This window comes from Marinitoga piezophila KA3, from assembly GCF_000255135.1.
GTDB lineage: Bacteria > Thermotogota > Thermotogae > Petrotogales > Petrotogaceae > Marinitoga > Marinitoga piezophila.
In genome coordinates this window covers 1,787,814-1,845,484 of record NC_016751.1, presented here as the reverse complement: position 1 = coordinate 1,845,484, position 57,671 = coordinate 1,787,814, and the positions used below count along the sequence as shown (strand labels likewise).

General features: G+C 30.2%; 50 protein-coding genes, 3 tRNA genes, 1 other RNA gene and 1 riboswitch (2 of these 55 cut by a window edge). Of the genes, 20 read left to right on the top strand and 34 right to left on the bottom strand.

From position 1 onward, the window contains the following. Positions 1–998 carry the 5' portion of a bifunctional folylpolyglutamate synthase/dihydrofolate synthase gene (locus MARPI_RS08705; RefSeq protein WP_014297224.1) on the bottom strand. 319 nt of this gene lie to the left of the window's left edge, so the window shows 998 of its 1,317 coding nt (coding positions 1–998); it begins with the start codon at positions 996–998; its stop codon lies off the left edge, out of view. Further along, positions 999–3,617: a valine--tRNA ligase gene (locus tag MARPI_RS08700; protein WP_014297223.1), complete on the bottom strand. Its 2,619-nt coding sequence runs from the start codon at positions 3,615–3,617 to the stop codon at positions 999–1,001. It lies immediately after the preceding gene. Positions 3,618–3,819: 202 nt separating this feature from the next. Here MARPI_RS08700 and MARPI_RS08695 point away from each other — a divergent pair, with 202 nt between their 5' ends. Further along, complete coding sequence (locus MARPI_RS08695) at positions 3,820–4,173, top strand: hypothetical protein (RefSeq protein ID WP_171814214.1); 354 nt, start codon at positions 3,820–3,822, stop codon at positions 4,171–4,173. 40 nt (positions 4,174–4,213) lie between these two features. Here MARPI_RS08695 and rplT read toward each other — a convergent pair whose 3' ends face one another. The 13 genes from rplT to MARPI_RS08635 all read right to left on the bottom strand — a co-directional run bounded on the left by rplT (position 4,214) and on the right by MARPI_RS08635 (position 12,701). Next, entirely contained in the window at positions 4,214–4,570 is a 357-nt protein-coding gene (gene rplT, locus MARPI_RS08690) for a 50S ribosomal protein L20 (RefSeq protein WP_014297222.1), read from the bottom strand. 25 nt (positions 4,571–4,595) lie between these two features. After that, a complete protein-coding gene (locus tag MARPI_RS08685) occupies positions 4,596–4,790 on the bottom strand; it encodes a large ribosomal subunit protein bL35 (protein ID WP_014297221.1) in 195 nt (64 codons plus the stop codon). Between the two features lie 22 nt (positions 4,791–4,812). Continuing rightward, on the bottom strand, positions 4,813–5,337 hold the full coding sequence (gene infC, locus MARPI_RS08680; protein ID WP_014297220.1) for a translation initiation factor IF-3: 525 nt from the start codon (positions 5,335–5,337) through the stop codon (positions 4,813–4,815). Between the two features lie 181 nt (positions 5,338–5,518). Further along, positions 5,519–5,594, bottom strand: a tRNA-Lys gene (locus tag MARPI_RS08675). An 8-nt stretch (positions 5,595–5,602) separates the two neighbouring features. Next, positions 5,603–5,678: transfer RNA gene (locus MARPI_RS08670), tRNA-Trp, on the bottom strand. A gap of 19 nt (positions 5,679–5,697) precedes the next feature. After that, positions 5,698–5,771 (bottom strand) — tRNA-Gln (locus tag MARPI_RS08665). A 52-nt stretch (positions 5,772–5,823) separates the two neighbouring features. Continuing rightward, positions 5,824–6,624 (bottom strand): ATP-binding cassette domain-containing protein, encoded by an 801-nt coding sequence (locus tag MARPI_RS08660; RefSeq protein ID WP_014297219.1) that lies wholly within the window; start codon positions 6,622–6,624, stop codon positions 5,824–5,826. Next, on the bottom strand, positions 6,615–7,394 hold the full coding sequence (locus tag MARPI_RS08655) for an energy-coupling factor ABC transporter ATP-binding protein (RefSeq protein ID WP_014297218.1): 780 nt from the start codon (positions 7,392–7,394) through the stop codon (positions 6,615–6,617). Before MARPI_RS08655 ends, MARPI_RS08660 begins: the two co-directional genes overlap by 10 nt. Further along, entirely contained in the window at positions 7,391–8,113 is a 723-nt protein-coding gene (locus MARPI_RS08650) for a class I SAM-dependent methyltransferase (RefSeq protein ID WP_014297217.1), read from the bottom strand. The genes MARPI_RS08655 and MARPI_RS08650 overlap by 4 nt, the downstream gene beginning before the upstream one ends. Positions 8,114–8,117: 4 nt before the next feature. Then, positions 8,118–8,798: a hypothetical protein gene (locus MARPI_RS08645; protein WP_014297216.1), complete on the bottom strand. Its 681-nt coding sequence runs from the start codon at positions 8,796–8,798 to the stop codon at positions 8,118–8,120. Between the two features lie 22 nt (positions 8,799–8,820). Beyond that, positions 8,821–8,920, bottom strand: an RNA gene (gene ffs / locus MARPI_RS10885) — signal recognition particle sRNA small type. Positions 8,921–8,964: 44 nt separating this feature from the next. After that, positions 8,965–10,290, bottom strand: a complete 1,326-nt coding sequence (gene glnA / locus MARPI_RS08640; protein ID WP_014297215.1) for a type I glutamate--ammonia ligase — start codon at positions 10,288–10,290, stop codon at positions 8,965–8,967. A 92-nt stretch (positions 10,291–10,382) separates the two neighbouring features. Next, a complete protein-coding gene (locus MARPI_RS08635) occupies positions 10,383–12,701 on the bottom strand; it encodes a methyl-accepting chemotaxis protein (protein WP_014297214.1) in 2,319 nt (772 codons plus the stop codon). 245 nt (positions 12,702–12,946) lie between these two features. Here MARPI_RS08635 and MARPI_RS08630 point away from each other — a divergent pair, with 245 nt between their 5' ends. Beyond that, the gene (locus MARPI_RS08630) at positions 12,947–14,635 is read left to right on the top strand and encodes a hypothetical protein (protein ID WP_014297213.1); all 1,689 of its coding nucleotides are present in this window, start codon (positions 12,947–12,949) and stop codon (positions 14,633–14,635) included. Between the two features lie 44 nt (positions 14,636–14,679). Here MARPI_RS08630 and rd read toward each other — a convergent pair whose 3' ends face one another. The 3 genes from rd to MARPI_RS08615 form a co-directional block, all read right to left on the bottom strand. Beyond that, on the bottom strand, positions 14,680–14,841 hold the full coding sequence (gene rd, locus MARPI_RS08625; RefSeq protein WP_014297212.1) for a rubredoxin: 162 nt from the start codon (positions 14,839–14,841) through the stop codon (positions 14,680–14,682). 112 nt (positions 14,842–14,953) lie between these two features. Then, positions 14,954–15,985: an L-Ala-D/L-Glu epimerase gene (locus tag MARPI_RS08620; RefSeq protein ID WP_014297211.1), complete on the bottom strand. Its 1,032-nt coding sequence runs from the start codon at positions 15,983–15,985 to the stop codon at positions 14,954–14,956. After that, positions 15,978–17,333, bottom strand: coding sequence for a transglutaminase-like domain-containing protein (locus MARPI_RS08615; RefSeq protein ID WP_014297210.1), 1,356 nt, complete (start codon positions 17,331–17,333; stop codon positions 15,978–15,980). The genes MARPI_RS08620 and MARPI_RS08615 overlap by 8 nt, the downstream gene beginning before the upstream one ends. Positions 17,334–17,537: 204 nt before the next feature. Between MARPI_RS08615 and MARPI_RS08610 the strand changes: the two genes are divergently transcribed. Next, the gene (locus MARPI_RS08610) at positions 17,538–18,440 is read left to right on the top strand and encodes a histone deacetylase family protein (RefSeq protein ID WP_014297209.1); all 903 of its coding nucleotides are present in this window, start codon (positions 17,538–17,540) and stop codon (positions 18,438–18,440) included. 21 nt (positions 18,441–18,461) lie between these two features. On the opposite strand, the gene MARPI_RS08605 is transcribed toward MARPI_RS08610, so the two are convergent. From MARPI_RS08605 to MARPI_RS08580, 6 genes are all read right to left on the bottom strand, one after another. After that, on the bottom strand, positions 18,462–18,830 hold the full coding sequence (locus MARPI_RS08605; protein WP_014297208.1) for a response regulator: 369 nt from the start codon (positions 18,828–18,830) through the stop codon (positions 18,462–18,464). 14 nt (positions 18,831–18,844) lie between these two features. Then, on the bottom strand, positions 18,845–23,080 hold the full coding sequence (locus MARPI_RS08600; protein WP_014297207.1) for a PolC-type DNA polymerase III: 4,236 nt from the start codon (positions 23,078–23,080) through the stop codon (positions 18,845–18,847). Positions 23,081–23,110: 30 nt separating this feature from the next. Continuing rightward, positions 23,111–24,460, bottom strand: coding sequence for an FAD-dependent oxidoreductase (locus MARPI_RS08595; protein WP_014297206.1), 1,350 nt, complete (start codon positions 24,458–24,460; stop codon positions 23,111–23,113). A gap of 41 nt (positions 24,461–24,501) precedes the next feature. Further along, a complete protein-coding gene (locus tag MARPI_RS08590) occupies positions 24,502–25,098 on the bottom strand; it encodes a hypothetical protein (protein WP_014297205.1) in 597 nt (198 codons plus the stop codon). Positions 25,099–25,122: 24 nt separating this feature from the next. Next, on the bottom strand, positions 25,123–25,668 hold the full coding sequence (locus tag MARPI_RS08585; protein ID WP_014297204.1) for a macro domain-containing protein: 546 nt from the start codon (positions 25,666–25,668) through the stop codon (positions 25,123–25,125). A 199-nt stretch (positions 25,669–25,867) separates the two neighbouring features. Beyond that, positions 25,868–27,139, bottom strand: a complete 1,272-nt coding sequence (locus tag MARPI_RS08580) for an ArsB/NhaD family transporter (RefSeq protein ID WP_014297203.1) — start codon at positions 27,137–27,139, stop codon at positions 25,868–25,870. A 237-nt stretch (positions 27,140–27,376) separates the two neighbouring features. On the opposite strand from MARPI_RS08580, the gene MARPI_RS08575 reads away from it, so the two are divergent. From MARPI_RS08575 to MARPI_RS08550, 6 genes are read left to right on the top strand one after another with little or no spacing between them, the layout of a single operon-like run. Further along, positions 27,377–29,875, top strand: a complete 2,499-nt coding sequence (locus tag MARPI_RS08575; RefSeq protein ID WP_014297202.1) for an ATP-dependent Clp protease ATP-binding subunit — start codon at positions 27,377–27,379, stop codon at positions 29,873–29,875. Then, complete coding sequence (gene radA / locus MARPI_RS08570) at positions 29,875–31,230, top strand: DNA repair protein RadA (protein ID WP_014297201.1); 1,356 nt, start codon at positions 29,875–29,877, stop codon at positions 31,228–31,230. Before MARPI_RS08575 ends, radA begins: the two co-directional genes overlap by 1 nt. 13 nt (positions 31,231–31,243) lie before the next feature. Next, a complete protein-coding gene (gene disA / locus MARPI_RS08565; RefSeq protein WP_014297200.1) occupies positions 31,244–32,341 on the top strand; it encodes a DNA integrity scanning diadenylate cyclase DisA in 1,098 nt (365 codons plus the stop codon). Then, positions 32,338–32,787, top strand: coding sequence for an SsrA-binding protein SmpB (gene smpB, locus MARPI_RS08560; RefSeq protein WP_014297199.1), 450 nt, complete (start codon positions 32,338–32,340; stop codon positions 32,785–32,787). Before disA ends, smpB begins: the two co-directional genes overlap by 4 nt. Positions 32,788–32,798: 11 nt before the next feature. After that, complete coding sequence (locus MARPI_RS08555) at positions 32,799–33,728, top strand: ABC transporter ATP-binding protein (protein WP_014297198.1); 930 nt, start codon at positions 32,799–32,801, stop codon at positions 33,726–33,728. Beyond that, positions 33,728–34,405 carry a pseudouridine synthase gene (locus MARPI_RS08550; protein WP_014297197.1) on the top strand — a complete coding sequence of 226 codons (678 nt, stop codon included), beginning with the start codon at positions 33,728–33,730 and terminating at the stop codon, positions 34,403–34,405. Before MARPI_RS08555 ends, MARPI_RS08550 begins: the two co-directional genes overlap by 1 nt. On the opposite strand, the gene MARPI_RS08545 is transcribed toward MARPI_RS08550, so the two are convergent. Both MARPI_RS08545 and MARPI_RS08540 read right to left on the bottom strand, forming a co-directional pair. Continuing rightward, complete coding sequence (locus MARPI_RS08545) at positions 34,361–34,861, bottom strand: prepilin peptidase (protein WP_148265166.1); 501 nt, start codon at positions 34,859–34,861, stop codon at positions 34,361–34,363. The two genes, MARPI_RS08550 and MARPI_RS08545, sit on opposite strands and share 45 nt — an antisense overlap. Further along, positions 34,836–35,909: a tetratricopeptide repeat protein gene (locus tag MARPI_RS08540; protein ID WP_014297195.1), complete on the bottom strand. Its 1,074-nt coding sequence runs from the start codon at positions 35,907–35,909 to the stop codon at positions 34,836–34,838. The genes MARPI_RS08545 and MARPI_RS08540 overlap by 26 nt, the downstream gene beginning before the upstream one ends. A 166-nt stretch (positions 35,910–36,075) precedes the next feature. Here MARPI_RS08540 and MARPI_RS10820 point away from each other — a divergent pair, with 166 nt between their 5' ends. From MARPI_RS10820 to MARPI_RS08525, 3 genes are all read left to right on the top strand, one after another. Continuing rightward, a complete protein-coding gene (locus MARPI_RS10820) occupies positions 36,076–36,840 on the top strand; it encodes a metallophosphoesterase (protein ID WP_014297194.1) in 765 nt (254 codons plus the stop codon). 106 nt (positions 36,841–36,946) lie between these two features. Continuing rightward, positions 36,947–37,162, top strand: a complete 216-nt coding sequence (rpmE, locus tag MARPI_RS08530; protein WP_014297193.1) for a 50S ribosomal protein L31 — start codon at positions 36,947–36,949, stop codon at positions 37,160–37,162. A 46-nt stretch (positions 37,163–37,208) separates the two neighbouring features. Continuing rightward, positions 37,209–37,589: a S1 RNA-binding domain-containing protein gene (locus MARPI_RS08525; RefSeq protein WP_050899165.1), complete on the top strand. Its 381-nt coding sequence runs from the start codon at positions 37,209–37,211 to the stop codon at positions 37,587–37,589. Positions 37,590–37,649: 60 nt separating this feature from the next. Here the strand turns inward: MARPI_RS08525 and MARPI_RS08520 are convergent, their stop codons facing one another. Next, on the bottom strand, positions 37,650–37,877 hold the full coding sequence (locus tag MARPI_RS08520; protein ID WP_014297191.1) for an FmdB family zinc ribbon protein: 228 nt from the start codon (positions 37,875–37,877) through the stop codon (positions 37,650–37,652). A gap of 219 nt (positions 37,878–38,096) precedes the next feature. On the opposite strand from MARPI_RS08520, the gene secG reads away from it, so the two are divergent. From secG to MARPI_RS08500, 4 genes are all read left to right on the top strand, one after another. After that, a complete protein-coding gene (gene secG, locus MARPI_RS08515; protein WP_014297190.1) occupies positions 38,097–38,336 on the top strand; it encodes a preprotein translocase subunit SecG in 240 nt (79 codons plus the stop codon). 7 nt (positions 38,337–38,343) lie between these two features. Next, entirely contained in the window at positions 38,344–39,534 is a 1,191-nt protein-coding gene (tyrS, locus tag MARPI_RS08510) for a tyrosine--tRNA ligase (RefSeq protein WP_014297189.1), read from the top strand. A gap of 87 nt (positions 39,535–39,621) precedes the next feature. Beyond that, positions 39,622–40,485, top strand: coding sequence for an S-layer homology domain-containing protein (locus tag MARPI_RS08505; protein ID WP_014297188.1), 864 nt, complete (start codon positions 39,622–39,624; stop codon positions 40,483–40,485). Positions 40,486–40,604: 119 nt separating this feature from the next. After that, positions 40,605–42,194 carry a hypothetical protein gene (locus MARPI_RS08500; protein WP_014297187.1) on the top strand — a complete coding sequence of 530 codons (1,590 nt, stop codon included), beginning with the start codon at positions 40,605–40,607 and terminating at the stop codon, positions 42,192–42,194. Positions 42,195–42,293: 99 nt separating this feature from the next. On the opposite strand, the gene MARPI_RS08495 is transcribed toward MARPI_RS08500, so the two are convergent. Genes MARPI_RS08495 through MARPI_RS08485 form a run of 3 tightly spaced genes read right to left on the bottom strand, consistent with a single transcriptional unit; the run spans position 42,294 to position 45,144 of the window. Continuing rightward, entirely contained in the window at positions 42,294–42,959 is a 666-nt protein-coding gene (locus MARPI_RS08495) for a HesA/MoeB/ThiF family protein (protein WP_014297186.1), read from the bottom strand. A 14-nt stretch (positions 42,960–42,973) separates the two neighbouring features. Beyond that, positions 42,974–44,287: a hypothetical protein gene (locus MARPI_RS08490; RefSeq protein ID WP_014297185.1), complete on the bottom strand. Its 1,314-nt coding sequence runs from the start codon at positions 44,285–44,287 to the stop codon at positions 42,974–42,976. Next, the gene (locus MARPI_RS08485; protein ID WP_014297184.1) at positions 44,284–45,144 is read right to left on the bottom strand and encodes a DMT family transporter; all 861 of its coding nucleotides are present in this window, start codon (positions 45,142–45,144) and stop codon (positions 44,284–44,286) included. Before MARPI_RS08485 ends, MARPI_RS08490 begins: the two co-directional genes overlap by 4 nt. A 162-nt stretch (positions 45,145–45,306) precedes the next feature. Between MARPI_RS08485 and MARPI_RS08480 the strand changes: the two genes are divergently transcribed. The 3 genes from MARPI_RS08480 to MARPI_RS08470 all read left to right on the top strand — a co-directional run bounded on the left by MARPI_RS08480 (position 45,307) and on the right by MARPI_RS08470 (position 48,026). Beyond that, complete coding sequence (locus tag MARPI_RS08480) at positions 45,307–46,113, top strand: type I phosphomannose isomerase catalytic subunit (protein WP_014297183.1); 807 nt, start codon at positions 45,307–45,309, stop codon at positions 46,111–46,113. Further along, on the top strand, positions 46,110–46,733 hold the full coding sequence (locus MARPI_RS08475) for an NUDIX hydrolase (RefSeq protein WP_014297182.1): 624 nt from the start codon (positions 46,110–46,112) through the stop codon (positions 46,731–46,733). The genes MARPI_RS08480 and MARPI_RS08475 overlap by 4 nt, the downstream gene beginning before the upstream one ends. Before the next feature lie 63 nt (positions 46,734–46,796). Beyond that, on the top strand, positions 46,797–48,026 hold the full coding sequence (locus MARPI_RS08470) for a GAF domain-containing sensor histidine kinase (protein WP_014297181.1): 1,230 nt from the start codon (positions 46,797–46,799) through the stop codon (positions 48,024–48,026). Positions 48,027–48,049: 23 nt separating this feature from the next. Here the strand turns inward: MARPI_RS08470 and MARPI_RS08465 are convergent, their stop codons facing one another. Continuing rightward, positions 48,050–49,495: a radical SAM/SPASM domain-containing protein gene (locus tag MARPI_RS08465; RefSeq protein ID WP_014297180.1), complete on the bottom strand. Its 1,446-nt coding sequence runs from the start codon at positions 49,493–49,495 to the stop codon at positions 48,050–48,052. Between the two features lie 12 nt (positions 49,496–49,507). Further along, positions 49,508–50,083 carry a TetR/AcrR family transcriptional regulator gene (locus MARPI_RS08460; protein ID WP_014297179.1) on the bottom strand — a complete coding sequence of 192 codons (576 nt, stop codon included), beginning with the start codon at positions 50,081–50,083 and terminating at the stop codon, positions 49,508–49,510. Positions 50,084–50,354: 271 nt separating this feature from the next. Further along, positions 50,355–50,465, top strand: a riboswitch (TPP riboswitch). 73 nt (positions 50,466–50,538) lie between these two features. Here MARPI_RS08460 and MARPI_RS08455 point away from each other — a divergent pair. Next, positions 50,539–51,510, top strand: coding sequence for a thiamine ABC transporter substrate-binding protein (locus MARPI_RS08455; RefSeq protein WP_014297178.1), 972 nt, complete (start codon positions 50,539–50,541; stop codon positions 51,508–51,510). Between the two features lie 44 nt (positions 51,511–51,554). Here the strand turns inward: MARPI_RS08455 and MARPI_RS08450 are convergent, their stop codons facing one another. Both MARPI_RS08450 and rpoB read right to left on the bottom strand, forming a co-directional pair. Further along, on the bottom strand, positions 51,555–56,291 hold the full coding sequence (locus MARPI_RS08450) for a DNA-directed RNA polymerase subunit beta' (RefSeq protein ID WP_014297177.1): 4,737 nt from the start codon (positions 56,289–56,291) through the stop codon (positions 51,555–51,557). Positions 56,292–56,314: 23 nt separating this feature from the next. Continuing rightward, positions 56,315–57,671, bottom strand: the 3' portion of a protein-coding gene (gene rpoB / locus MARPI_RS08445; protein ID WP_014297176.1) for a DNA-directed RNA polymerase subunit beta. 2,252 nt of this gene lie beyond the right edge of the window; the window shows 1,357 of its 3,609 coding nt (coding positions 2,253–3,609); its start codon lies off the right edge, out of view; the stop codon is at positions 56,315–56,317.

Below are 57,671 nucleotides of genomic sequence, written 5' to 3'. Positions count from 1 at the left end.
ATTGAATTTTTTAATGCCAAAGCTCCAGAAATATTGTGCGCTCCTTCTAATATAACCTTTTTATCATTATATTCTATTAATTCAAAACGCCCTTCCCATAAAAAGTTTTTTAATCCTTTTTTTGTTTTTTCAATATCAAATTTTAACTCTTTTTTTTCCATATATGCCTCTACTGCCATAACAGCTGTGGATACATTATATGGTTGATATGTTCCATTTGCTTTGAATACAAGCCCGGGAATTTCTGTATATATGCTCTTATAATCAATTGAATTCCAATTCAATGAATATATGGGATTTTTAAAATTATAGTCCTTTTCAAATTCAAATACTTTTCTTATTCCAACTTCATTGGCTCTTTCAAATATTACCTCTTTTGAAGATTCATTTATATTTCCTAATACTAAATAATTATCAGGTTTTATTATTCCGGCTTTTTCATAGGCTATTTGTTCTAATGTATCTCCAAGTAAACTTGTATGATCATATTGTACTGTTGTAATAACAGAAACTTCAGAATTCACAACATTAGTAGCGTCAAGTCTTCCTCCAAGTCCTACTTCAAGTACAGCTACATCAACATTTTGTTCTGAAAAATATTTTAATGCCAATGCGGTAATAATTTCAAAAAATGATGGCGACATATCTTCTGACATGGCATCCATTTTTTCAATTGGAATAATCATATCATTAAGAATTGAAACAAATTCCTTTTCTGTTATGGATTTTCCGTTTATTTTTATTCTCTCTTTTATATTGGTTAAATGCGGAGAGGTAAATATTCCTGTTTTTAACCCATGAGCTTTTAATATCTCATGTATAGCTTTTGATGTACTTCCCTTACCATTTGTTCCTGTTACATGAATAACAGGGAAATCCCTTTGAGGATTCCCCAATAATTCACATAATTTGTTTATTCTATCTAAACCATACTTTATTCTTGTGCCACCACGCCTATCGTATATATACTCTACAGCCTTTCGAAGTGACTCTATCATTTAATCTAACTCCCTTAATAATTTTTCTAATTTTTCAATCTGGCTTTTTACCATTTCAAATTTTTCTTTTGTTTCTTCTATTACTTCTTCAGGAGCTCTTTCAATAAAGTTTTTGTTATTTAATTTTTTATCGTATTTCTGGAATTCTTTATTGAGTTTTTCAAGCTTTTTGTTTAATCTTTCTTTTTCAGCTTCTATATCAATAAGTTCCCCAAGCTTTACGTATGCTTCAACATCTTCATCAACATATGATGTTGCAGATTTTTCAGGTTTTTCTGAAACTATTTCTATATTTGTTACAAATGCCAATTCTTTAACTGTCTTTTCATTTCTCTTTATCCAGTCATTATCGCTTAAAGTTTTATATGCTATTTCAACCTTTGTTATCTGTGGAATATTTATATCAGCTTTTACATTTCTTATACCTCTAATAAATGCTTTTATCTTTTCAAATTCTGCTTCTTCATTTTCAAATACGAAGTTTTCATTATACTCTGGCCATTTTGCAGTTACAAGATACTTTTCATCTGTAATCTTTGGTAAATTCTGCCATAATTCTTCTGTTAAAAATGGCATAAATGGATGCAATAATCTTAACGAAGAGTCTAAAACACGAACCAATACATTTTGTGCAAGTTTTTTATCTTCTGATTTTAATCTATTTTTCACAGCTTCTATATACCAATCACAGTATTCATTCCAGAAGAAATCGTATAATGCTCTTGCTGCAATGTTAAACTCGTATTTTTCTATTGCTTCTGTAACTTCTTTTATTGTTTTATTCAATCTTGTAAGCATCCATTTGTCTTCAAGGGTTAAGTCTTCCGGTTTTAATTCCATCTTTTCAAAATCATCCATATTCAACAATACAAACCTTGTAGCATTCCATATTTTATTTGCAAATTTTGAATATGAATCAATTATTTGAAGATCTAATTTTATGTCCCTTCCCTGTGCCGCGAGAATTGCCAGTGCAAATCTCATTGGATCAGCACCATATTTTTCAATAACTTCAAGTGGGTCAATACCGTTTCCAAGGGATTTTGACATTTTTCGTCCATGTTTATCCCTTACAAGTTGATGAATATATACATCTGAGAATGGTTTATCTCCCATGAATTTTTCTCCCATTACAATCATTCTTGCTACCCAGAAAAAGATTATGTCAAAACCTGTCATTAACAGATCAGTTGGATAGTATTTTTTGAGATCTTCTGTTTCTTCTGGCCAACCCAATGTTGAAAATGGCCATAATGCAGAGCTAAACCATGTATCAAGTACATCTTCATCCTGCCTTAGATTTGTGGATCCACATTTTTCACATTTATGTACATCTTCTTCAGAAACATTTATATGTCCACAATCTTCACAATACCATACAGGTATTCTATGTCCCCACCATAATTGTCTTGAAATACACCAATCCCTTATTTCATTCATCCAGTTAAGGTATACCTTTTTCCATCTTTCAGGATAGAATTTTATGTCTCCGTCTTCTACAGCTTCTATTGCTTTTTCTGCAAGTGGTTTCATTTTTACAAACCATTGATCTAAGAGGAATGGTTCAACTACTGTATCACATCTGTAACAATGACCAACTGAATGTTCTAATTCTTCTATTTTTAATAAATATCCTTCTTTTTCAAGATCTTCAACTACAGCCTTTCTTGCTTCTTCTCTTGTCATTCCGGCATATTTTCCACCATTTTCATTTATCTTTGCATATTCATCCATTATTTGAACTGATTCAAGATTATGTCTCTGACCAAGTAAATAGTCATTTGGATCATGTGCAGGCGTAACCTTTAAAGCACCTGTTCCAAATGATGGATCAACATATTTATCTGCGATTATTGGTATTTCCCTTCCTACTAATGGTAATATAGCTACTTTTCCAACATAATCCTTATATCTTTCGTCTGATGGATGTACAGCTATTGCTGTATCTCCTAACATTGTTTCTGGCCTTGTTGTTGCAATTATTATATAATTATCCTCACCTTTTATTGGATATTTTATATGATATAATGCACCTTTTTCATCTTTATGTTCAACCTCTTCATCTGATAAAACTGTGCCACAGCTTGGACACCAGTTTACTATATATTTTCCTTTATATATATATCCTTCATTGTATAATTCAACAAATACCTTTCTTACAGCTTTATTTAAACCTTCATCAAGTGTAAACCTTTCCCTTGACCAGTCAACAGATGCACCTATTGCCATTATTTGCTTTTTTATATGTTCTCTATATTCATTTGCCCAATTCCATACTCTTTTTATAAATTCTTCCCTGCCATAATCTTCTTTTCTTTTTCCTTCGCTTTGCATAAGGAACTTTTCTACAACATGCTGAGTCGCAATACCTGCATGGTCTTCACCAGGTAACCATAATGTATCCTTACCTTGCATCCTTTTAAATCTTGTCACTATATCCTGAAGGGAAATATTCAAAGCATGTCCCATATGAATTTTTCCAGTAATGTTAGGAGGAGGTATCACAACAGAAAATTTACCATTACCTTCACCTTTTGCTTTAAACAATTCTTCGTCAAGCCAAACTTTGTACCACTTTGTTTCTATTTCATTTGGAGTATATCTTTTTCCAATATCCATATTTCTCCCTCCCAGTTCTCGAAAATTGATTATTACCTATATTATACTTTAATGTTGTTAAGAATTCAAGGGAATTTTTTATACAATATAGAATTAATTATCAGGGGGTGATATTATCAAATCAAATTTTTTGAAGAATATAATTATTATTATTTCTGCTTCATTTATAACCGTCACAATTACGCTATTTATAATGTATAACGTGTTTCTAAAAGATCTTTTAAATAATACAAATTTAACTGACAATGAATGTATTAAAATAATTAAAAATAGTAATTTCTATGGATTTCCCGATAAAAAAATCGGACCATATTTTAATGCTTTTTTCTCTAATCCAGAATGGAAATGCGTTAGAAAACCCGGAAAATTATATGTAATCTTTCAGGGTGATGCTTATTATTTTGGAAAATATGTGAGGTTTAAAATTACTTTTGATGTAAATAAAACAATAAAAACAAAAACCATTCAACCAATTTCTTATTATGCAGGTGATGAGAAAATATTATATACCGATTTTCTCAATCTCATTAATACTATATTTATAAGAACACAATAAATATAAAATATAAGCCACCTTTTATAGGTGGCTTTTTATATTACCTGGATATAGCTTCTTTAGCAATTGTTACATATTCTTTGAATGCTTCGTAATCATTTACAGCAAGTTCTGATAACATCTTTCTGTTGATATTAACACCTGCTAATTTTAAACCATGAATTAATTCGTTATATTTTAATCCTTCATTTCTTGCAGCTGCATTAATTCTTGTAATCCATAATCTTCTGAAATCTCTCTTTTTCTGTTTTCTACCTGCATATGCATATTTTCCTGATCTGAAGAATTGCTGTTTTGCTAATACATATCTTCTGCTTAAAGCTCCTCTGTAACCCTTAGCAGCTTTAAGATATTTTTTTCTCTTTTTTCTTGCATGAACTGCTCTTTTAACTCTCATTTATGTTCTCTCCTTTCTATTTTTATTATTTTAAACCGAGTAATCTTTCTACTTTTTCATTTAATCCTGCTGGAACATCTTTATAGTTGTGTAACCTTCTCATTCTCTTTTTTCCTCTAATTCTTGTGTTATGTCCAACATTTGATCTTCTCATTCTGATTTTTCCTGATCCTGTAACCTTAAATCTTTTGCTTGATGCTGAATGTCTTTTAACTTTCATAATTATTCCTCCTTTTTAAACATTATTTTTTTGTTTTCGGAGATAAAATCATATCCATATCTCGCCCTGCCATTTTTGGCGCTCGAGTTACTTCTGCAATATCTTCAACCTTTTCGATAACCCTATCTAATATTTCTTTACCTTTGTCGGTAAACATTATATCCCTACCAAGGAACATTACAACAGCTCTAACTTTATTACCAGCTTCGAGAAAATCTCTAATTCTTTTTACTTTTGTATTAAAATCATGTTCATCGATTCTCAATCTGAACTTCATTTCTTTTAATTGCTGTTTTTTCTGCTTCTTTTTAGCTTCCTTTTCTCTCTTTTCCTTTTCGTATTTGTATTTTCCATAATCCATAATTTTGGCAACAGGTGGATTGGAATTAGGTGCAACCAATACTAAATCGAGTCCTTCCTGATAAGCTAACTGTAATGCTTTTTTTGTTTCCATTATTCCCAGTTGACTTCCATCACTTCCAATAACCCTTAATTCCTTCGCCTTAATGTCTTCGTTTCTAATCGTTGTATCTTTCGATTTTTTAATACTTATCCCTCCTGTTCGTTTGTATTAAAAAAAATAAACAAAAATGGGTGGATAGAATCCACCCATATATTTCCCAGATATATTATTATACGCTAAATAATAAACCCCTGACGGCTTATTTGCCCGAGGTGGGAAGCATATGGGTGGCTTCCGCTTTACACTTTGACTTTAATAAATAAAATGGTGGGCCATGCGGGATTCGAACCCACGGCCTACTGATTAAGAGTCAGCCGCTCTACCAGCTGAGCTAATGGCCCACTTTTTTTGGCACGCCCGGAGGGACTTGAACCCCCAGCCTGCGATTTTGGAGACCGCCGCTCTACCAATTGAGCTACAGGCGTGTACCTAAAATTAGGTGAATGGCTGGGAGGGGAGGACTCGAACCTCCACCGGCGGATCCAGAGTCCGCTGTCCTGCCATTAGACGACCTCCCAAGACTGATAGTATTATAACATGATTTTTCTAATTAGTCAACGTCTATTCTTTTCAATATTGAAATAATTTTTCTAACGTTATATTATTTTTTAATGAACAATAGTATAATTTCAATTTTTCTGATAGTGAGATACTTCTTTTTTTCAATTCTTCTTCACCAAGCATTATAAAATCATTAAATTCACCTTTAAAGCTTATTTCTCTATTTTGAATGTGTAAAACTTTCGGCTTAAATGAAATTAAATCATCTATCCAATGTGTAACAATTATTATTGTTTTACCTGCTTTTCTTAAATTTTCAATAATCTGCCATATTTTTTTTCTACCATTATAATCAAGCCCAACAGTAGGTTCATCAAATACAATATATTTAGGATTATACGCAAGGACAGAAGCTATTGCCACTCTTCTCATTTCGCCACCTGAAAGACTAAAAGGATTTCTGGTTAAAAATTCTGGAGTTAATCCTACTATTTTTAAAATTTCCAGCAATTCATTTTTTGAAATTTCTATTCCAAAATTTTTCGGCGCATATAAAATTTCCTCTAATACTGTTGGTAAGAAAAATTGATTTTCTGGATATTGAAATACTATTCCTACATTTTTTCTTATATCCTTTATATTAACGTTTTTATCTGATGTTTTTAATCCGTCTACTATAACTTCACCATTTTTGGGTATTAATAAACCATTAATATTTTGAATAAGTGTGGTTTTACCCGAACCTGTTTTTCCAAGTAATAACCACATTTCTCCTTCATTTATTTTCCAGTTTATATTTTTTAATGCAATACTTTCAAATGGTGTCCCTTCTGCATATGTATAGTTTAAATCCCTGATTTCTATTGACATATTTTTCTCTCCATGTTTTCATATGTTCGTCCTGTATATTTTTTGACTATATTTTCAAAAGGTATTTCAACATTAAACCTTTTGCTTTCAGACCAGTTATAAAATCGTTCTCTATCACCATTAAATGCTATCTTTCCTTTTTCAAGAGCTATAATTTTTTTGACAACCTTTAAATCACTTGCATGATGAGAAGCTATTATTACAGTTTTCCCTATTGAAATCAGATTTTTTATTACTTTATATATTTCTTTTCTTCCTTCTGGATCAAGCATGGTTGTTGGTTCGTCCATTAATATATATTCAGGTTGCATGGCAACTATCGAAGCTATTGCTAATCGCTGTTTTTGACCTCCGGAAAGCGTATTTGGATCCTTTTTTTCAAGGCCTATTAATTCTGTTACTTCAAGTACCCATTTTATTCTTTTTTTCATTTCTTCTCTTTCAAGACCAAGATTTTCCAATCCAAAAGCTATATCTTCTTCTACTGTAACTCCAACTATTTGATTTTCTGGATTTTGAAATATATATCCAACATTTCTTTTTAAAAACAAAAGAGAATTTATATCATTATGATTTATTTTTGTGTTGTTATAATATATTTCACCTTTTTGTGGAATTAAAATACCACACATCATTCTTAGTAATGTAGACTTACCGCTTCCATTTGCACCAACTAACCCCACGGGAACCCGTGGTTCAAAAGAGAGAGTAAAATTATTAAATATTGTTTTATTTTCATATCCAAAAAAAAGATTTTTTACTTCTATCATTTTTCTTTCACCGATTTGTATACTCTAATTCCGCCTTTTTTGGTTAATTCAATTACATTTCCAAATACCTTTTTCATATATTCTTTTATTCTACTTCCACCTTTATTGTGAAAAGCAACAAGTTGCAATGAACCTTCATTATTTAAATGTTCATATGCTCCATCAATTAATGCCATCCATACTTTTTTCCCGGCTACAATTGGCGGATTGGAAATTATTTGATCAAATTTCTCATTCTCCCACGGCTCATATAAATATCCCTGCCTTATATCGGCAAAAACATTATTATTTTTTGCATTTATCTTTGAAAATTCAACTGCTCTTTTGTTTATATCGCTCATGTATATTTCAATATCAGGATATTCTTTTTTTAATGTAATGCCAATTACTCCATAGCCACATCCTATATCCAGTATTTTTTTTCCTTCTATTTCTGCATATTCAAGTAATACCTTTGTAGCTTTGTCTATGTCTTTTTTTCCATAAACACCTGTAGGTGCTTTAAATATATATGTGTGTCCATTTTTTAAATTGAGTTCCAATTCTTTTACCCTTAACTCAGATTCTGGATTTTCCACATAATAATGTTGAAAGGTTGTTGGTTTTTTCTTTTCAACTTTCTTTTTTTTATTTGTTTCACCATATAATTTTATTACCTGTTCCGGCGTTAAATCCCTTAAATCTTCAGGTCCAAAAATCCTCTCATTTTTTTCACGCATTAAATTATTCCTCCCGATTCTCAGTGTTAATGATTTCATTTAAATCAACTAACACTCCAAAATTGTATTTCTTTTGAAATTGATATAATGTCAACCCATTTGGAAAACTTATATAACTGCTTCCAAAATTGAAAAATATAATTATATTATTTGCATTTATCTGTACTTTATATTTTATTCCAAAAGTTATTAACAACGTATCTTCAAATGTTCCTCTAATTGCAGGTAATGTGGTAATTATATCTCCTGTTTTTATCCAGTTTAATGTTTTTAAGTTTAACTGTAAATATGCAGATACCGGATAACTATCAAGAAGAATTCCTGAATAAGCCATTATATTACCTATATTTGCCGTGGTGGTGGAATCTCGCGAAGATATTTCATTAAATGTATTGCTTATTCCTGAATAAATGTTTAAATTGTTTGTTTTTATTCCAAATGTTGCAGAGACATAATTATTTAACTGCGGATTATCGAGATTAAAATCTGCTGTAATATCAAATGTTGTTAACGATGTATTTGTAAAATACGATACACCAAAAGTGGGATATCCTCCCTTTACTTTAACGTTATTGTATGTTTCTTCAAGAAATATTCCATCTGAATATATCCCAAGATTTAACGAAAACAGATAAACAGGTATAAAGATTATAAAAAAAAGAAAAAACTTTTTATTTATATTCATAAAAATCCCCCTTATAAATAAAGATGGCTGGGCACCCCCGCGGCACACAGGAAGTACCGCTTATGGCTGCTCCCTTCCGGGCCTGACCAGGTTCGCGGGTTCCCGTTGCGCGGGACCCAGCCGATTGTAGGTCCCTAAAACCATATTATATTATAATAGAAAAATGTTACATAATCCATAAGTATTTATTAATTTCCCAATCAGTCACATTAATTGAAAATTCTTTCCACTCATGTTCCTTCATTTCAATATATTTTTCAAATATATGCTCTCCTAATACTTCTTTCATTAATTCATCTTTTTTCAATTCTTCAATTGCTTCTTTTAAATTGCCAGGAAGATGGTCTATTCCTATTTTATCCCTCTCTTCAGGTGTCATATGGTAAATATTCGATATTACAGGTTTTGGTGGTTCCAATTTTTCCTGAATACCTTCAAAACCAGCTGCAAATAAAGCTGCTAATAATAAGTATGAGTTTGCTGTTGGATCAGGGCTCCTTACTTCAATTCTGGTTCCTTTTCCTCTTGCTGCTGGAACTCTAATTAACGCACTTCTATTGCTTGGTGACCAGGCTATATTTACAGGAGCTTCATATCCCGGAACAAGACGTTTATAACTGTTAATTGTAGGATTGGCTATAGCGGTTATCGCTTTTATATGTTTTAATACACCGGCTACAAAGTATTTTAATTCATCGCTTAATTCATAATCATTTTCAGGATCAAAGAATATATTTTTTCCATCTTTAAATAAACTGAGATGTGTATGCATTCCTGAACCATTGACGCCGAAGAATGGCTTTGGCATAAATGTTGCATGTAATCCCCTTAATAATGCTATTGTTTTTACAACTAATTTAAATGTCTGTATATTATCTGCTGTTTTTAGCGCTTCATCATATGTAAAATCAATTTCATGTTGAGAAGGGGCAACCTCATGATGGGAAGCTTCAACATTTATTCCCATATCTTCCAGGGCAAGAACTATATCTTTTCTTGTTTCTTCACCCTGATCAATAGGAAGAAGATCAAAGTAACCTCCATTATCGAGGAATTGAAGGATAGGTTTATGTGTCTGAGGATCTTTGGGAAGAAGGAAGAACTCTGGTTCTGGTCCAACAAAGCCTTCATATCCATGTTCTTTTAATCTGGATAATACTTTTTTTAATCGATATCTAGGATCCCCTTCAAACGGTTTTCCATCAGCTGTATAAACGTCACATATAATTCTGGCAGATTTATACCCCTTGTCTGTCCATGGATAGATTGCAAATGTTTCCGGGTCCGGTTTTAAATACATGTCTGATTCTTCGATTCTTACAAAACCTTCAATAGATGAGCCATCAAACATCGTTCCTTTTTCAAAGGAATTTTTTAGTTCATCCCAAGGTATTTCTACATTTTTCAGCAGACCATTAATATCTGTAATCTGCAATCTGATAAACTTCACCTTTTCAGCTTCGACAATCCTTAACACATCTTCATGATTCATAAAAAAACACCCCCTATACATATTGTATAGAGGGATTATATCATAAATTTAGATTTTTTTCAATAATCAACTTTAAATTCTTTTAACCAAGTTTAATCGACTTTGAAAAATGAAATTATAGATGTAAGCTTTTCTGAACTTTTTTGTAATCTTTCTGATTGGGCTATCAGAGTATTTATTATTTGAGTTTCATTGTTTATTACTTCAGAAAATCCTAATATTTCTTTTTTCGAGCTTTCAACAAAATTGTTTAAATCATTTTTTCTTGAATCAAATGAGTTTAATATTTGATTCTGGTCTTCTATTATACTCTTTAATACATCAAATACTTTATCAAGTTCATTGGTTAATTCATTTATTTCTTTCATTCCATTTTCAAATTTCAACATTGTATTTTCAAGTGAAACAACATTTTCTTTCGATGACTGAACTTCTTCCAGTAATTTTTTCATATCTTCTGTTATTACTTTTACCTGATTCGCAATATCTATTGCTGTATCATTGGTTTCTTCAGATAAACTTCTTATTTCATCTGCAACTACAGCAAATCCTTTACCAGCTTCACCGGCTCTTGCTGCTTCTATTGCCGCATTTAATGCAAGAAGATTTGTTTGTTTTGCTATATCAGTAATTTTTACAACAAAATCTGAAATTTGATTTACCTTCACTGTAAATTCATTGAAATTCTCTGCAAGATTTAAAATTAAATTATTTATCACATTTGTTGTTTCTTTTGTATCAAAGGTCAATTTTTCTGTTACTGTATTAAATTCACTTAATTTATCAATTGTAGCTTCAATTGTATTTGCTTCGTTTGAAAGGTTTCCGCTATTTTCAAATAATACTTCTATGCTATTTTCAAGAGAATCTATAAAATCTTCGAGATTACTCATAAGGGATTGAACGCTATTTACTATGTTTTCTATTGATTCTTTTGTATGTTCAAGTTTTTCAGAGGATTCATCTATTTCATCTGAAGCTTTATTTAAGCTCTGTACATTTTCATTTAAATCCTTAAACATTTTAATTAGAAAATCCAGAGTTTCATGTATTTTATTCATCATTAACCCTATTTCATCGTTTTTCTTTTTGTGTAATTGTTTTATATTATTAAGATTCCCTTTTGAGATATTATCAAGATTATCTGCCACAAGAGATAAATCCCGAGAAAGTCTATTTCCTATTGCTATAGATGTAATTATTGAAATTACTATTATTATTAATATAATTACTGCAATAAGCTGTAAAACGTTGCTCATGTCTATTTTCAAATTGAGATCTATACTTTCTGTTTTAAATGGTGGTAATTCAAAGTCGCTTTTTAAATTAATATTGATATCTGTCTTTGTATCTATTAAATTCTTTGATATTTGAATATACATATCAGGAAGAATTTTTGATTGTGTATAATAACTTCTTGCCTTCTTTTTCAATAATGTTTCTGTAATAAACTTATTGGAATTTGAAGGTTTAAATTTTAATCCTGATGTTGGAATATTTCCAAATAGCGGATTCCCACTTTTATCATATACAACTATATATGCATTTATTAGATTTCCAAGAGAAACTATATCATTATAATCAAAAGCTCTTAATCCAACCAATATCCCAACTATTTTTTGAGTTGAAACAGGATCATAAACAGGTACTATTGATACATAATACGGTTTATTTTCAATGGTAATAATTTCATTTTTCCCAAACGAGATATTGTTTTCTATAATATTTTTACTTTCTTCTTTTACAATATTTGTTATATTTAATTTTTTTAATGTATCTTTACCCGGAGAATAGCTTTCTGCTTTTCTTTGAATTTTATATGTTGTATCTTTTATATTTATTGTAAATGCATTCTTTCTGGTAAAGACTTTTGGATTAACAAGCCACAGTTGCAATCCATCAAATTTATTTAATTCAACATATGGTTGTAAAATTTTATATCTTTCTATTATCGATATACTTCTCGAAGCTGCTTTTTCTTTTATTTTTTCACTTCTGGAAATTGCATTTAGAAAATCGCCAAGGTTTTGCGTATTTTCTTTTATTTTATTTTCAAAAACAGAAAACAATGTAGCTAATGTATTATCATAATTTTCAAGAAAATATTTTTCTATTTTTCCATTTATATCCTTTTGCAATAATTCAACCTGAGAGGTTATATCTTTATTATATTTTTCAATTTGTGTTTTTAATAAATTATTATACGATTCAAACTGTTTTTTATAACTCTCCTGTATAATATTAATCTGATTCTCAAAATTATGCGAAATAATCTTTTCCTGCTTTTTTATTGAATAGTTTAATACAAAAGAAGTTATTAATAAAGGTGTAATTGATAAAAAAACTATCAATATACCTATTTTAAAACTAAATGAATTAAACAAAGAAACCTTTTTTTCATCTTTTTGCATTTTTCCACCTCCAAAAATTTGTCAAATTATATTATACCAAATTTAATCTTATAAATATTTTAAGATTTTCATAAAAAAATATTTTCAATCGTATTTATTCTTTTATATTTTCATTCAATAACATATAATCAATGCTAATAACAAAAATTAATTAAACGGAAAACTATTATTTTAAAGAAAGAATAAAAATCAAAATAAGTATGATATAATACTAGTAGTAAAACCGGGAAGGAGGACTTAATAGAATGACTGAATTTAAAAGAAATGAAAATCTTGAAGTAAAAAATATGTCCAATACACCATCACCAAACAAAAAGAATAAATCCAATATTGAGGAAAACAAAAATTTCACAAAACTCCTCAGGTTTATGTTGTTTCTAAATATATTATTTATAGGAATTATTATTTATGTAATTTCCATACGTTATAAAAATGAAGCCATAATTTTAGAGCGTTTAAATAATATAGAATATAATCTTTCTTCTCTTGGAACACTAAACACAAATTTAGAAAAATTAAATAATAACTTCCAAATACTTGATATAATAAATTCTAATGTAAGGAAAATTCCTGATATAGAACTCGATCTCGCCGAAACAAAGGATACTTTAAAATCATTAGACACAAAAGCTTTAAATAATACTATCGATAGATTGGAAAATGCTTTAAAAAATCTTGAAAAAATTGAAATTAAACCAGTTAATATTGATTATAATTCTTTAAAAGAGGATATTGTTACTTCAATAAAAGATGAATTGCAAAAAAAATTCTCAACACTTGAAAGCACTCAAATAATTAATAATATGAATAAAAATACCTCTGAACCTGTAATTTCCAAAGAATTTAATTCAAAGATTGAAAGTATTGAGGAAAAATTAAACCAGATTAATTATCTTATTTCTGATCTTAATAAAAAACAAAAAGAACAGGACATTTTAATTTCTAAAATTGCATCTTCCATTATCAATATTACAAAGAATTCTAAAAATGATGACTTTTATGCTCAATATATTAATAAATTAAATATTTTCGATTCTAAAATAGAACAGCTTTCAAAGAATTTTGAAAGTTTATCAAGTGATAATAATGAAATTTTATCCAACATAAAAAATCTCAATAATAAAATCAATTCCAGTTTTATTAATAAAAATGATTTTATAACTCTAAAAAAATCATTTGAGAATATTGATAAAAAAATAAATTCTCTTGAAACCTCTTTAAAGATTAACAATTCAAATATTAATAAACTCGTAAAAGACATAAAGAATATAAACGCTGAAATTTCCGGAATTCAGTCATATTTCTCAAAAATACAAATGGATATAACAAAGGAAATTAAAAATTCCGAAAAGAAAATGCTTATTATAGACGAAATTAAAAACCTTAATAAATTTATTGATAGTGATGATTTTAAATTAATAAATATGGTTGAAGGATATAATGAAATATGGAATTATATACAAAAAGGACAACTTTCGAATGATCAAACTCTCAATACAGAATTTTCAAAGTTAACAGAAAAGGTATTTGATAAGTTTATAGAAATAGTAAAGATTGAGTATGAAGATTTAAATTCAAGAAGATACAATATAAACTTCCAGAAAGATATCAAATACATTAATTATTCGTTTAATAAACTTATTAAAAACCCCTTTAATGAAAAGAAATACAATATATTAAAAGACGAAATTAAAAAATTAAATATTCTTGAAAGCAAAAGAATTGAAGAGTATAATAATAACGCAAAATTGAAAATAAAAGAATATCTTGACTTATTTAAAAATAAGGTTATTATTAAAGATGAAATTATAAAAAGTTTTAAAGAAAAAATTCTTACCATTGACCCTGAATTGTTATATCCTGAAATTAAAAAGGAATATCAACAGGTTATAACAGCTACAAAGGATATTTTAAAAGAAAAATATATCTGGTGATAAAAAAGAGGTGCTTCTTAAAAAAGCACCTCTTTAATTAATTATTATTCCTGTACTTCAAATAAGTCTTTACCTACACCACACATTGGACATACCCAATCTTCTGGTAAATCTTCAAATGATGTTCCTGCTGGAATACCTGCTGTTGGATCTCCTTCTTCTGGATCGTAAATATATCCACAAACTGTACATACATATTTTTTCATAATCCCGCCTCCTAATTAGTTATAAAATTGTAATTAATACAAATTTATTATATCCTATTTTCTCCAAAAAGTCAAGAGGTATCATGTTAAAATTGGATAAATTTTATCTGTTTTATATTCCTTTGAATACTGGTGGTTCTGAAATGTATTTCCCTCTAAAGGTATCTTCTTTTAAAAGTAATGCTGAATCAAGATCATGATACACAAAAGCTCCTGTTCCAAGCGCAAAATTAACGCTTTGATTAATTCCAACACTTGATTCACCCATACAACCTATCATTAATTGTAAATGAGCAGATTTTACCATTTCAACTATAGCTAAAGCATCGGAAATACCTGATTTCATTAATTTAATGTTTATAAAGTCTACAGCTTCCATTTTTATTAATCTCATAATATCATATTTAGTTTTTGCACTCTCATCTGCACCAACAGGAAATGGACAATTGTATCTTACAAATTTTAATCCTTCAAAATCGGTAGCCTTTACTGGTTGTTCCAATAACCCTAAATCTATCCCTTTTGAATATAATACCTTTGCAAATTCAATAGCCTCTTTTGGTGTATAACCCATATTTGCGTCAACTATATATTTTGCTCCACTGGTTAATTTAGCTATTTCTTCAACAGCTTCTATATCTTTCTTTAAATCTTCACCTACCTTTATTTTTATTACCCTATGACCGGCATTATATATTTCAACAGCATCTCTAACCATATTTTCGACTGTATCTATACTTACAGTTTTATCAATTTCAATCTCTGTTCTTGCACCACCTAAGATTTGATAAACTGGAACATTTATTTCTTCTGAAAATGCATCAAGTGTAGCGTATTGGACAGCAGCTTTAATACTTGGAGATGCAAAGTATTTGTCCATTAAATCAAATATCTGTCTGTAATTTCTAACTTCCATACCTACTAATAATTCATTTATAGAAGATTCCAAAGCATATAACGCTTCAACCTTTTCACCATTTACCCTAAATGAGGGTGAAGCCTCGCCATATCCTTTTGCACCATCTTCCGTTTCTAAAACAACTTCTATATTTGTTGCATAATTTGAAATGCTACCTGTAACATGAAATGGTTTATGAAACTCGTATTTTTTTACTTCAAATGTAATTTTTTTTATTTTACTCATTTTTCTCCCCCCTTTTAAATTCTATGACCTCAATTTTATATTCATAATTATTTGAATAAATATTTTCAACTTCCGTTTCTAATTCCCCCACCTGATTATCATATGGATCGCTTCTATAATACTTTTTATTTTCAAAGTCTTCATAATAATCATTATTTGCAACCATCCTAAAACCATCAAGATTTCCAAAGTAAAACTCTCTATATTCAGGGATATTTCGTCTTGCTCCCCCAAAAGACAAATCTGCTGGTAACCAGCCATATGGTTCAACATAAAATAATGCCCAATCATGCGGAGATGCAAAATATTTATTTATATACCAACCTGACTGCCATCGTGCTGGAACTCCAGCTATTCTACAAAGGGTGATAAACAGTAATGCCTGAAAACCACAATCACCTTTTAGATTTGTTGCCACAAATTGAGGAATATTTTCATATATGCTATATGGTTTTACATATGAATAATTTACATTTAATGTAATCCAGTCATATATTTTTTTAGCTTTTAGATATGGATTTTTCTCGTCTCCAATAATATCCTTAGTAAGTTTTTTTAAATAATATGTATATAAAATATGTGGTGGCTTCTCTTCAAGAAATTTTTTATATTCCGCAGGATAACCTTCTTTTACTTTTTCAGGATCGATATTATTTATCAGTTCTGAAATTTCATATTCAAATTCAACAAAAAAATCTTTTTGATTTTTTGTCAGATCTTCAAAATATATTGTTTTTTGAAGATTTTTATTAAAAACTTTATACTCTTCGTGACTTGTTTCAAGAATTTTTACATTTTTTACCTGGAATTTTTCATCTGGTAAAGGTAACCATGCTTTTATTATATCACCTTTAATATTTTCATATATAGGAGAAATTTTAATTTTTGCTCTAACATTATATTTTTTAGCAGGTGAATTTTCTTTTATAATTTCGTCCAATCTACTATGAAGCAATTCCCGCGCTTTTAAGGAACTTTCATCATTTTTCACAAACTTTTTATACTTCTCAAATTTAAACCCTATATTATATGCAAATCTTTTTTCAAAATATGCTTTCCCATCAATTATAATATAATCCAATTCCCCTTTTTGAAACAATTCTTCAAATCCTATATCTTTAAATCCTCTAATTCTTTCTTTTGCAATTTTACGTGCCTCTTCTATTGTATATGGATAATCAAGTATTAATCTGTTTATTCTTTCTTTTTCATAATTTAACCGTTTACGCAATAAATCTGGCAAGTCTCTTTCAAGCATTTTATTAATTAAATACAACGCATTTCCAATATTACCTACACTTAATTCCCTTTTTATATCTTCTGGTACCCCGACGCTCAAGAATTCCATTTTATCCCCCCTCGTATAAGTTTATGCACAACATAAAGTTTGTTATGCTAATTATTTTGATTTTATCACATAAAAATATAAAATTCAACTTTTGTTAATATAGCTTTTCGAAGAAAAATGTATTAATTTTGAGGTATAATATAATTATCTACAATAAATATATATTATCAGAAAATATAACTTTCTATAATGAGAGGTGATTTTATGATTAATATTATCTGGGATGAAAGATTGATGGAATATGATTTTGGTCCCGGTCATCCTTTGAGAAGCATCAGGTGCAAAAAAGGTATTGAAAGACTAAAAAAAGAGGAAGATTTGGAATATAATTTAATTTCTCCAGAATACGCAGAAAAAGAGGAATTAGCTTTATTCCACACTTTAGATTATATAAAAAGTATTGAAGAAAATATTGGCGGTTCTGCTGAAACACCTGTAAAAAACATGTATAATCCTGCAAGGCTTTCTGTTGGCGCAACATTAACAGCAATAAATTCAATTACTGATGATGCAAGAATTTCTGTTAACCTCTGTGGAGGTTGGCATCACGCTTTTGAAAATAGAGCAAGAGGGTTCTGTATTTTCAATGATGTTGTTATTGGCGCTAAATATGCTCAAAAGAAAGGATTTTCAAAAGTTATGATAATTGATTGGGATGTTCATCATGGCGATGGAACACAACGAGCTTTTTTAAACGATGATTCTGTGTATACCATATCTATCCATCAGGATCCTTCTACACAATATCCATATGTAAGCGGATTTACTTCTGAAAATAAAAAAACAAACCTTAATATTCCAATAACTCCTGGTGAATCCGAACAGGAAATTATGACAAGGGTTTTATCCACAATTCCAAATGAAATTAGATTCTTTAAACCGGAAATGCTTATAATTCAAATGGGTGTAGATGGTGATATGTATGATCCAATGTCATCAATAAACCTTAGCGAAAGGTTTTATAAATCCATATCAGTTGTACTGGCAAGATGTGCAAAGAAAAATAAATTTCCTGTAATCTTATTAGGCGGCGGAGGATTTAACTTTCCGAGAACTGCAGAATTATGGACATTAATTGTCAAAACTTTTTATGAAAATGTGAAATAAAAATAGCGGGAGTAAATCCCGCTATTTTGCTGATAATATGTTTTCTATTGCTTCTATTAACTTTTTTTCTTTAATAGGAATAACAAGAAAATCCTTTGCACCGTTTTTTATTGCTTCGGTAACGTATTTCTTTTCACTTGAAGATGATGTAACTATAATATTCGCCGATGGATCATTCTCAAGTATAAATGTCATAGCTTCTATACCATTCATAACAGGCATCATAAGATTCATTAAAACTATATCTGGCATTGTTTTAAAATACTCTTTTACAGCTTCTTTTCCATTTTCTGCTTCTCCAACAACCATATATCCCAGATTTTCAAGCATATCCTTTAAAATAATCCTATCAAATTTTGAATCATCTACAACCAGCACAGTTACCGGCATACTTCTCACCAACCTCACATAAGACTTTCAAATAGATTTACCTGATTTCTTTCTGGCAATCCTTTTAATATACCCATTTTTTTAAATGTTTCAACAGTTGTTTTATTTATTCCTGTTCTATTTAACAAATCCTCAATTGAAAGAAATTTCCTTTCTTCTCTTGCTTTTACAATACTAATTGCAGCTTTTTCTCCAAGATTTGGTATTTTAATAAACGGAATTCTTAATTTATTACCTTCTATAATAAAGTTTTTTGCATCTGATTTATATATATCTGGCGGTAAAAAGTCAAAACCTCTTAATATCATTTCATATGCCAATTCAAGCACAGTTAATTCATTTTTTTCCTTTACATCAAGTGACTTTGATGCCTTTAATTCAAAGATTCTTCCCTTAATTGCTGGTTTTCCTCTTAAAATAATAGCGGTATTAAATTCATCACCTTTAACAGAAAAGTATGTTGCATAAAAAGCAAGTGGATAATGCACTTTAAAATATGCAATTCTGAACGCCATACTTACATATGCCGCAGCGTGCGCTTTAGGGAAAAGATACTTTATTTTTTTACATGAACCTATAAACCATTCAGGCACTTTGTTTTTTACCATGGCCTCTTCATCTTCCGGAGCTAATCCTTTTCCCTTTCTAACCTTTTCCATAATGAAGAATGAGTGTTTTTTATCTAACCCTTTCTGTATTAAATAATTCATAATATCATCACGACAGGCAATAACTTCATCAACTGTAGCTTTTTTAGCAACAATTAAATCTCTTGCATTGTTAAGCCATACATCTGTTCCGTGGGAAAGTCCTGAAATTCGAACCAAAGCTGCAAATGTTTTGGGTTTTGTTTCTTCTAACATTCCCCTAACAAATTGTGTTCCAAATTCCGGTATTCCCAATGTCCCTACTGTTGTTTTCAATTCACTTTTCAAATCTATTCCCAGTGCTTTTGTTGAAGAAAAAATAGACATAGTTTCTTTGTCATCCATTTTTATATTAAAATATTCAACACCAGTGAGATCACTGAGCATTTTTAAAAATGTAGGATCATCGTGCCCAAGTGCATCGAGTTTTACAAGATCATCGTGGATAACATGATAATCAAAATGCGTTGTCATTGTATTTGCTTTTTTATCGTTTGCTGGATATTGAACAGGTGTAAAATCATATACATCCATATTTTTTGGAACTATCATTAAACCACCTGGATGCTGACCTGTGGTTCTTCTTGCACCTTCAATTTTTTTTGCAATTCTTAAAATTTCTGAATTTCTCATTCCAGGTGCAAATTCTTCAGCATATTTTTTTACATATCCATATGCAGTTTTTTCTGCAACAGTAGATATAGTACCAGCTCTAAATACATGTTCAGAACCAAATAACTCTTCAATAAACTTATGTGCTCTTGATTGATATTCGCCAGAAAAATTCAAATCAATATCAGGAACTTTGTCACCTTCAAATCCCATGAATGTTTCAAAAGGTATATCCTGACCATTTTTCTTCATTTCAATTCCACAATGTGGACACTTTTTATCAGGCAAATCATATCCCGAATCATAAGAACCGTCTGTAATAAATTCGCTATATTTACATTTAGGACATACATAATGTGGTGGCAAAGGATTAACTTCTGTAATCCCCATCATTGTTGCTACAAGAGATGATCCTACAGATCCCCTTGACCCAACAAGATAACCATCATCATTGGATTTTTTTACAATTTTCTGGGCCATTAAGTATAAAACTGCATAACCATGATTTATAATAGAATTTAATTCTCTTTCAATACGCGCTTTTACTATTTCCGGAAGAGGATCTCCGTATATTTCCTTTGCTTTTTCCCAGCTCATTTGTCTTACTGTATCATCTGCACCCTCAATAATTGGCGGATGCAGCTTTCCTTCAAGCGGCTGTATTTCTTCTATTAAATCCGCAATTTTATTTGTATTTTCAATAACAATTTCTTTTGCTATATTTTCATCTTCAAATATTTCGTATGCTGCATCTAACATTTCTTTTGTTGTTCTAAAGTATTTATTGGAATTATATACATGCTTTTTCTGTCCTTTAGTGGCAGAGCCGATTATTAACGCATCTCTTATTTTTTTATCCTCTTTATTTAGATAATGCGCATTAGATGTCATAACAACAGGTATATTAAAATCTTTCGCACTATTATATATTACCCTATAAAATTCCTTTATCTGTTCTTTATCAACATTTTTATGTTCTATACTGTCAAGAGGTTGTATTTCTATATAATCATACATACTAATCAACGAATTTATTTCATCCTGTGAAGCTCCTCTTGAATATTCTTCATAAATAAGGTTTTTTGTACAGCCACTACCTATTAAAAGCCCTTCTCTATTTTCAAGTAACTCACTTAATAAAACTGTGGTATCCCTATAAAAATATTCTGTATGTGCTTTAGAAACTAATTTATATAAATTTTTCAAACCTATTCTATTTTTTACCAACACAGTAGCATGATGCTTTCTTAACTTTTTAAAATCAATCATTTTTTCAAGATTCATTAAGGAATTTATTTCTTTTATTCCTCTTCCTCTGGCTTTTTCAAGGAGTTTTAAAAATACCTTGGCTGTTATTTTAGCATCTTCATGAGCTCTATGATGTTCAAAATTTTCCAGGCCCAAAGACTTAACCACTTTATCAAGTGAATGCCCACCTTTAAGATTTAACAAAGCTCTCGCCATAGCCAATGTGTCTATATACGGTTTTACAAGATCTATATCCATTATTTCTTTTACCCATCTTCTTAAAAACCTGTAGTCAAAATTGGCATTATGAGCAACTAAAATGCTATCTCCTATAAAATCCATAAATTCTGGGAGAACATCGGATATATCCGGTGCGTCTTCCAGCATTTCATTGGTTATTCCTGTTATTTGTTGAATCTTCAAAGGAACAGGTTTTGATGGTTTTATAAGTTTATGGAAAATATCTGTAATTTGTCCATTCTCAATCTTTACAGCACCAATTTCTATTATTTCTTCTGCATTTGGATCAAAACCGGTAGTTTCAAAGTCAAATACAACAAAATCTGCATCAAATCCATATTCTTTATCTAAATTATATGCAATTGAAACCTTGTTATTTACAACATTAATTTCACAACCAAAAATTGGTTTTATACCCTTCTTTTTAGCAATGCTATAAAACGTTGGTATTGATTGAACAACTTCATGATCAGTAATCGCAACAGCTTTATGCCCCCACTTAGCTGCTGTTGAAACTAACTCTTCTACATCAAGAACCGAATCAAGAGCACTAAACTTAGAGTGCGCATGTAATTCCACTCTTTTTTCTTCACAATCATCTATTCTTTCTTTTGTTTCTGTTTTTAGTATATTAAAAGGTATTATTACATATTCTTTCTGAAATTCATCATATTGTATCTTACCTTCAACCTTTATGCTATCTCCTACAGATATTTCATTATTTACTTTTTCAGCATTATTTTTAAACGATTTGATTGTTATTGAATCCCTATTATCAGTAATATATAAAGTAACAATAATTGCCCTGTCGTTAAATTCTTTGAAAAACACCTTTCCTTCAACTACAACATTAGATGTATGATACATTACTTCATTTAATTTATCAATAGGCACAGATACCTTCTTAAAATAAGAACCTATAATCACTTTGTCTTTTTCATTATCTTCATTTTTTATATTATCTGAAAATTCATTATTAACTACAGCCTGAGGCACTGTATTTACAGGTATATGCTCATTATTATATTCATTATTGTGATAATCAAAATCATTTTCGTCAGATAATTCATTATAATCTATGTTTAAGGATTCATCGTAAATAAACTCATATTCTGGTAAATACCCCAATGTCCTCGAAACAATATTTTCTACATTTTTTCTATATTTTCTAACTCTATCAAATGCAAATTTATTAGCCACTCTAAATACAAGGGAATTATTTTCTATATCTGGAACTATAAACCTTAAATAATTTTCTTCACTATTACCGGCAATTAGGTCCAGCCATTTTTCTAATATATACGCTGGTTCCTTCTTATTAAGAAGTTTTATTTTAACAGGTTTCTTTGATAGTCTTGAAAAGAAACGCTTATATAATCTTTCTTCTGATTCGCTAAGTGGATCAAATAACTTTAAAATTAAATATGAATCTTCTTCAATTTCACCATCAAAATCAAAAGGATAAAATCCCAATTTAGAAATAACATATTCAGAAATTTTCACGGAGTACCCTCCATATTATTTTTTTATTTTTTATATTTTTTTCATTGCCTGAGTAGCTGCAACTAAATCAATATCCCAAACTGGTGAGAACGGTGGTGAATATGCTAAGTCCATATTTCTTAACATATCAACTGTACCGTTATTATATATTAATGAAGTTATTGCATTTAATCTTGGATGAATTTCGCCACCTACAAATTGAGCGCCTAAAATCCTTCCTGTTTTCTTTTCGAAAACCAATTTCATTAATATTTTCTTTGAACCTTTATAATAATGTGCTTTACTACCTGATTTTATAACAACTGCTTCAGCATCAAATCCTTTTTCAAGCGCTTCTTTAAGTGTTAAACCTGTCTTTGCATACTCAATATCTTCAAATTTAGTAATTAATGAACCAACAACACCTATAAATGAGTCATTGCCTCCTGAAATATTTTTACCTGCAATTCTTCCCTGTTTATTAGCTGTTGTTCCAAGTGGAATATATACATTTTCATTTGTTATAAAATGATTTACAGTTGCACAATCTCCTGCGCTATATACGTCTTTTATATTGGTTTCCATTTTGTTATTAACTATAATAGCACCATTTTTAGCCATTTCCAATCCTTTACCCTGTAAAAATGCCGTATTTGGTCTAACTCCAATTGAAACAATTACCATATCTGCTTCATATGTATTTTCATCGGTTAATACTTTAAATTTACCGTTTTCTTTTATAATATCTTTTGCAAAGGTATTAAATACAAGTTTTACACCTTTTGATTCAATTGCTGTTTTAAACTCTTCATGAATTTCTGGCTCAATACTTCCCAATAAATGATCCATTCCTTCAATTATTGTAATTTCTATACCATGTGATTTTAAAGCTTCTGCTGTTTCAACACCTATAAATCCTCCACCAATAACAATTGCCGTTTCTGGACTTTTTTCATTTATAAATTTTAAAATTGAAGCTGCATCATCAGGATTTCTTAATTTAAATATTCCTTCTTCTCCCCATGCTTTAAAATCAGGAATTATTGGTGAAGCACCTGTTGAAATAACCAGCTTTTTATATGAAACCTCTTTTTCTTCATCACCTGATTTTACATATAAAATCTTATTTGAAAAATCAACTTCATATACTTCATGATTTACAAATACATCTGCACCTTTTTTTTCTTTAAATGTTTCTGGTGTTAAAGCTATTACTGCTTCTGGAGATTTTACGTCGCCACTAATTACATATGGCAATCCACATCCACCATATGAAATATATGGTTCTTTTTGAAATATAGCAATTTTTAAGTCTTTATTACCTCTTTTTGCACTTGCAGCGGCACTTGTTCCAGCTGCTACTCCTCCAATAATTACAACATCATATTCCTGTTTTACCATTGCAACAACCTCCTATAGTCATTTTATTTTTAATTATTTATTTACTTTAATAAATCATAATACGATAAAAGAGAAAGATATATTGAATATGTAAGATATACAATACTCGGAATATAAAATAACTTATTTTTACCAAGCGTTGTATTTCCAAATAACGATATACCAAACCATTGAATTCCGCTTTTCGATATCAAATAAACAATAGAAAAAATCATCAATAACGAAACTATAAACTTTAAAATACAGGTTATTCTATACCATTTTAAAGATTCTTTTAAATAATAAATAGCATTAAATTGTTCAATTATACTATATAATAAAAACAATATACCCAGAATCATTATCCCTTTTGTTTCAAAAGAAAAATGCGTTCCAAGCATACTTTGAAGTAATTCTTTTTCAAAATTTATAAAAAGAATTATTGAAATTAAAAACAACGAAATTAAAAAATTAAAGCTGGAAAATACAATTTTCAACCATCCAACTCCAGCATTTGAGGAAAACGAAAGTTTTTTTAATTCCTTATGAATTTTTTCTTCATCGCTTTTTTGTGCTTTTATTGTTTTTAAATGTTCGGATAAAGTATTTCTTTTCTTTTTTATGGGTTTTTTTTCCGGTCTAATTTTTAAAGTTGCCATTATAACCTCCAGATACTATACATATTAAAATATTTTAGAAAATCGTTGAGCCCTTGTGGCATCTATAAAGCAAAAACGGATTAAATTTGGTTGGTTAAATTCCTTTGAAAAATCTTCAATAGCCTTTTTATAAACATCGCAGGCTTTATCAAAAGGATATCCAAAAATACCTGAACTTATCGCAGGAAATGATATGGATTTTATATTTAACTCATTGGCTTTTTTTAACGAATTATATATTGCATTATATAATAATTCTTCTTCATTTTCATTGCCGTCATGCCATACCGGTCCAACAGCATGAATTACATATTTTGCCTTTAAATTACCACCTGAAGTTACTCCAACATTTCCAGTTTTAATTATACCATTCTTTTTTACCAATTCATCGCTTTCTTTTTGAATAATATATCCTCCTGCTCTCACAATTGCTGCTGCAACCCCGCCACCATGTGAAAGATAAGAATTAGCTGCATTAACAATTGCATCTACATCTTCTTTTGTTAAATCACCAACAACAATCTGAAATTGAATACTATTTATTTTTTTCTCAAAGATAACTTTATTCATACTTATCACTCCCATAACAAGAGTTATATTAATTATACATATATAGAATAAAAGTTATTTTACTAAAATATTATATCATAGAAAAATGAACTAAATAAAAAAGCCAACCCTGAGGTTGACTTTAATTAATTTTTGAAGATTAGCAATCAAGGTTTGAGTGTTTTTAATTATTGGACAACCTAATTCATTTTTATAATATTTAAAAGAAAAATATTAAATATGCTGTTCCGAGGATTAAAGGTATCAAAACTGGAAGCACAGACATTTTCATATATTCGGCAAAGGTTATGGTTTTCTGGTAGTTTTTTTCTAATAATGAAACACCTACAAGATTTTGTACTGCTCCAAGCGGTGTTAGGTTTGTTCCAAGGTTTGCCCCTATTGCATATGCATACCACAAATCAAATGGCGCTCCATTCATTACAAGTAATTTTATAACAGGTGCCATAATTAATGTCCCTGGAACTGCACTTAAAAACGGAATAGTAAACGCTGAAATCCATGCTATAACTATCATTAATACTTTTGGTGTTCCCATTAACGGATCAAATAAATGTGCAATTGCCTGAGTAACACCAATCTCTTCAAGAGAATAAGCTATAGTAAATAATCCTGCATAAAAGAACATTGTGTCCCAATCTAAATCTTTTGACATACTTTCAAAATCTTTTTGGGTTAATAACATCAATGTCAATGCACCAATAACAGCAATTAATGCAAGATCTATATTTATAGCTGAGTGAAACATAAACCCTGCCAGAACTATTGCAAAAACAATAATCCCCTTATACATTAATGATTTATTTTCAATTGCTTTTGTAGGATCAATAGTTGAAAGCTTTTCTTTTAATCTCTGATTATACACCTTTGAATCCACTTTATTTGTAACCTTAAATATAAATAATACACTTAAGAACGAAATAGCTGTTATTGGAAGCATTTTACCTAAAAACGTGGCGAAATCCAATTCACCAATTGATCCAAGAACAATATTTAAAGGACTACCTATCAATGTGCTCATACCGCCAATATTATCTATATAAATGGATAACATTAAAAATGGTATGGGGTTAACTTCTAAAGTATCAGCAATCAAGAAGATAATTGGAGCCATAAGCATAATGGTTATAAGATTATCAAGAAAAGCAGAAAATAAAGCTATAACAAGCATAATAAGAAAAATAACAACCCAGAATTTATACCTGCTCATTTTTATGGCATTAATTGCAACAAATGTAAAAAAACCACTTTCTTTTAAAATTTCTACAATAATCATCATACCAAGTAAAATACCAAGTGTTTCAAAACTAACTATGTTACCAACATTTTCAAATTCAAGTCCTTCAACAGGTTTTAATATAAATAATAACGTTCCAAAGAAAAAAGTAATAATCGATTTTTTTACATTTCTTGCAAAAATAATAAAATAATACGCCACAATAGTGATTCCCAAGACCAAGAGCTCTGACATCATATCGCCTCCAATTGATAGAATAGTCTATCGTAATTAAACTCCTTTATTTTAAAATATACTTGAAATATTTTTTAAGGTTTAAAAACGTTTTTATAAGTAGAATTGGATAAATTTTATCATATATTATTTTTTTTGATATTTTTGTATGTTAAACACAAATTTTACTGAAAGAACTTCATAATTTTCATAAAATGTGTTAGAATTAATAGTGATTCGCAAAACGGAGGTGATAATATGTTTGATAATTTTACAGATAGAGCTGCAAAAGTATTTATCGAAGCACAAAATGAAGCAAGATTTATGGGCCATCCATATGTTGGAACTGAACATTTATTACTTGGCTTATTAAAAGTTGGAGGAAAATATCTTTCTCAAATATTCTCATATTACAATCTTACATATGGAAAAATAAAAGCCGAAATAACTAATATCGTTGGTGTAAATGCTACTCATAATATTGTTGGCGCTTCACCACAGCCAACTCCAAGAGCAAAAAGAATTATTGAATTAGCATACGATGAATCAGAAATCTTAGGAACAACGCAAATTGATGCTGAACATCTATTACTTGGCATTTGTAGAGAAGGCGAAGGTATTGCTGCACATGTTTTAAGAAGAATAGGCATAAATCTTGTTGAAATGAGAAAAAAACTTGCCGATTTAATGATGAATAAAGAAAAAAACGAAGAAACTGATATTACTATGTTTGAAGAAGAAAATGAAGAAAAATTAAGACAAAAGCAAAATGCCATAAAACAATTAGAAGGATATGGTTCTGATCTCACCGAAAAAGCTGCTAAAAATCTGCTCGATCCTATTATAGGAAGAGAAGTTGAAATTAGAAGAGTAATGGAAATTCTTGCAAGGAGAAAAAAGAACAACCCTGTTTTAATTGGTGAAGCTGGTGTGGGAAAAAGTGCAATAGTTGAAGGATTAGCCGAAAGGATTGTAAAAGGGGATGTTCCAGAAGTATTAAAAAATAAAAGTATTTTCTCGCTTGATTTAACCTCACTTGTTGCTGGAACAAAATACCGTGGAGAATTTGAAAAAAGAATGAAAAAATTAATGCAAATTCTTGAAAAAAATAAAGACATAATCTTATTTATAGACGAATTGCATATGATAGTTGAAGCTGGAGCTGCAGAAGGATCTTCAATGGACGCTGCAAATGTTTTAAAACCAGCTTTAGCAAGTGGAGATATAACTATAATCGGTGCAACCACACCTTCAGAGTATAGAAAATTTATAGAAAAAGATCCTGCATTGGAAAGAAGATTCCAGAAAATATATGTAAATGAACCAACATATGAAGAAGCAATTGAAATCTTAAAAGGAATAAAATCAAAATACGAAGAACATCATAAGGTAAAATATACAAATGAAGCAATTGAAGCTGCTGTAAATCTTTCACTAAGGTATATTACAGATAGATTTTTACCGGATAAAGCTGTTGATTTAATAGATGAAGCTGGTGCACGATCCAGATTAAATGCTTTAACATTACCAGCAAATCTTAAAAAGATGCTAAATAAAATTTCTGAGCTTGAAAACAAAAAAGATTATTACGCTCAAAATGATGAGTATGACAAAATAGAAGAAATAAAAACAGAATTGGTAAAATTAAAATCAAAATACAAAAAGAAATATAAAGAATGGCGCGAAAAAGCCGAAAAGGAAATTATAGAAATCACAGATGAACATATATCTGAAGTTGTTTCTGATTGGACTGGCGTTCCACTTAAAAAGCTTGAAATGTCTGAAATGGAAAGATTGCTTAATCTTGAAGCTGTATTACACGAAAGAGTTATTGGTCAGGATGATGCAATAAAAGCCGTTTCCAAGGCAATTAGAAGAGCAAGAAGCGGAATCAAAGATCCAAAAAGACCAACAGGAGTATTTTTATTCCTTGGACCAACAGGAGTTGGTAAAACAGAATTGGCAAAAACAATTGCTGAATATCTTTTCGGAGATGAAAAGGCACTTGTTAGAATTGATATGTCTGAATACATGGAAAAATTCAATGTTTCAAGACTTGTTGGAGCACCTCCAGGATATGTTGGATATGAAGAAGGAGGTCAGCTTACAGAGGCTGTAAGAAGAAGACCATATTCTGTAATACTTCTTGACGAAATAGAAAAGGCACATCCTGATGTATATAACTTATTATTACAGATAATGGATGATGGAAGATTAACTGATTCACAGGGAAGAATTGTGGACTTTAGAAACTCTATAATTATCATGACAAGTAATCTTGGAAGTGAATCAATTAATAAATCAAAACGTTCAATGGGATTTGTCGATGAAGAATCAGAAGAGAAAAAATACAAAGAAATAAAACTATCTGTAATGGAAGAAGTTAGAAAAGCCTTTAAACCTGAATTCTTAAACAGACTTGATGAAACAGTAGTATTCCATCCATTAACCAAAGAACATATGAAAGAAATTATAAAAATTCAATTAAATGATCTTGAAAAAAGACTTAAAGAAAAGGACTTACACATTAAAATAAAAGATTCAGCTGTAGAATTATTAATTGAAAAAGGATTCGATCCTATCTTTGGCGCAAGACCTCTAAAAAGAGCCATTCAAAGATATCTTGAAGATCCGCTTTCAGAAGAAATATTAAGAGGAAGATTTAAAGAAGGAGACAAAATAATAATAGATACTAAAAACGGCGAAATACACTTTAAAAAAGGACGAAGTTCTAAACCAAAACAGAAGGTGTCATAATGAGTAAAAAGAGACAAAATTACTTTGTTTGTTCTAATTGTGGATACGAATCAACAAAATGGTTTGCAAAATGTCCTTCATGTAATGAATGGAATACCGCGGTAGAATTTACCGCGGATCTTTTTGATGATAAAGCAAACATAAACATAAAAACAGAACCAACAGAATTGCTATTTTTAGACGATGAAATAAACGAACCGGAAAAATTAAAAACAGGATTCAAAGAATTAGACGAAGTCTTAAATGGCGGTTTTGTTGAAAGTGGTGTATATCTATTAGCCGGTGAACCTGGCATAGGAAAAAGCACTTTACTTACACAAATATCCTCATCTGTTGGTAGTGAAAATATGGTAATATACGTTTCCGGAGAAGAATCTGCAGAACAGGTATTTCAGCGATTTAAACGACTGGGAATAAAAAAAGATGGAAGTAAAATTGGCTTAATCTTTGAAAATTCACTTGAACGGATAATATCTGTAATTGAAAAATTAGAAGAAAAACCAACTATGTTAATAATAGATTCAATACAAACATTAAAATCAGAAAATTTTTCTTCTTTTGCCGGGAGTATTCTTCAGGTAAAAGAAGTTACACGTTATTTATCCGAATATTGTAAAAAGAAGGGCATCACGCTTATAATAGTGGGCCATGTAACAAAAGGCGGCATTATCGCCGGACCAAAGGTTTTAGAACATATGGTTGATGCTGTTTTACAATTTGAACTGGAAAAAACTTCTGGTTTAAGAATGCTTAGAATTTTAAAAAACAGATATGGTCCCACTGACGAACTATTAATGTTTGAAATGACACAAAAAGGATTAATTCCAATATCTGAATATACAAATTATTTTCTTAAAGATTATAAAACTGCTTCTGGAAATGTTTTGACAATTGTAAAGGAAGGAAGCAAATTAATTCCAATAGAAATACAGGCACTGGTTAGCAAACCTGTATATGGAAACCCAAGGCGTGTAACCTCAGGTGCCCCTTTAGATAGACTACTAATGATTATAGCAGTTTTAAGCAAGAGATTGAGGCTTCCAATTGAATCAAAAGATATATTTTTAAGTACATCGGGAGGATTTAAAATTTCCGATACTTCAAGTGATTTAGCAATTGCATACGCATTGCTTTCTTCGCTATTTGATATATCAACTGGCGGTTCTATTGTTGTAATGGGAGAAATAGGACTTGATGGAAATATAAGAAATATAAACAATCTTGAAAAAAGAATTGAATTTTCAAAAAAATTAGGAATTGATTATATTGTAATACCAAATTCTAAGAAGATTAAAAATAATGAACACATAAAAATTTCAAATCTCAGTGAATTAGTAAAAAGATTCTTTGCATAAGGCAGGTGATATAATGACTCCAAAAAACGACATTACAGACATACTTTCATTACTTGCTCCTGGTAAAAAATTAAGGGATGGAATAGACCTTATAATTTCAGCTAATTTAGGAGCCCTAATTTTCTTAACTGATAATGCAGAAGAACATTTAAGCAAAGGATTAATCCAGCTTGGTTTTGTTATAGATACAGAATTTGAGCCGGAGAGAATGTATGAACTTGCAAAAATGGATGGAGCAATTGTTTTAAATAAAGATGCCACAAAAATCTTATATGCAAATGCTCAATTAAATCCTTCAAGTAATATTCCGAGTTTTCAAACTGGCATGAGGCATAGAACGGCAGAAAGAATGGCAAAACAAACAGATGAAATACTCATAGCAGTTTCAAAAAGAAGAAATCAGGTTTCAATATATTACGGTACAAACAGCAGGGTACTATATCCAGAAACTATAATCCTTCCTCGTTTAAACCAGGAAATAGCCGTTGCACAAAGATATAAGCAAAGCTTCTTTGAATTGCTTTCAGAAATTAATATTGCAGAAATGGAAAACAGGGTAATATTATCCACAGTTGTTGAAGCAATATCAAAAGGATTCATGACATTAAAAGTAGCTCAAAAAGCAGAAAAATACCTTCTCGAACTTGGAGAAGCTGCAGAAAGTTCAAAATTGGAAATAAATGAAATATATAGAATCACTCCAAGATATCTTGGAGCATTAATTATGGATTATTCAAAAGATCTTCTCGATTTCCAATATCCCCAGGAAGCTTTAAAATTATTTGACGGATTTAAAACAGAAGAATTTTTAAATATGAAACTAATCTCTCAAAAACTTGGGTATGATATAGAAACAGAAAATGACCTTGAAGAATTCTTTGTAACTCCAAGAGGATTTAGACTATTATATTCAACGAGAATACCTTCAATTATTGTAAGAAATGTTGTTGAAACATTCAAAAATCTCGAAACATTAATGAAAGCAAACATGGATGAATTAATAAACGTTCCGGGTATAGGTAAAAAACGCGCTGAAAGAATCAATAGAGCCATAAGAAGGAAAAATGAATTCTCAGAAAAATTAAGCTCAGAAATGGAGGATCATAAATGAAAATAGTCGCCAATAACAAACAGGCAACCTTTCAATATCATATTCTTGAAAAATATGAAGCGGGAATAGAACTTTTGGGTTCAGAAGTGAAATCCATTAGAGATGGAAGAGTAAATTTAAAAGATGCTTTTTGCAAAATAGAAAAAGGGGAAATTTTCTTATACAACGCTCATATTAGTCAATATAAAAACGCTTCTGTTTTCAATCACGATCCAGAAAGGCCAAGAAGATTGCTTATGCATAAATATGAAATATTAAAACTGGATCAAAAAGTTAAAGAAAAAGGATTAACAATAATTCCTCTAAAGATGTATATTAATAGCAAAGGGCTTGTAAAGGTAGAAATAGCTCTCGTTAAAGGTAAAAAATTATATGACAAGAGAGAAGATATTGCAAAACGCGATCTTGAAAGAAGATTAAGAAAGAATTTAAAATACGACATGTGAGGTAATAAAGTATGGAAAAAGCCATTGAAATGAAAAACGTAACAAGAAAATTTGGAGATGTGATTGCTCTTAACAATATAAACTTTACAGTTGACGAACAAAAAATTGTCGGATTATTAGGACCAAACGGTGCAGGAAAATCCACTTTAATGAAAATCATCTCTACATTAATATTACCTTCATCAGGAAGCGTTAAAGCATTTGGATATGATGTTGTAAAAGAAAAGGATAAAGTAAGAAAAATTATTAGCCTTGTATCAGACTACACAGTTCTTGAAGATGAGCTTACACCATATGAAAATTTAATTTTATTTGGAAAAATAAGCAATGTAAGAGACGATTTAAAATCACGAGCAATTGAATTACTGGAAGATTTTGGACTTTCAATATATAAAAACAGACTCACAAAAAATCTTTCATCTGGAAATAAACAAAAATTAAATATAGCCCGTTCTTTAATAAAAAATCCAAAATTACTTCTTTTAGATGAACCAACTATAGCTATAGACGTTGAAACATCTCGATTTATAAGAGAATATATATTGGATGAAAATATTAAAAACAAAAAGACAATACTCATTTCTTCGCATTATATGTGGGAAGTTGAACAAATAGCTTCAGAAGTTGCTATTATTGTTGATGGAAAAATCGTTGAATACGATAAAATGATAAACCTCATGAAAAAATTTGAAGACAAACTCTCCATTATAGAAATAGAGCTGGAATCTCAGGAATACCTGAAAGATATTGAAGAACTTAAAAACAATGAAAATATACTTGGATTAAAAATTATTTCCTCAACAACAGCAATTATAGAAACTCCATTAAAAATAAATGAATTTGAAAAATTATTAAAAGATAAAAATATAAAATGTTCCTTCAGACAAATGAAAATATCCCTGGAAGACGTATATTCATCGGTAACAAAAGGAAGATTTTAATGGAGAGATTGGATAAATTCCTTGCAAATGCAAAGGTTGGGACACGTTCTGAAGTAAAAAAAATTATTAAAGCCGGTGTTGTAAAAGTAAACGGTAAAACAATAAAAAAGCCCGAATTTAAAGTCTCAGAAAACGATGAAATAACGGTCAATAACAAAAAAATAATACCACACAAAAACATTTATATTATAATTAACAAACCAAAAGGCTACCTTTCAGCAACATACGATAAAAAAGACAAATACGTCCTTCAATTAATAAACCACCCATATAAAAATGAATTAAAAATAGCAGGAAGACTTGATAAAGATGCACATGGTCTATTAATACTTACCAATGACGGTGAATATATACATAAAATTATTTCTCCCAAAAAAGACATTTACAAAACCTATGAAGTAATAGTAAAAGGAGAGATTACTGAAGAAAAATTGGAAAAATTAAAAAAAGGAATCAAATTAAAGGATTTTACCACAAAACCTGCAATAATAGAAAAGGTAGAAAACCAAAAAATTACAATTAAAATCTCCGAAGGAAAATTTCATCAGGTAAAACGTATGATGAAAGCTGTTGGGCTTGAAGTAATTGATCTCAAAAGAATTGCTATAGGAAATATAACCTTACCAGAAAACTTAAATGATGGAGAATGGATAGAACTTATTAATAATAAGATATAATGCGGTTCCTATGGATACAAAATATCCATATGGAACCTTTTCTTTTCCCTTTTTTAATTGATAAAATAACGCTATCAACAAGGAAATCAACATAATATCAAAAACCGATTCGCCAAAATACATCCCAATTCCTGCAAGCAGTATTTGATCACCTTTCCCTAACTTTCCTTTTCTAACAAATATCCATAATGTCAAATACAAATATATGGCAACGAAGATATTTTTCGCTGAAAAGCTAAAAATAACACCTAAAAATAAAATTGCATAATTTAAAATATCCGGTATTAAAAACGTATTAAAGTCTATAATTCCTATCATCATTATTATAATATAAACAAAAAAATCCATTGAAAGTCCATATAATAAAAGAACAAAAAGAGCTCCCGATAAAATCGGGAGTAAGTATAAATTATTAATTTTATTTTCATCTTTAATCCTGTAAAATATCTCTTTCATTACCTTCAAGCAACTCCTCCAGAATATTTTTCATACCATAATAATACCATGGATACTTTTCCTTCATTTCCCTAATAAGCAATTTTGCCTCTTCTTTTTTTCCTGTTTTTAACATCGGTATAGCCAATAAAATTCTAAAATGTTCATAATCTTTATTTTTATCAAGGAACTTATTAATAAACTTCTCAACATTTTCATACTTTCCATTCTGGAACATTACCTTTGCCCAGATTTCAACATCACTCACATATTCAGGCTGGGAATTTGCAATCTCTTCCTGCAATTCATCAGCTTCAATAGTTCTTTCAAGTTTTCTATAAATATCTATTAACTCATATTTTGCCAGAATACTCTTTGGATATTTATTTAAAAATTTCTCCAATATTCTTGCAGCTTTCTTAAAATTCTTTGATTGCCTATATGCGTCAGCAATCATAAAATATGTTACCGTATTTTCTGGCATTAACTCAACTTCTTTTAACCAGATCTCTGCGGCTTTTTCATATTCCCCAAGATTAAAATATGTTTCTCCCAATTCTGACAATGCTGCTATATTCCATGGATCCTGTTTAACAGCCAATTCCAAATATTTCTTTCCTTCTTCAAGATTACCCTCTTCAACAAGTACCGAACCCAAAATTTCATATGCTGGTGTATAATTTGGATCGATCTCAATCATAAACTTGACAATTTCCTTTAATTCATCGAAATTGTGATGGTCTGCATAATCAAGAATTATATCATAAAGTTCATTAAGCGTGGCATGATTAAAATCAGAAGGTTTTAAATCAAATTCTTTTAAATAAGCAAGAAATTCGGAGAAAATGAAAGGCTGGGTAACAAAATTTGAAGAAATTCCAGGAATATTATCAGCAAGTATTTTTATCTTCTTTGCTTCGTTCATTAACTTCTTATTCGACTTTAAGTCTGCCATTAACAACTCTAAATCTCCTTCATACATAACTTCTGCGAGCATTACAGGAAAAACTGTATCTGTATTTATTTCAATCTTTTCTCCATCTAAATCTAAAATTGTCACTGTGTCCATAACTATCTCCCCCTATATTTAATATTGTCGTAATTTTATTTTATCATTTTTAACATAAAATAATAAACAGGATATTGTGCAATCATTATCAATCATCTCATCTTAGAATTGAATATTTATGATTATCAAAACAAATTTAAGATGTATCTACGGAAAGGAGCAAAACATGAAGAATTTTAAAGCTTTTATCTCATTAATTATAATTATATCAATATACTCAATAATAATAGAACCATTTTCTTTGCAAAAAAGCTATCTCAGCATTGACATTCCTGAATATAATGGAAATATAAAAATAATACATATTACCGATCTGCATATGTATAAATACATATTTTTTCATGACAAGATTTTAAATGAAATAAAAAAAGAAAATCCTGACTTAATATTATATACTGGAGACTCTATAATAAAAAATACAGAACAAAAAGACTTAACCCTCTTTTTCAAATTGCTAGGCGAAATTGCACCTGTTTATTTAATATATGGAAATTGGGATTACTATGATATAAATAAAGTAAATAATGCCTACAACAACAAAAACATTCACATAATAAATGACAATACCACTATACTTAAAATAAAAGAATTAAATCTAAAATTAATTGGGCTTCCTATATATAAACAAATAACCAGAATCGACACAACACCGGCAAGCTACACAATAACCCTCGAACATATCCCAGACACAATATTTTATAACAAAGAAGTCTTTGATCAATCAAATCTCATCCTTGCCGGTCATACACATGGCGGACAGATATACATTCCTTATTTAACAAAAAAAATACTAAAAAAATATGCCTTTTATTTAAGAGGAAAAAAAGAACTTGATAAAGATAAAATCATGTATATAAACAGAGGCCTTGGAGCATGGTTTAATATAAGGCTTTTCTCATCACCAGAAATACTGGTAATAGAATTACATTAAAATTTAATACAATTGTTTATTAAAATATAAATACTTCCTTGACTAAGAAAGGAGAATATGTTATAATTTGCTCAGACAAAAAAATTATAATATAGAGGTGAATAACATGAAAAAAGGGATACACCCAGAAATGAAGCTTATTACTGTAAAATGTGCATGTGGAGCAGAACATCAACTTTACAGTACAGAAGATAATTTCCGTGTTGATGTTTGTTCACACTGTCACCCATTCTACCTTGGTGAAACAAGTTCACAAATCATCGACACAGAAGGTAGAGTACAGAAGTTTAAGAATAAGTATGCTAAATTCCTTAACTCATAAGTGGGAGGTTAACCTCCCATATTAATCATTTATAAATCACTTTATTATGGAGGTAGTATTTGTGACTAAAAGTACGGCATTTGGGGAAACTGTGAAAGTAACGGTAAAAGACATTAAAAAATTCGGAGCTTTTGTTACATTAGAATCTGGTGAAGAAGGATTTATTCACATTTCTAAAATTTCAAATGACTACGTAAAGAACATCTCAGACTTTTTAAAGGTTGGACAGGAACTCGAAGGAAAAATTATCGGAAAAACAAAAGACGGAAAAGTTGAACTCTCCTTAAAAACTGAAGATGCTCAGGAAGAAAAGAAAGATGAAGAATTCGAAAAGAAACTTTCAAGATTCTTAAAAGACAGCGACAGGAAACTTTCTGAGTATTCAAGAAGACTTGATAAGAAAAGAGGTGGCAAGGGGAGAAGATAATAAAACAAAATTATTGGGGGATTAAAAAACGGTCCAGATTTATCTGGACCGTTTTGTTTATTACTTACTATTACTACCAGTTGTTGATGTCGTAGATTTAGAAGTTGAAGATGACTTTGAATCATTTATATAAAAACCGCTTCCTTTAAATGCAATACCCACTCTTCCTATACCTTTTTTAGCAACTCCACCGCATTTTTCACAAAAAACTTCAGGAGTTTCATTCATTCCATGCATTACAGTAAATTCATGACCGCATTCCTGACAAACATATCTATAAATCGGCATCTTTTCACCCCCGTTCTAAAATTATTTATTATGATTTCAAGTAAATTTTAACAATATTATATTTATATAATATGTCACATCTTTTAAAATCAAAAAAAATTTTATCCACCTCTTTCAGAAAAAATCATATCAATTAACTGAAATTTAATTTTAACTTGAATTAAATAGAGATTTAGTGTATAATATTTTTTGAGAATACGAAAAAAGGAGGAATTTTTTGTGTCAGCATTAACAGTATTAGCCATTATAGTACATATAGTTTTATCCATTGCTTTAATCTATTTTGCATTACACAGAATGCAGAAAAATGCCGAACTTGGTGGAGCATTTGGTTCAGGTGCAGCTCATACAATGTTCGGTAGAGAAAAAGGATTTGATCCAGCTGCAAAAATGGCATTATGGACAGGAGTATTGTTTATGATTTCTTCATTTATAGTTACTGCACTTCTTGCGAGGTGATTAAGTAGTGGACGTAGAAAAGCAGCTTGAGATAATAAAAAGAAACACAGTTGATTTAATCAATGAAGAGGAATTAAAGGAAAGACTTAAAGAAAAAAGTAAATTAAGAATTAAATTAGGAGTAGATCCATCAAGGCCGGATCTACATCTTGGTCATGCTGTAGTATTAAAAAAATTAAGAGAATTTCAGGATTTAGGCCATCAAGTTGTACTTATCATTGGTGACTTCACTGCAAGAATTGGTGATCCTTCAGGAAGATCAAAAACAAGACCTATGCTCACCCTTGAAGAAGTAAAGAAAAATGCAGAATCCTATCAAAAACAGGCATTTAAAATCTTAGACAAAGAAAAAACAGAGGTTAGATATAATGGTGAATGGTTTGACAAAATGACATTCCACGATGTAGTTAAACTTTCCTCACATTACACCGTTGCAAGAATGCTTGAAAGAGATGATTTTGCCAAACGTCTTGCAAACAATGAACCTATTAGCGTATCTGAATTTTTATATCCTCTTGCTCAGGCATATGATTCAGTAATGGTTGAGTCTGACATTGAAATAGGGGGAACTGATCAATTATTTAATTTATTGGTTGGAAGAAAAATTCAGGAAGCATATGGCCAGAAATCACAAATTGTATTAACAATGCCTATAATTGAGGGAACAGATGGCCATCTAAAAATGAGTAAATCATATGATAATTACATTGCATTTGAAGATGAACCATTTGATATGTATGGAAAAGTAATGTCTATTCCTGACACATTAATATTGAAGTATATGAGACTTGCCACAGATGTTCCAGAAAACGAAATAAAAGAATATGAAAAACAAATGAAAGAAAATTCAGTAAATCCAAGAGACATAAAAATGAAACTCGCATATGAAATTGTAAAATTCTTCCATGGAAAAGAAAAGGCGGAATATGCTCAAAATGAATTTGTAAAAGTTTTCCAGAAAAAGGATATTCCCGATGAAATGGAAGAATTAACAGTTGAAAAAGAAATAACAGCTATTGATTTATTAATGAAAACGAATTCAATTTCAAGTAAAAGTGAAGCAAAAAGATTAATAAAGCAGGGTGGAGTTAGAATAAATAAAACGAAAATCAATGATCCTTTCCAATTATTGGAAATTAAAGACAATGACATTCTAAGAATTGGAAAAAGAAGGTTTTTTAACCTCAAAACAAAGTAAAAAATTAAAAAAATTTATAGTATAATATAAATAGTGTGTATTAACAACTATTTAAAATTCAAAAATTTAAAAGAGGGGGTAGAGCGTATGCGTAAAGCACTTTTAGTAATGGCATTAGTACTTTTTGGTATCTATTCATTTGCGTTTGTTGATGTTCCAGAGGATCACTGGGCATATGAATACGTTATGGATTTAGCAAACAGAGGTATTCTTCCTATGGAAGATAACTTCAATCCAGATGTTGTTTTAACAAAAGCTGAAGTTGCTGAATTATTATCAGACACATTAACTTACATTGAAAACGACCCTGTATTGGCAAAAGCAGAAGATATAAAAAGAGTAGAAACAGTTATGGGATTATTAAACAAAAAATTAGATGATGCTTTATCAGTAAAAAGTGATGTATCAAAACTTAAAGGTGAAACTTCAAGAAAATTATTGGAAACAAAATACATGGTTCTTGATTTAGGGGATAGAGTAACTTCTCTTGAAAATGCATTAAGCAAAAATACTGATGATGTTTCTGTAAACACAGAAAATATTGATGGTTTATGGGAAGAATTAGAAACATTACAGAGCGATCTTGACTATGTATCAGGTGAAAATGTAAAAGCTCATGAAGAATTAAAAGCTTTAATTGCTAAAAAAGCTGATGTTGAAAAAGTTAAAGAACTTTCAGAAGAATTAAACAAGGTTTCTACAAAGTTAGAAACAATAACGAAAGTTGCTTACAGAGCATTTAATAATGCAGATATGGTTGTTGAAGATATGTTAGATTTAAGTGATTCAGTTGATTCTTTAAATACAAAAGTTTCTACAATTGAAGGAAATGTTAATGCTAACACAGAAAAAATAAATGCAGTAGAAGAAAAAGCTAATTCCGCAAATACCATGGCCATGGTTGGAATTGGAGCAGCAGTATTAGCAGCTGTATTAGCATTTGTATTTTAATAAGTAAAACATGTGATTAATTAATTTAATGTTAAAAAAGACTTGACATTTTTGCAGAGTTATGATAGAATAATTACAGTTTAAGTCAAAACAAAACTATATTTAAGGAGGTTGTTTGAATGAAGAAAGTATTGGTGTTTTTAGTAGCATTATTATCCGTAGCTATGTTTGCTAATCCTGCACTTACAGTTAGTGGATCAGCAAGCTTCGAATTAGTATTTGATGAAAATGGTTTTGATTTAGTTGCTGGCCCAGCTGGTAGCGGAACATGGGGTGCAGAAGGAACTTTTGAAGCAGCAACAACAGATGGAACATGGACAGCAGCATGGGAATGGGATGGTTCAGATGTTACAGTAAGCGGTGTTGCATTTGAAGGTAAATTATTCGATTTATCCTTGGCTAAAAACGCATTAACTATTGAACCTGCAGCAGTTGCTGGTTTATCAGTAACTTTAGAAGATTTAGGTGCAAAAGATTATGTTAATAAAACAAAAGCTGTTAAAGATGCAAAAATGGAATTTGCTGACTACTCATTAACAGTAGAATACGCATTACCAGTTGCAAAATTTGGTTTAGATTCAATATTCTCAGATGTTAGCGTTGCTGGTAATTACGGAGTTAACTACTTCTCAAAAGACGCTGAAGTATTAGGTTACTTCGATGCATCAGGAAAAGAATGGGAATTACCTGCAGCTAAAGAAAGCGTTGCATTAACAGGAACATCAACATACACATATACAAAAACAACATGGAAATTAGATGATTTAACACTTTTAAGCGGTGCTTCATATACAGCTCCATTCTATGGTGTAGACTTCTCAGCTGACTTTGCTGTAGTTGCTGGTTTATCAGTATCAGCTCACTATGGAATGTCAAATGCTGGTGGAGATTTTGTTTCTTCAATAAAAACAACTACTTTAAAGGCTACAAAAACAACATATACATCAGAAGTAGCTGTTGGTAAAAGTGCAGATTATGACGACGGAACAAAAACAGAAGATGCTACAGATATTACAGCAGTTTACAAAAATTACACAGCAAAAAGCAAACATGAATTAGATAAAGAATATGTTCTTACATTATCATACTCAAATGAATTTGCTTTAGGTGAATTATTATCATTAACACCACACGTTAAATTCTTTAACAAAATCAATCAGACACCTGCAAAAGCTACAAAAGATAAAGGTTATACATCACAGAAATTCGCTATTATTGAAGAAAAAGCTACAAAAGCTACAAGTTCAGATGCAACACAGATCGAAGCTGGTTTAGACTTATCAGTTAATGTAGCTGGATTAACATTAGGTGTAGAAGATACATATTACTACTCATTAGTAAAAGATGATACACAATATGCATTTGTAAATGTTTCAGCTGGTTACGATATGGATATGGTTTCATTATCAGCATTATTAAAATCAGCTATTACAATGGAAAAAGGTAAAGACATGGATTACATTGCTAATGTAAATGTAAATGCAACAGTAACTCCATTAGAAAATGTAACAGTTGCTGCAGATGTATACTACGACTTAGATAAAGATGACACAAACAATGATAATGCAATGGGTTACTCAGTAACTGCAGATTATGAATACTCAATCTTCAACTTTGGTGTTGTTGCTGGTACATACAACGGCAAATTCAGCGCTAATGACGAAGATATGCACTGGTACGCATACGTAAAAGGTTCAGTAGAATTTTAATCTGGATTTAAATTAATACAATCCCGGCGTTAGCCGGGATTTTTTTATGAATATCATAAAAAAAAATTTAATAAAACTAGCCTTTCCAAAACGGAAAGGCTAGTTTATTTCTATTATATCAAATGTATTATATTTTAAATCCATTATCATTAATTTGTTTATAAGTGCATTTTCGTAATCTCCTGTAATAATTTTTATGGTTTCACTTACCTGAAGTGAAGCTATCATGGATACAGCATATGGAACAACATATTTTGTTTCTCCTGTATCTTCAATATCTCCAAAGATTTCAAATAGTCGCTTTGTTTTCCCGGGAATAATATCTGTTACCTGCCCATAATACCCTTCCACACCACCATGAATATAAGGAATATTTTTTTCAAATGCTCTTTTATCAATTATTTTACGACCTTCAAAGTTATCCAGACAATCTATTATTATATCTACATCAGGGAATTTAGTGTCTTCTGTTATTTTTTCATCATATATATAATACTTTACTTCTGGATTGATTTTTTCTAACTTTTCTTTTGCTGCAATAACCTTCTTTTTTCCAATATCTTCAATATCATATAATATCTGTCTATTTAGATCAGGTTCATCGAGAATTCCATTGTCATATATATGTATTTTCTTTACACCTAATCTTGAAATTTGCATTAAAACGTTACTTCCTAAACCTCCTGCCCCACAAACCATAATACTTGAGTTTCTTATTTTTTCAAAATCTCTTCCAAATAGGATTTCATGTCGATTATATCTCAAAGGTTTTCACCTCTTTAAAATTGAAAGTTAATAATGAAATATATAGAAAAAGAGTTAATATTCTCATTTACTCCTTTCTGTGGTTTCCAGTATAAATCATCAACTAATGCTATTTTATTTATATATTTAGTGTATTTATAATCTGTTCCTAAAAGAATGTTTGAAGTTAGCTGATATTTTAATTGTGTTTCAAAGCTATACATATATTCTTTTACTTTTTCTTCTAAAAAATGTGTTCCAGGAATATAATTAGATTCTTCATGCCATGGATCATGTGGCGATTTTGAACCGGATATTACATATTCTCCACTGGCTTTCAACCATAATTTATCAAATGTATTTTCGTACTCTAATAATGTGGATAATGAATCCTCACCATATAAATATCCAATATAATTGTCCTTGTAATCTATAATTCCGCCAGGATATACAGACGCTGGGTATTGCGTATATTCATATGGTTTTGGAAGCCTTTCATATGTGTATTTTGTTGCACCTGCATTATAAATACCAAACTTTCCAGAATTAGTCCTGATATTTAATCCCGTGGACCATGCAACCTTATCGGGATTTTGATATGAGTCTGGATCAAAATATCTATTCATATTTAAGTCATCAGCAAGAACCTGAAGGAAATATTTATATTTTTGATTATCGTATTCCATGAATAATCCCACAATAGAATTGTCGTTTACATATTCTCCCCAGGGTGCAATCATTGAATTTTTATAAGCCTGAATAATAGGCACAGGAAATGGTGAAAATAGATAATAGATATCTACAGTTCTATCTGTATATATAACAGAATCTTCATAACCAATTTTAAAATTGCCAAATTTTATCCCAAAGGTTTTAAAATTCATTCCTCTATCTGGATAACCGTATTTCGAATATTCATTTAATGGTACCCAGAAGGCCCTATAAAAGGCGTTGTCATTTTCAAATGATAGTTCTATATTGGTTTTATAAATATTTTGATTTATAAATAATGCATATTTTGAATCTATTGTATCTTTTAACTGGCTCTGACCAACTCTTAAATAAAAATCTTTATTAAAATAAACCTTTAAGTATCCCTGCTGTATTAAGAAATAATGGTTTAGTATAAAGGAGGCATGATCTGTAAATACATATTTTCCATCTTTTCTTACCGGAAAGTCTATAATTGCTTCAAAGTTGTCTGAATAATATCCACCAATTAGTTGAAGATAATCGCTTGTAGCTGAATTGGTAATTGTATAATCTGCAATAAAGTTAAAGGAAAAGTTAGCAAAACCGTTAAAAGATACTAAAAGTATAGCTATAAGTATTAATACTATTTTTTTCATATTTCTTCTTCAACTCCTTTTTCAATATAATTCTCTTTATTTGTTTTTCTGGTAAAGTTTAATGATGCAATTACAAGAGCTATAATGAGTATTATTCCGCCTATTATTTGTGTTGACGTCATTCTTTCGTGCAATATTATAAATGATGATAGCATTGCAAATATTGGTTCTCCAATAAATATAAATGCTGTGGTATTGGTGGAAACAACTTTTTGATATTTTAATTGTACAAGTGTTGCAAATATTGTAGCAAGAACTGCTGTAAACAATGCTGTGCCAATCATAGGAAGAGTTATATGAATGGGTTTTGTTAATGATAATGCACCATTTAATACTGCAACAAATAAGAATTGATATCCAAGTAATGATGTTTCTTTTTCTATCTTTGAATACTTTGTAATATATACCATTGATAATGCAAAGAATATTGCGCATAATAATGTGAGAAAATCGCCAAAATTAAATCCTGAAATTCCTCCTGATAATAGATAAGAACCTGTAATTGCAAAAGGTAATGCTATAATATGGTTTAAATGCGCTTTTTCTTTTTCTACAAGATACGAAAAAAATGGAACCATGATTATATATAATGATGTTATAAATCCGCTTTTTGAAGCTGTTGTAAGAGTTAATCCTATTGTTTGCGTAATATATCCAAGAGCAATGAATATTCCTATTATCATACCGTATTTAAAGTTTTGCTTTTTCCAGATTAGAAATGAAAGCAATGATGCTATTGCAAATCTTAAGGTTAAAAAGATATAAACATCATTTTCTCCAACTGTCATTTTTATTAGAGGAAATGTACTTCCCCAGATGAAGGTTACAAATAGCAATAAAAAGTATGCTTTTAACATATAACTCCTCCTGTTTTATTGTTTGTTTTTCAAATTATTTTATATGATAAATTATATCATATGATACACTTTTTTATAAGAGATTTTACCGCATGAGTAATTTTTTTTATGATATAATATTATTATGTAGTAATAAAAATTATATTATGAAGGGTGATTTATATGTTTGATGAAATATTAAAGTCAAAACCTATTTTTGTTGAAAAGGTATGGGGTGATTTTTCTTTAAATAAAGATTTTAATATTGAAAATATGGATAAAATAGGAGAAGTATGGTTATTCTCCGGATTTGAGGGTTATGAAACGGAACTTTATGGTATGGAATCAAATAATTCTTATGGAAAGCCTTCTGAATATATAAAAGATATTTTTGGAATGGAATTACCTCGTATTCCGTTATTGTTAAAGTTAATATCAACCACTCAATGGCTTTCAATTCAGGTTCATCCAGATGATGATATTGCAAGAAACGCTGAAAATGAACCATGGGGAAAGACTGAAGCATGGTATTTTTTAAATGAAAAGAATGAAATTTTTATTTCTAATGATGTTGAGAAAAATAAAAAAGCTATTGAATCTGAAAATTGGGATGAAGTTTTTAAACCAACTATACTTAATAAAAATGATTTATTATTTATTCCAGCAGGAGTTGTTCATACACTTGGTCCAGATTCAAAATTGCTTGAAATTCAACAAACTTCAAATCTTACATATAGATTATATGATTGGGGAAGGCCAAGGGAAATTCATGTTGAAAAAGGTAAAAATGCTTTGAAGAATTGTCCATTTGTAATTGCTAATTCACCAAAAGAATTTAAAACGCAATATTTTACTATATTTGAAAAAGATAATGGTGAAACTATTAAAGGACCTGGAATTTTTGTGGAATTTGAAACATATGAAACATTTATAATTCCTTTTAATTTAGAATATACAACAAAAAAGAAAGGACTATTCTTTACATTATGAATATAGAAAAGATCAAAAATATTTATAAAGATTATAAACCAGATTTGATTTCTGAATTTAAACGATTTGCTGTAACAATACCTCTTGTGGAAATAGATAATGAGGTAAATATTGTTTTTGAAATTCGTGCAGATCATTTACCTCAACCTCGCGAGGTAAGTTTGCCAGGAGGCGCTGTTGAAAAAGGTGAAGAAATATATGATGCTGCTTTAAGAGAATTAAATGAAGAATTGGGGATTAAAAAAGAAAAAGTACGATTAATCTCTCAACTTGATTATTTCACAACACCTTTTAATTTTGTTATATATCCATTTCTTATAGAAATTAAAGATTTTGATATTTCTGATATTCGACCTAATGAAGAAGTGAAAGAGTACTTTTTTGTTCCTTTAAAATTTTTCTTAAATAATGAACCATTGAAGTATAAGGTAAATATAAAAATGGAACCACCAGAAGATTATCCTTATCATTTAATTCCAAATGGCAAGAATTATAATTGGAGAAAGGGATATTATAAAACACTTTTTTATCTTTACGAAAACAAAATTATATGGGGATTAACAGCAAGAATTATAGATGATTTTAAAAATACATTGAAAATTTTTTCATTAACATTTTGATTATGAAAAAAGATATGTTATAATTTTAAAATGTGTGAGTTTTTATACAGGGGGGCACCTAACATGGACTGCGAAAACGATATTTTATCAAATTTTGAATTAATGGCAGAACTTTCTTCACAATTAACCGGTGAAGAAAATGAAAAGGAATTTATGAAAAAATTATTGTCTGTTGCTATTAAAAGTATTCCTGAAGCAGAAGCTGGTACAATCTGGCTTATAGACAATACATTATATAAGGCTGTAGTTGGCTATAATTATGATGATGACATTGTTGAAAAACTTATAGTTCCTCTTGAGGATTCATATATTTACAAATATATAGATGTTCAGGATATTATAGAAATTGATGCTTTTAAAGAATTTAAGAATCCATCGAGGATTTTCCATGAAAATGTAAAACAGTTACATGAAAAACATGAAAATATGATTACCCTTGCTTATCCTTTAAAGGTTGGAGATGAAATTAAAGGGCATATATATGTTGATAATTTCAGACTTAAAAAGTTCAGTGAAACTGCTAAAAAATCTTTAAAAATATTTGGAAGTTTTGCCTCAACGTTTTTAACTTTAAAATCTCTTCGTGATGAGGAAAAGAAAGCAAATGAAATGAACAGTGTATATTTAAGTTTTATTACACATGAGGTTAGAACACCTTTAACTGCTATTTTAGGGTATTCTGAAAGTATTTTAAGGGGAAAGGATAATTTAACAACAGAAGAAATTTTCGATCTTGTAAAACGTATTTATCTCAGCTCAAAACATATGAACTCCCTTATTTCTGATTTATCAACCTTTAATAAATTAAATAGAGAAGAAGAAATGAACTTTACTGAGGTTCATTTGAAATTTCTTGTTTATGAGTCAATATCTATTGTTGAGCCACAACTTTCACCAGAAGTGGAATTAAATATTAAATTTGAAAATAATATCCCTGAGATGATAGAAACCGATCCATTAAAGATGAAGCAAATACTTGTAAATATCGTTGGAAATGCTATAAAATATACTGACGAGGGATATGTAAATGTTCATATTTCATTTGATAATAAAACAAAAGAGTTTGTTATTATGGTAAAAGATACAGGTCCTGGAATTCCAGAAGACAAACTTAATGATATATTTAAACCATTTGTTAGATTGGCTAAAAATAAGCCAGGTAGTGGTTTAGGTCTGGCAATTGTAAAACGTTTAATCGAAAAATTAATGGGAAGGATTCATGTTGAATCTGAAGTTGGAAAAGGTACAACTATTGAATTGAGATTTCCACAAAAAATAACAGCTGAGGTTTAAATACCTCAGCTGTTTTTTATTTATTATGCTTTTTTATCAAGAGCAAGTTTTTCTTCGTTATCTGCATATCTTCTCATACGTGTTTCATAATTATATATACCTCTTTTTGCTGGATATTTTTCTGCATATCCCTTTTCATACCATAACTTATCCGCATATTCTTTCCAGCCTTCTGCAAGTTTATCAAGTTCTGGTGCCAATTCTGTTATGACTTTTTCGCTTCCTGAATGCTGTGGAATTGCATTGAATTTCTTTACCATTGATCTTAATACTCGTGGATTGTCTATAATTGGACATGGTCTAAAGAGATTGTTTGAATATGGTATTGTTCTCTTATATGCTTCAAAGAATGGTGATTTTAATATTTCTATAATGCTCTTTTCTCTAATGCTATCTACTGCAAATTGCTGGAATACACATGGTTCTACATAACCTTTTGCATTAATATGCAAATATTTTGAACCAGCTGCTAAACAACCATGAGTTAAGAATCCGTGATTCCAGAAGTCTGCAACAAATGCAAAGTCTCCATTAAGTCTCTTTTCTTCTGTTATAAGGAATCTTTCATATCTCTGTTCTGGTGTAGGAACAAGATCCATTGTTGGATCCATTCCAACAGGCATAAACTGGAATATCCATGCATATGCAACATTGTGCTCTTTTAAGAAGTTCCAGAATTCATCGCTTGTTATTAGGTCATGATTCTTTCTTGTTGCAGTAATTGAAGCTCCATATATTACTCCATGTTTGGTTAATAATTCCCATGCATTTAATACTTTTTTGAATACACCTTTTCCTCTTCTCCAATCTGTCATTTCTTCAAAGCCTTCAACAGATACGGATAATGTTGCATTTCCAAGTTCTGCAAGTCTTTTTGCTTTTTCTTCATCTATTAATGTACCGTTTGTATAAATCATGAAATATGAGTCATTAAATTCTTCAAGAACATCGAATAAGTAAGGATAAATAAATGGTTCACCGCCGGTGATTATGAAGAAGTATATTCCAAGATCATTAAATTGTCTTATTACGCTAAATATTTCTTCCTTTGAAAGTTGATATTTATGACCATAAAGTCCTGCATAACATCCCACACATCTTAAATTACATGCATATGTTGGACTTATAACAGCAAGTTTTGGAAGAACAACTTCATATTCATGCATTTTTTCCTGCCTTACCTTTTCACCAACTGCAAATTCATTGATAATAAGATTGTTTATTATCTTTTCTACAACTTTTGGACTGGCTTTTTTGAATAACTCTGACCATTTTACAAGCATTGGATCTTTTCTTTCAGCGCCTTCGGCAAGTTTCCTTAAACCGCTTTTTGTTGGTTCTTTTGCAAATTTTTCCAGTGTTCTCAATAATTTTGCAAGATCTTCAACCTCTGAGTTTCTAACAACATTTGTTACCAATTTTGAAGCCTGTTTCATCATCATGTTTTTCATATTATCAAGGATTTTCATAAAATCCCTCCTTTATGAAATTATTTTTCCTATTATATATTCAAAAGCTTCACATAATTCCCCTTCTTTAAACTCAACTCCAACAGATTTATATATACTTATACCATCAAACATAGCCTGTAAAACAACTGCAGCGGTTTTTGACGGCACAAATTCTTCCCACATTTCAAATAGTTGAGAATAATATTCATGAAATAAATTGGTTAATTCTTTAGCTCTATTTTTATTATGTATAGAATTAATTAATATCTCAAATAATCTTAATAAATCATCTGATGGAAATTCTTTTAATACTTTCACATATAATTTTATTACTGCACGTGCTTTTTCTTCTTTTGAAGTATTTTCAGGAATCATAATTTCAAGTGATTTTTTTAACCTTTCAACAAGTATGGAAAATGCCGTTATTATTAATGAATCTTTGCTATCAAAATATAGATATAATGTTCCTTTTGATACTCCAGCCTCTTTTGCTACTTCATCCATGGTAAAACTGGACAATCCCTTTTTTATTATTAAATTAAGTGCTTTTTCTGCTATGCTTTTTCTTTTAGCTTCTTTATAATTTTCTTTACGGTCATTATTCATATTACCACCTCATACATGACTGACTGTTCGGTCAATATTATTATAATACTTTTTTCATTTTGTTTCAATTATGACATAAAAAGTCATAAAACTGAACGGTCAATTTACTATTACCTTAAAAACAGAGTTATTCAATATTTTATCTAATAAAAAAATGACTGACTGGACAGTCAAATATTTCAAGAAAAATTAACCTTTATGTTTCTAAAAATTATTAATTTATACAGTTTTTTAGTAATTGATGAGTATAATAAAATTGTAAGTTAATACAGTAACCCGCCGGGGGAGCTGCTGATACCGCAGCTGAGATTAAGGTGGAAGCCTTAGACCCCAGCACCTGATCCGGGTAATACCGGCGTAGGGAGTGCGGTAAAAAGGATAATTCAATCACGCCTTCCATGCCGGAAGGCGTTTTTTCTTTTAAAAATTATAATTTATTATTTGGAGGTGAGTGCATGAAAAAGGGTATTGTTTTTTTAAGTGTTTTATTATTATCTTCTTTGCTATTTGCAAAAACTCTAACTGTTTATGTTTATGACAGTTTGGACTGGATTAAGAAAGGGGTTATTCAGAAATTTGAAAATATGTATAACGTAGATGTAAATGTTGTTGTTCTTGGAGACGGGGGAACTTTGCTTTCACGACTTAAACTTGAAAAGAAAAATCCAAAGGCTGATGTAGTTATTGGTCTTGATCAGTCGCTTTCTGTGTTGGCCATTAATGAAGATCTGGTAATTCCATATAAACCTTTAAATATTTCAAAGATAAAAGATGACTTAATCTATGATAAAAGTTATCATTTAATTCCATATGATTATGGTGCAATTGCTATTGTTTATGATCCAGAAAAATTAAAATCCGTTCCTAAAAGTTTTGAAGATTTAACAAAGTTAAAAAAGAAATTGATTATTCAGGATCCACGAACTTCCAGTACAGGTCAGGCATTTTTGTTATGGACAATAGCAGTATATAAAGATCAATGGAAAGATTTCTGGAAAAGGTTAAAACCAGCAATATTAACAGTTACACCAGGTTGGGGAGAAGCCTTTGCAAAATTTGAAGCTGGTGAAGCGCCTATGATGGTAAGTTATGCTACAGATGGCGCTTATTCATATTATTATTATAAGAGCACCAAGTATAAAGCTTTTATTCCTCAAGAGGGAGCTTATATTCAAATAGAAGGCGCTGGTATTGTAAAAGGAACAAAGAATCCTGAGCTTGCAAAAAGATTTATTGAATTCTTATTGTTTGATGATTTTCAAAAAGAAGTGCCTTTAAATCAATGGATGTTCCCGGTAACTAACGTAAAACTTCCTGAAGCATTTAAGTATGCTCTTGTTCCTGAAAAGGTTTTAACAATAGATTCAGAAGAATTGAACAAGAATCTTGAAAATTGGTTAGATGAATGGGAAGAAATTATGTATTAATTACAAAAAAGGCTCGGAAAAATCCGAGCCTTTTTTATTATCTATTATGATGCTGCGCTTTCGCTTTCATCTGTTTTTGTATCTTCTGTTGGATATGTTGGTAATTCGAATATTGAGATTTCTGATTCTAAGAATGCTTTTAATCCTGTTCCAGCTGGAATTGGCTGTCCAACTATAACATTTTCTTTTAATCCCAATAAGTAGTCTTCTCTTCCTTCTAATGCTGCTTCTGTTAATACCTGAACTGTTTGCTGGAATGATGCTGCACCTAACCAACCTTCTCTTTCAAGAGATGATTTTGTTATTCTTAAAAGTTTTCTTTCGTATCTTGCTGGTTCTTTTGGCGCAATTAATAATGTTTCTTTTTCTCCAACAAGCCTAATTTCTTCATCTTCATTTTCGAGTAATTGAGGTTCTGATTTGAATACTTCAATTTCTTTTATTCCAGCTGCAATTATTCTATTTAATAATTCTTCTGTTACTGTATCTCCTATTTCTCCTATTGTTTCATTCTCTTCATCAACTTTTACAATGATTTTTTCTGCTAATTTTTTACCTATTGCCATTTCTCTGTTTTCTTCAACCTTTTTATTTGCTTCATAGATTTGTTTGTTTACCTTTTCAACTGTTTTGAGGTTTACAAGGTCTTTTGGCATAAAGTCTGTATCTCCAGCATATGTTATTTCAACTTTGTTGAACATTTGTTTGATTATTATTTCAAAGTGTTTATCGTGAATTTCAACACCCTGTTCAGCATATATCTTTTTAATTTCTTTTAATAGGTAATCAAAGGTTACTTCCGCACCAAGCTCTTCAAGTAATCTTCTTGGTTTTATATTACCTGAAGTTAATCTGTAGCCAGGTTCAACCTTGTCACCTTCATTTACTGTTGGTTTAACCTTAGGATCTGCTATATATGTATATAGTTCTCCTTTTAGATCTTCAACAATAATTACAAGTCTTCCTTTTTCATCTCTGTTCACTTTTCTTACTATACCTTTTACTGTTGAGAATTCTGCTTCAGGACCTTTTAAGTTCTTTCTTGCTTCAAATAATTCTTCTGCTCTTGGAAGACCCTGAGTAATATCACCTGCTGTAGCAATACCCCCTGTATGGAATGTTCTCATTGTAAGCTGTGTTCCAGGTTCACCTATAGACTGTGCTGCTATGATACCTACAGATTCACCTATATTTACTATTTTGTGGTTTGAAAGATCCATACCATAACATTTAGCACAAACACCATGTTCTGCCTCACAGGTTAAGATTGATCTTACATAGATTGAAGGTCTTACCTCTATTGTTTCTATATTATATCTTTCTAATTTTCTTGCTGTATCAGCATCAATTTTTTCCTGATAATTTGCAAGTGTGATAATCTTTCCGTTTTCATCTTCAACTTTAATTGCATCACCTACATGAACGAAATTAACTACTTTATATTCTTTTACATCAACTTCTTTTATATTATGCTGTTTTAATGAAACTATTATATCATTGTCTATTACTGTTCCTTTTGCATATAATAATTCTCCATCAACAAGGACATCACTATTGAGAATATTGTATAAGTAAAGATTGATTTTATCTACGCTTAATTTTTCATGTACTTCATAAACAGGAATTGTTGATCTGTAATTTGCAAGGAATTCTGCATCTTCTTCATCTAACATTACATCTTTTACATATTTCTTTCCTGTTGTTGGATTTACAATTATTTCATCTGTTACAGGGTCTACAACATCTGATGCAAGTACTCTACCAAAGAGATAATCTGCAAGTTTTTCTATTCTCAATCCGTCTGCTATTAATTCTCTTGCTTCTATACCCTTTGATGTTCCACAATCTGGTTCTGTTACTGTAATTGATTGTGCAACGTCTACAAGTCTTCTTGTAAGGTAACCTGCTGTAGATGTTCTTAATGCTGTATCTGCAGAACCTTTTCTAGCTCCGTGTGTTGAAATAAAGAATTCAAGTTCAGAAAGACCATTTCTAAAGTTTGATTTAATAGGTAACTCAATAACTTTACCTGATGGATCAGCCATAAGACCCCTCATACCTGCAAGCTGTTTTAACTGGTCAATGTTACCCCTTGCACCGGAGTCAACCATCATCCATACAGGATTAAATGGATATTTTCTAAATTCTTTACTTGTTACTTCTGTAACGTCCGCTATTGTCTTTTCCCAGACTTTAACTACTTCTTTATATCTTTGATCATCTGTAAGGTAACCTTCTTCATAATACTTTTCAATTTCCATAACTATTTGTTCTGACTTTTTGATAATTTCTATTCTTTCTTTTGGTTCTACTATATCCCTTACAGATATTGTTAATCCTGATAATGTTGCATAGTGGAATCCTAAGAATTTAATATCATCAAGCAAGTCTGCTGTTCTGTCAATTCCATGGTATTTAAATGTATCGAATATAAGATTTTTGATTTCTTTTTTCTTGTATATTTTGTTGAAATCTGGATTAAATCTTCCAATTGGTTCTGGCAATATTTCCTTGAAGATCAATCTTCCAACTGTTGTCTTGATTAATTTTCCGTCAAGATACAATCCAATTGGTTCATGGAGTATGAGTGTTGGTTTTTCCCATCTCAATTCATTATCTTCAACAACTATTTCATTTTTTATTACCTTTTCATATTCATGAACGTATAATGCGTGTAATTCATCATTAAATAAATATTTTATTGTGTCTTTATTTTCAAAGTCTTTTATATTTGAAGGTAATTTTCTTGATTCAAAGTATTTTGGATCAACTGTTGTAAGGTAATATGCACCAGCTATCATATCTTTACCTGGCATGGATATTGGTTTTCCATTTGCAGGTGATATGATATTGTATCTTGATAACATCAAGAATTTAGCTTCAGCTTGAGCTATATTTGAAAGCGGTACGTGTACAGCCATCTGGTCTCCGTCAAAGTCTGCGTTAAATGGAGGACATACCAATGGATGTAACTGTATTGAATTACCTTCAATTAATCTTGGGATAAATGCCTGAATTGAAATTCTATGCAATGTAGGTGCCCTGTTTAATAATACAGGATGACCTTTTATTACTTCTTCAAGCATTTCCCATGCTTCTGGCATTTCCTTTTCAATAATTGTTTTCTTTAATTTTCTTGCGTTTTTACTTGATGCATTTGAATCTTTAAGTAATTTATTGAGAACAAACGGCTTGAATAATTCCATTGCCATTTTCTTTGGAAGACCACATTCATGGATTTTTAATTCAGGACCAACAACAATAACAGCCCTTCCTGAGTAATCCACACGTTTTCCAAGAAGATTTCTTCTGAATCTTCCTTTTTTACCTTTAATTAAATCTGTCAATGATCTTAAAGGCCTTCCACTTCTATCTGTCATAGCTTTTCCAACACGGCCATTGTAGATTAATGAATCTACTGCCTGCTGGAGAATTCTCTTTTCATTTCTAACAATTATTTCTGGTGCTTCTATTTCAAATAATTTTTGTAATCTGTTATTTCTATTGATAACTCTTCTGTATAAGTCGTTTAAGTCTGTAGCTGCAAATCTTCCACCATCTATTTGAATTAATGGTCTGATATCTGGCGGAACTACTGGCAATGCTTCTATAATCATCCATTCAGGTTTATTACCTGATTTTAAGAAGTCTTTTACAACCTTTAATCTTTTTAATAATTTTAAAGCTTTTGCGCTTTTCTTGTCTAATTTTGATAACTCTGATTCAAGCTGAATCTTTAATTCATGTAAATCTAAACTTCTAAGAAGCTTCTTTATTGCTTCTCCACCATAATCAGCTGTTATTCTGTCATGATATAACTCTTTATATGCTTCATATTCTTCCTGTAATAATGTGCTACCTATACCTTTTCCAATTTCTTCCTGAATTTCAGGATCAATTTCTGTAATTACAAGTATAGGTGTATCTCTTTCTATATCTCTTTCTATTTCTATTGCTGATGGATAGAATTGTTCAAATATTAAATATTCGCTTGCTGTTAATATTTCTTCTTCATATAAGAATGTATCTGCAAGTTGTGTTCCTTCTTCTACTTCTTCACCATCTTCTACGTATAATGTTGCACCTTCAAAGATTGGCCATTTTTCTTCTACACCGTTTTCATCTTTTATTTTAACCCATGTGATTTCATGTTTTGTCTGTGTAAGTTCTGTTTCAATGCTTACTACCCCGGATCTTTTAGCAACAGGTTTTTCTTTTACATGTAATACTTTTACTGCCTGTTCAACATCAAAATCCATTTTTTCTTTAAATATTTCATACTCTGTATTATGGAGAAGATCTCCATAATCGAACATATCTGTGTCTTTTGGATCTGTAATAAGCCATATTTTTTCTACTACCCTTTTTGATCCGTAGTAGATTATGTTTTCCAATTCTTTTACAGGTATATTTAATAATATTGATAAAATAGATGGAGATGATTTTAAGAACCAGATATGTACTACAGGGGCAGCTAATTCAATATGCCCCATTTTTCTTCTTCTGGCTTCTTTTGACTCTACTCTAACTCCACACTTTTCACATACTGTACCTTCATACTTTTTACCTTTATATCTTCCACAGTTACATTCGTAATCCTTTACAGGACCAAATATTTTTTCACAGAAAAGTCCATCTCTTTCTGGTTTAAATGTTCTGTGATTAATAGTTTCTGGTTTTTTTACTTCACCAAATGACCATTCTCTAATTCTTTCTGGTGAAGCTATACCTACCTTTATTTTTGCGATTTTCCTTTTGAAAGAAGAAGTCATTTTACCCATGCTTTACCCTCCTTGAGGGGATTTTATAATTTGTCAACATCTAATTCGTTACCGTCCTCATCATACAAACGAACATCGAGCATTAATCCCTGTAATTCCTTTACAAGAACTTTGAAACTTTCTGGAATTCCAGGATCAGGTAAATTCTTACCATTTAAGATTGCTTTATATACTTCATTTCTTCCTTTAATATCATCTGATTTGTATGTAAGCATTTCTGTTAATGTATGTGCTGCACCATATGCTTCCAAAGCCCAAACTTCCATTTCACCAAATCTCTGACCACCAAAGTGAGCTTTACCTCCAAGTGGTTGCTGGTGAATTAATGAATATGGACCTGTAGAACGTGCGTGCATTTTATCTTTCGCAATATGCACAAGTCTTAACATGTACATATATCCTATTGCAATAGGATAATCAAATGGTTCTCCTGTTCTTCCATCTCTTAATACGATCTTTCCACTTTCTGTTTTTGGATCGTCACCAAGATCAAGACCATATTCTTTACGAACTGCATCTAATTCGTCCATTCTGTTGTTTTTTCTTGCTTTATATAATTCTTCCATTATTTCATATTCTTTTGCACCATCAAATATTGGTGTTGCAAAATGTCTTCCTGTTAATTTTGCTAACCAACCAAGGTGCATTTCTAAAACCTGCCCAAGGTTCATACGTGATGGAACCCCTAAAGGACTAAGGATCATTTCAATTGGCTTTCCATTTGGCAGGAATGGCATATCTTCTTTTCTCAAGATGTTTGAAACAACACCCTTATTACCGTGACGCCCTGCCAATTTATCTCCAACATTTAATGTTTTCTTTGAAGCTATATAAACTTTTACGTATTGATTTACACCTGTTTCTAAATCTGGAATATCTTTTCTTGTATATACTTTAACATCAATAACTCTACCTTCAATTCCATGAGGTACTGTTAATGATGTATCTTTTACATCCTTACCTCTATCTCCAAAAACGGATCTTATGAGTTTTTCTTCTGGTGATGTTTCTGATTCTCCTCTTGGTGTAACTTTACCAACAAGTATATCACCTGAAGTTACATATGCACCAACTCTTACAATACCGTTTTCATCGAGGTTTCTTAATGACTCTTTCTTTACGTTAGGAATATCTGCTGTAATTTCTTCTGGACCAAGTTGTGTATCCATTGCTTTTGTTTCATATACTTCTATATGTAATGATGTAAATGTATCCCTTTCAAGTAGTTCTTCATTAACAAGGATAGCATCTTCGAAGTTGTATCCTTCCCATGGCATAAATGCTACAAGAACATTTTTACCAAGTGCTAATTCTCCCATATCTATTGCAGGACCATCTGCAATTGGATCTCCTTTTTCTACAACTTCACCCATTTCAACA

Bases quoted from the DNA above. Each gene is read 5' to 3' on its own strand.
- MARPI_RS08700 (WP_014297223.1), bottom strand. From the start codon at position 3,617: ATGGATATTGGAAAAAGATATACTCCAAATGAAATAGAAACAAAGTGG.
- rplT (WP_014297222.1), bottom strand. From the start codon at position 4,570: ATGAGAGTTAAAAGAGCAGTTCATGCAAGAAAAAAGAGAAAAAAATAT.
- MARPI_RS08685 (WP_014297221.1), bottom strand. From the start codon at position 4,790: ATGAAAGTTAAAAGACATTCAGCATCAAGCAAAAGATTTAAGGTTACA.
- MARPI_RS08660 (WP_014297219.1), bottom strand. From the start codon at position 6,624: ATGTCAATAGAAATCAGGGATTTAAACTATACATATGCAGAAGGGACA.
- MARPI_RS08655 (WP_014297218.1), bottom strand. From the start codon at position 7,394: ATGATAGAAGTAAAAAATCTTTTTTTTGGATATGAAAATAAAACAATA.
- MARPI_RS08650 (WP_014297217.1), bottom strand. From the start codon at position 8,113: ATGCGTGAAAAAAATGAGAGGATTTTTGGACCTGAAGATTTAAGGGAT.
- MARPI_RS08645 (WP_014297216.1), bottom strand. From the start codon at position 8,798: ATGAATATAAATAAAAAGTTTTTTCTTTTTTTTATAATCTTTATACCT.
- glnA (WP_014297215.1), bottom strand. From the start codon at position 10,290: ATGAATCATGAAGATGTGTTAAGGATTGTCGAAGCTGAAAAGGTGAAG.
- MARPI_RS08635 (WP_014297214.1), bottom strand. From the start codon at position 12,701: ATGCAAAAAGATGAAAAAAAGGTTTCTTTGTTTAATTCATTTAGTTTT.
- MARPI_RS08630 (WP_014297213.1), top strand. From the start codon at position 12,947: ATGACTGAATTTAAAAGAAATGAAAATCTTGAAGTAAAAAATATGTCC.
- rd (WP_014297212.1), bottom strand. From the start codon at position 14,841: ATGAAAAAATATGTATGTACAGTTTGTGGATATATTTACGATCCAGAA.
- MARPI_RS08620 (WP_014297211.1), bottom strand. From the start codon at position 15,985: ATGAGTAAAATAAAAAAAATTACATTTGAAGTAAAAAAATACGAGTTT.
- MARPI_RS08615 (WP_014297210.1), bottom strand. From the start codon at position 17,333: ATGGAATTCTTGAGCGTCGGGGTACCAGAAGATATAAAAAGGGAATTA.
- MARPI_RS08610 (WP_014297209.1), top strand. From the start codon at position 17,538: ATGATTAATATTATCTGGGATGAAAGATTGATGGAATATGATTTTGGT.
- MARPI_RS08605 (WP_014297208.1), bottom strand. From the start codon at position 18,830: ATGCCGGTAACTGTGCTGGTTGTAGATGATTCAAAATTTGATAGGATT.
- MARPI_RS08595 (WP_014297206.1), bottom strand. From the start codon at position 24,460: ATGGTAAAACAGGAATATGATGTTGTAATTATTGGAGGAGTAGCAGCT.
- MARPI_RS08590 (WP_014297205.1), bottom strand. From the start codon at position 25,098: ATGGCAACTTTAAAAATTAGACCGGAAAAAAAACCCATAAAAAAGAAA.
- MARPI_RS08585 (WP_014297204.1), bottom strand. From the start codon at position 25,668: ATGAATAAAGTTATCTTTGAGAAAAAAATAAATAGTATTCAATTTCAG.
- MARPI_RS08580 (WP_014297203.1), bottom strand. From the start codon at position 27,139: ATGTCAGAGCTCTTGGTCTTGGGAATCACTATTGTGGCGTATTATTTT.
- MARPI_RS08575 (WP_014297202.1), top strand. From the start codon at position 27,377: ATGTTTGATAATTTTACAGATAGAGCTGCAAAAGTATTTATCGAAGCA.
- radA (WP_014297201.1), top strand. From the start codon at position 29,875: ATGAGTAAAAAGAGACAAAATTACTTTGTTTGTTCTAATTGTGGATAC.
- disA (WP_014297200.1), top strand. From the start codon at position 31,244: ATGACTCCAAAAAACGACATTACAGACATACTTTCATTACTTGCTCCT.
- smpB (WP_014297199.1), top strand. From the start codon at position 32,338: ATGAAAATAGTCGCCAATAACAAACAGGCAACCTTTCAATATCATATT.
- MARPI_RS08555 (WP_014297198.1), top strand. From the start codon at position 32,799: ATGGAAAAAGCCATTGAAATGAAAAACGTAACAAGAAAATTTGGAGAT.
- MARPI_RS08550 (WP_014297197.1), top strand. From the start codon at position 33,728: ATGGAGAGATTGGATAAATTCCTTGCAAATGCAAAGGTTGGGACACGT.
- MARPI_RS08545 (WP_148265166.1), bottom strand. From the start codon at position 34,861: ATGAAAGAGATATTTTACAGGATTAAAGATGAAAATAAAATTAATAAT.
- MARPI_RS08540 (WP_014297195.1), bottom strand. From the start codon at position 35,909: ATGGACACAGTGACAATTTTAGATTTAGATGGAGAAAAGATTGAAATA.
- MARPI_RS10820 (WP_014297194.1), top strand. From the start codon at position 36,076: ATGAAGAATTTTAAAGCTTTTATCTCATTAATTATAATTATATCAATA.
- rpmE (WP_014297193.1), top strand. From the start codon at position 36,947: ATGAAAAAAGGGATACACCCAGAAATGAAGCTTATTACTGTAAAATGT.
- MARPI_RS08525 (WP_050899165.1), top strand. From the start codon at position 37,209: ATGGAGGTAGTATTTGTGACTAAAAGTACGGCATTTGGGGAAACTGTG.
- MARPI_RS08520 (WP_014297191.1), bottom strand. From the start codon at position 37,877: ATGCCGATTTATAGATATGTTTGTCAGGAATGCGGTCATGAATTTACT.
- MARPI_RS08505 (WP_014297188.1), top strand. From the start codon at position 39,622: ATGCGTAAAGCACTTTTAGTAATGGCATTAGTACTTTTTGGTATCTAT.
- MARPI_RS08500 (WP_014297187.1), top strand. From the start codon at position 40,605: ATGAAGAAAGTATTGGTGTTTTTAGTAGCATTATTATCCGTAGCTATG.
- MARPI_RS08490 (WP_014297185.1), bottom strand. From the start codon at position 44,287: ATGAAAAAAATAGTATTAATACTTATAGCTATACTTTTAGTATCTTTT.
- MARPI_RS08485 (WP_014297184.1), bottom strand. From the start codon at position 45,144: ATGTTAAAAGCATACTTTTTATTGCTATTTGTAACCTTCATCTGGGGA.
- MARPI_RS08480 (WP_014297183.1), top strand. From the start codon at position 45,307: ATGTTTGATGAAATATTAAAGTCAAAACCTATTTTTGTTGAAAAGGTA.
- MARPI_RS08475 (WP_014297182.1), top strand. From the start codon at position 46,110: ATGAATATAGAAAAGATCAAAAATATTTATAAAGATTATAAACCAGAT.
- MARPI_RS08470 (WP_014297181.1), top strand. From the start codon at position 46,797: ATGGACTGCGAAAACGATATTTTATCAAATTTTGAATTAATGGCAGAA.
- MARPI_RS08465 (WP_014297180.1), bottom strand. From the start codon at position 49,495: ATGAAAATCCTTGATAATATGAAAAACATGATGATGAAACAGGCTTCA.
- MARPI_RS08460 (WP_014297179.1), bottom strand. From the start codon at position 50,083: ATGAATAATGACCGTAAAGAAAATTATAAAGAAGCTAAAAGAAAAAGC.
- MARPI_RS08455 (WP_014297178.1), top strand. From the start codon at position 50,539: ATGAAAAAGGGTATTGTTTTTTTAAGTGTTTTATTATTATCTTCTTTG.
- MARPI_RS08450 (WP_014297177.1), bottom strand. From the start codon at position 56,291: ATGGGTAAAATGACTTCTTCTTTCAAAAGGAAAATCGCAAAAATAAAG.